At 54.8% G+C, this 57,671-nt stretch carries 44 protein-coding genes and 1 other RNA gene (2 of these 45 cut by a window edge); 29 read left to right on the top strand and 16 right to left on the bottom strand.

Features of this window, described 5'->3' with window-relative positions:
• The 3 genes from nagZ to BLU64_RS05120 all read left to right on the top strand — a co-directional run.
• Positions 1 to 506: the final stretch of a beta-N-acetylhexosaminidase gene (gene nagZ, locus BLU64_RS05130; RefSeq protein WP_026742717.1), read on the top strand. Its footprint begins 520 nt before the window's first position; the window shows 506 of its 1,026 coding nt (coding positions 521-1,026); its start codon lies beyond the left edge, outside the window; the stop codon is at positions 504 to 506.
• A gap of 350 nt (positions 507 to 856) precedes the next feature.
• Positions 857 to 2,164, top strand: a complete 1,308-nt coding sequence (locus BLU64_RS05125) for an NAD(P)/FAD-dependent oxidoreductase (RefSeq protein ID WP_026742716.1) — start codon at positions 857 to 859, stop codon at positions 2,162 to 2,164.
• 335 nt (positions 2,165 to 2,499) lie between these two features.
• Complete coding sequence (locus BLU64_RS05120) at positions 2,500 to 3,039, top strand: glycine zipper 2TM domain-containing protein (protein WP_026742715.1); 540 nt, start codon at positions 2,500 to 2,502, stop codon at positions 3,037 to 3,039.
• A 122-nt stretch (positions 3,040 to 3,161) separates the two neighbouring features.
• Here the strand turns inward: BLU64_RS05120 and BLU64_RS05115 are convergent, their stop codons facing one another.
• Together BLU64_RS05115 and mfd are read right to left on the bottom strand one after the other, a co-directional pair.
• Complete coding sequence (locus BLU64_RS05115; RefSeq protein ID WP_026742714.1) at positions 3,162 to 4,064, bottom strand: glutamate/aspartate ABC transporter substrate-binding protein; 903 nt, start codon at positions 4,062 to 4,064, stop codon at positions 3,162 to 3,164.
• Between the two features lie 437 nt (positions 4,065 to 4,501).
• A complete protein-coding gene (gene mfd / locus BLU64_RS05110) occupies positions 4,502 to 7,951 on the bottom strand; it encodes a transcription-repair coupling factor (protein WP_026742713.1) in 3,450 nt (1,149 codons plus the stop codon).
• Positions 7,952 to 8,087: 136 nt separating this feature from the next.
• Here mfd and lolC point away from each other — a divergent pair, with 136 nt between their 5' ends.
• The 11 genes from lolC to BLU64_RS05055 all read left to right on the top strand — a co-directional run bounded on the left by lolC (position 8,088) and on the right by BLU64_RS05055 (position 20,232).
• Positions 8,088 to 9,290, top strand: coding sequence for a lipoprotein-releasing ABC transporter permease subunit LolC (gene lolC / locus BLU64_RS05105; RefSeq protein WP_026742712.1), 1,203 nt, complete (start codon positions 8,088 to 8,090; stop codon positions 9,288 to 9,290).
• The gene (lolD, locus tag BLU64_RS05100; protein ID WP_026742711.1) at positions 9,283 to 9,990 is read left to right on the top strand and encodes a lipoprotein-releasing ABC transporter ATP-binding protein LolD; all 708 of its coding nucleotides are present in this window, start codon (positions 9,283 to 9,285) and stop codon (positions 9,988 to 9,990) included. The genes lolC and lolD overlap by 8 nt, the downstream gene beginning before the upstream one ends.
• Positions 9,987 to 11,234, top strand: a complete 1,248-nt coding sequence (lolE, locus tag BLU64_RS05095) for a lipoprotein-releasing ABC transporter permease subunit LolE (RefSeq protein WP_026742710.1) — start codon at positions 9,987 to 9,989, stop codon at positions 11,232 to 11,234. Before lolD ends, lolE begins: the two co-directional genes overlap by 4 nt.
• Before the next feature lie 74 nt (positions 11,235 to 11,308).
• Positions 11,309 to 12,223, top strand: coding sequence for an N-acetylglucosamine kinase (nagK, locus tag BLU64_RS05090; RefSeq protein ID WP_026742709.1), 915 nt, complete (start codon positions 11,309 to 11,311; stop codon positions 12,221 to 12,223).
• 9 nt (positions 12,224 to 12,232) lie between these two features.
• Positions 12,233 to 13,063: a Sir2 family NAD+-dependent deacetylase gene (cobB, locus tag BLU64_RS05085; RefSeq protein WP_026742708.1), complete on the top strand. Its 831-nt coding sequence runs from the start codon at positions 12,233 to 12,235 to the stop codon at positions 13,061 to 13,063.
• A 475-nt stretch (positions 13,064 to 13,538) separates the two neighbouring features.
• Entirely contained in the window at positions 13,539 to 13,970 is a 432-nt protein-coding gene (locus BLU64_RS05080) for an NlpC/P60 family protein (RefSeq protein ID WP_394296481.1), read from the top strand.
• A 483-nt stretch (positions 13,971 to 14,453) separates the two neighbouring features.
• Positions 14,454 to 15,188, top strand: coding sequence for an EAL domain-containing protein (locus tag BLU64_RS05075; protein ID WP_026742706.1), 735 nt, complete (start codon positions 14,454 to 14,456; stop codon positions 15,186 to 15,188).
• 103 nt (positions 15,189 to 15,291) lie between these two features.
• Positions 15,292 to 16,743 carry a protein adenylyltransferase SelO gene (locus tag BLU64_RS05070; protein WP_026742705.1) on the top strand — a complete coding sequence of 484 codons (1,452 nt, stop codon included), beginning with the start codon at positions 15,292 to 15,294 and terminating at the stop codon, positions 16,741 to 16,743.
• Positions 16,744 to 17,088: 345 nt separating this feature from the next.
• Positions 17,089 to 18,807 carry a L,D-transpeptidase gene (gene ldtD / locus BLU64_RS05065; protein ID WP_026742704.1) on the top strand — a complete coding sequence of 573 codons (1,719 nt, stop codon included), beginning with the start codon at positions 17,089 to 17,091 and terminating at the stop codon, positions 18,805 to 18,807.
• Positions 18,808 to 18,973: 166 nt separating this feature from the next.
• Positions 18,974 to 19,522 (top strand): peptidoglycan L,D-endopeptidase MepK, encoded by a 549-nt coding sequence (gene mepK / locus BLU64_RS05060; RefSeq protein WP_026742703.1) that lies wholly within the window; start codon positions 18,974 to 18,976, stop codon positions 19,520 to 19,522.
• 65 nt (positions 19,523 to 19,587) lie between these two features.
• Entirely contained in the window at positions 19,588 to 20,232 is a 645-nt protein-coding gene (locus tag BLU64_RS05055; RefSeq protein WP_026742702.1) for an MBL fold metallo-hydrolase, read from the top strand.
• A gap of 95 nt (positions 20,233 to 20,327) precedes the next feature.
• Here the strand turns inward: BLU64_RS05055 and BLU64_RS05050 are convergent, their stop codons facing one another.
• The 4 genes from BLU64_RS05050 to pncB all read right to left on the bottom strand — a co-directional run bounded on the left by BLU64_RS05050 (position 20,328) and on the right by pncB (position 25,908).
• A complete protein-coding gene (locus BLU64_RS05050; protein ID WP_026742701.1) occupies positions 20,328 to 21,518 on the bottom strand; it encodes an amino acid aminotransferase in 1,191 nt (396 codons plus the stop codon).
• Between the two features lie 243 nt (positions 21,519 to 21,761).
• Entirely contained in the window at positions 21,762 to 22,829 is a 1,068-nt protein-coding gene (locus BLU64_RS05045) for a porin (RefSeq protein ID WP_026742700.1), read from the bottom strand.
• A 292-nt stretch (positions 22,830 to 23,121) separates the two neighbouring features.
• Positions 23,122 to 24,522, bottom strand: a complete 1,401-nt coding sequence (asnS, locus tag BLU64_RS05040) for an asparagine--tRNA ligase (protein WP_074728033.1) — start codon at positions 24,520 to 24,522, stop codon at positions 23,122 to 23,124.
• 180 nt (positions 24,523 to 24,702) lie between these two features.
• Entirely contained in the window at positions 24,703 to 25,908 is a 1,206-nt protein-coding gene (gene pncB / locus BLU64_RS05035) for a nicotinate phosphoribosyltransferase (protein WP_026742698.1), read from the bottom strand.
• 576 nt (positions 25,909 to 26,484) lie between these two features.
• Between pncB and pepN the strand changes: the two genes are divergently transcribed.
• Positions 26,485 to 29,100 (top strand): aminopeptidase N, encoded by a 2,616-nt coding sequence (gene pepN / locus BLU64_RS05030; protein WP_074728032.1) that lies wholly within the window; start codon positions 26,485 to 26,487, stop codon positions 29,098 to 29,100.
• Between the two features lie 239 nt (positions 29,101 to 29,339).
• On the opposite strand, the gene ssuB is transcribed toward pepN, so the two are convergent.
• The 5 genes from ssuB to ssuE are packed head-to-tail and all read right to left on the bottom strand — an operon-like array spanning position 29,340 to position 33,620.
• Entirely contained in the window at positions 29,340 to 30,134 is a 795-nt protein-coding gene (gene ssuB / locus BLU64_RS05025) for an aliphatic sulfonates ABC transporter ATP-binding protein (protein WP_026742696.1), read from the bottom strand.
• On the bottom strand, positions 30,131 to 30,922 hold the full coding sequence (gene ssuC, locus BLU64_RS05020) for an aliphatic sulfonate ABC transporter permease SsuC (protein WP_074728030.1): 792 nt from the start codon (positions 30,920 to 30,922) through the stop codon (positions 30,131 to 30,133). Before ssuC ends, ssuB begins: the two co-directional genes overlap by 4 nt.
• Before the next feature lie 9 nt (positions 30,923 to 30,931).
• The gene (gene ssuD, locus BLU64_RS05015; RefSeq protein ID WP_074728029.1) at positions 30,932 to 32,077 is read right to left on the bottom strand and encodes an FMNH2-dependent alkanesulfonate monooxygenase; all 1,146 of its coding nucleotides are present in this window, start codon (positions 32,075 to 32,077) and stop codon (positions 30,932 to 30,934) included.
• A 22-nt stretch (positions 32,078 to 32,099) separates the two neighbouring features.
• Positions 32,100 to 33,053, bottom strand: a complete 954-nt coding sequence (locus BLU64_RS05010; RefSeq protein ID WP_074728027.1) for a sulfonate ABC transporter substrate-binding protein — start codon at positions 33,051 to 33,053, stop codon at positions 32,100 to 32,102.
• Positions 33,054 to 33,062: 9 nt separating this feature from the next.
• Positions 33,063 to 33,620: an NADPH-dependent FMN reductase gene (gene ssuE, locus BLU64_RS05005; RefSeq protein WP_026742692.1), complete on the bottom strand. Its 558-nt coding sequence runs from the start codon at positions 33,618 to 33,620 to the stop codon at positions 33,063 to 33,065.
• 248 nt (positions 33,621 to 33,868) lie between these two features.
• Between ssuE and pyrD the strand changes: the two genes are divergently transcribed.
• The 8 genes from pyrD (at position 33,869) to rmf (ending at position 44,103) form a co-directional block, all read left to right on the top strand.
• Entirely contained in the window at positions 33,869 to 34,876 is a 1,008-nt protein-coding gene (gene pyrD, locus BLU64_RS05000) for a quinone-dependent dihydroorotate dehydrogenase (protein WP_026742691.1), read from the top strand.
• A 158-nt stretch (positions 34,877 to 35,034) separates the two neighbouring features.
• Entirely contained in the window at positions 35,035 to 35,595 is a 561-nt protein-coding gene (locus BLU64_RS04995) for a cell division protein ZapC (protein WP_074728025.1), read from the top strand.
• Between the two features lie 515 nt (positions 35,596 to 36,110).
• Complete coding sequence (rlmKL, locus tag BLU64_RS04990) at positions 36,111 to 38,228, top strand: bifunctional 23S rRNA (guanine(2069)-N(7))-methyltransferase RlmK/23S rRNA (guanine(2445)-N(2))-methyltransferase RlmL (protein ID WP_026742689.1); 2,118 nt, start codon at positions 36,111 to 36,113, stop codon at positions 38,226 to 38,228.
• Positions 38,229 to 38,232: 4 nt separating this feature from the next.
• Positions 38,233 to 40,152 carry an ABC transporter ATP-binding protein gene (locus BLU64_RS04985; RefSeq protein ID WP_026742688.1) on the top strand — a complete coding sequence of 640 codons (1,920 nt, stop codon included), beginning with the start codon at positions 38,233 to 38,235 and terminating at the stop codon, positions 40,150 to 40,152.
• A 62-nt stretch (positions 40,153 to 40,214) separates the two neighbouring features.
• Positions 40,215 to 41,456: a membrane integrity-associated transporter subunit PqiA gene (gene pqiA, locus BLU64_RS04980; RefSeq protein WP_026742687.1), complete on the top strand. Its 1,242-nt coding sequence runs from the start codon at positions 40,215 to 40,217 to the stop codon at positions 41,454 to 41,456.
• Between the two features lie 13 nt (positions 41,457 to 41,469).
• The gene (gene pqiB, locus BLU64_RS04975; RefSeq protein ID WP_074728023.1) at positions 41,470 to 43,113 is read left to right on the top strand and encodes an intermembrane transport protein PqiB; all 1,644 of its coding nucleotides are present in this window, start codon (positions 41,470 to 41,472) and stop codon (positions 43,111 to 43,113) included.
• A 3-nt stretch (positions 43,114 to 43,116) separates the two neighbouring features.
• Positions 43,117 to 43,680 (top strand): membrane integrity-associated transporter subunit PqiC, encoded by a 564-nt coding sequence (gene pqiC, locus BLU64_RS04970; RefSeq protein WP_074728021.1) that lies wholly within the window; start codon positions 43,117 to 43,119, stop codon positions 43,678 to 43,680.
• A 255-nt stretch (positions 43,681 to 43,935) separates the two neighbouring features.
• Positions 43,936 to 44,103 carry a ribosome modulation factor gene (gene rmf, locus BLU64_RS04965; protein WP_071999766.1) on the top strand — a complete coding sequence of 56 codons (168 nt, stop codon included), beginning with the start codon at positions 43,936 to 43,938 and terminating at the stop codon, positions 44,101 to 44,103.
• Positions 44,104 to 44,217: 114 nt separating this feature from the next.
• Here rmf and BLU64_RS04960 read toward each other — a convergent pair whose 3' ends face one another.
• Complete coding sequence (locus BLU64_RS04960) at positions 44,218 to 45,264, bottom strand: 3-deoxy-7-phosphoheptulonate synthase (protein WP_026742684.1); 1,047 nt, start codon at positions 45,262 to 45,264, stop codon at positions 44,218 to 44,220.
• Positions 45,265 to 45,396: 132 nt separating this feature from the next.
• Positions 45,397 to 46,224, bottom strand: a complete 828-nt coding sequence (ppsR, locus tag BLU64_RS04955) for a posphoenolpyruvate synthetase regulatory kinase/phosphorylase PpsR (protein WP_026742683.1) — start codon at positions 46,222 to 46,224, stop codon at positions 45,397 to 45,399.
• 278 nt (positions 46,225 to 46,502) lie between these two features.
• On the opposite strand from ppsR, the gene ppsA reads away from it, so the two are divergent.
• The gene (ppsA, locus tag BLU64_RS04950; protein ID WP_026742682.1) at positions 46,503 to 48,881 is read left to right on the top strand and encodes a phosphoenolpyruvate synthase; all 2,379 of its coding nucleotides are present in this window, start codon (positions 46,503 to 46,505) and stop codon (positions 48,879 to 48,881) included.
• Positions 48,882 to 49,038: 157 nt separating this feature from the next.
• Here ppsA and rprA read toward each other — a convergent pair.
• Positions 49,039 to 49,140, bottom strand: an RNA gene (gene rprA, locus BLU64_RS04945) — antisense sRNA RprA.
• Positions 49,141 to 49,398: 258 nt separating this feature from the next.
• Positions 49,399 to 50,505, bottom strand: coding sequence for an AI-2E family transporter YdiK (gene ydiK / locus BLU64_RS04940; RefSeq protein ID WP_394296480.1), 1,107 nt, complete (start codon positions 50,503 to 50,505; stop codon positions 49,399 to 49,401).
• A 300-nt stretch (positions 50,506 to 50,805) separates the two neighbouring features.
• On the opposite strand from ydiK, the gene ydiJ reads away from it, so the two are divergent.
• Both ydiJ and BLU64_RS04930 read left to right on the top strand, forming a co-directional pair.
• Entirely contained in the window at positions 50,806 to 53,859 is a 3,054-nt protein-coding gene (gene ydiJ / locus BLU64_RS04935; protein ID WP_074728020.1) for a D-2-hydroxyglutarate dehydrogenase YdiJ, read from the top strand.
• A complete protein-coding gene (locus BLU64_RS04930; RefSeq protein ID WP_026742679.1) occupies positions 53,856 to 54,281 on the top strand; it encodes a hotdog fold thioesterase in 426 nt (141 codons plus the stop codon). The genes ydiJ and BLU64_RS04930 overlap by 4 nt, the downstream gene beginning before the upstream one ends.
• Positions 54,282 to 54,296: 15 nt before the next feature.
• Here BLU64_RS04930 and BLU64_RS04925 read toward each other — a convergent pair whose 3' ends face one another.
• Entirely contained in the window at positions 54,297 to 54,698 is a 402-nt protein-coding gene (locus BLU64_RS04925) for a hypothetical protein (protein ID WP_026742678.1), read from the bottom strand.
• Between the two features lie 419 nt (positions 54,699 to 55,117).
• On the opposite strand from BLU64_RS04925, the gene sufA reads away from it, so the two are divergent.
• From sufA to sufC, 3 genes are all read left to right on the top strand, one after another.
• Positions 55,118 to 55,489: a Fe-S cluster assembly scaffold SufA gene (gene sufA / locus BLU64_RS04920; RefSeq protein ID WP_026742677.1), complete on the top strand. Its 372-nt coding sequence runs from the start codon at positions 55,118 to 55,120 to the stop codon at positions 55,487 to 55,489.
• A gap of 14 nt (positions 55,490 to 55,503) precedes the next feature.
• On the top strand, positions 55,504 to 57,015 hold the full coding sequence (gene sufB / locus BLU64_RS04915) for a Fe-S cluster assembly protein SufB (protein ID WP_074728018.1): 1,512 nt from the start codon (positions 55,504 to 55,506) through the stop codon (positions 57,013 to 57,015).
• 93 nt (positions 57,016 to 57,108) lie between these two features.
• Positions 57,109 to 57,671 carry the 5' portion of a Fe-S cluster assembly ATPase SufC gene (gene sufC / locus BLU64_RS04910; RefSeq protein WP_026740325.1) on the top strand. Its footprint extends 184 nt past the window's final position, so 563 of the gene's 747 nt are visible here — the first part of the coding sequence; its start codon is at positions 57,109 to 57,111; its stop codon lies beyond the right edge, outside the window.

The raw sequence follows: 57,671 nt of genomic DNA, 5'->3' as shown, positions 1-57,671 counted from the left end.
ACTCACACAAAGAGACTCCGCGAGATCCTCGTCCGCTAGCTCAGATTCGGGAACGGGACATGTCGGTGTTCCGTGAATTGATTAATCGCGGGCAGCTGGACGCGATTATGCCAGCGCATGTGATTTATACCGAAGGCGACCCGCTGCCTGCCAGCGGTTCGCCATACTGGCTGAAACGCGTTTTGCGGCAGGAGTTGAAATTTGACGGCATCATCTTTTCCGATGATTTGTCGATGGAAGGCGCTGCGATCATGGGCAGCTATCCCGAACGCGCGGAGGCTTCTTTGTCAGCCGGTTGCGACATGATATTGGTATGCAATCATCGTGAAGGGGCCGTCAGCGTGTTAGATCAGTTACCTCATCGTGAAGTGCCAGGCCTTGAACGGTTGAAACACCGTGGTCATTTCACGCGCCGTGAACTGCTGGATTCCCCGCGTTGGAAACGAGTGAGTCAGCAATTGACCACTCTCAACCAACGCTGGCAGTCTTTTAAGACCGCGAAATAGCGGGCTGTTTATCTGTTTGAAGGACACCGCGAGGCGTCCCATTTCCTTGGGACGCCTTGATGATATTACCCACGCCCACTTGATTTGCTGCGTGTCAATATGGTGTCATCTTGCGAGTGTTTTAGGAATCGTTTCAGTTTTATAACTGTTTGTTTATGAACAGCTATTCTTGTCCCTCTGGTCAATAAATATCTAAAAGAATTGATATATATCAATTTTGGTATGACCATATGACCCGCCATGATATCCTGCCCGTAGATACCAACTAACTTTATAGAACCACATGTTATATAAGGATATTCTGACTTTCCTTTGTTAACCGTGGGCTTAGCTATTTTCAGGGGGTCATTTTGACATCTTTGCCAATCAAAAAAATTGTGATTGTCGGCGGTGGCGCTGGCGGATTAGAACTTGCAACAAGCCTTGGGCACAAACTAGGCCGCAAAAACAAAGCCGAAATAACGCTGGTCGACCGCAATTCAAGCCATTTGTGGAAACCGCTGTTGCACGAAGTGGCAACCGGCTCTCTGGATGATGATATGGACTCGCTGAGTTATCTGGCTCATGCCAGCAATCATCACTACCAGTTCCAAATGGGGACGTTGACGGGCATTAATCGCGAGCAAAAAGAGATTGAGCTGGCAGAGATTCGTAACGAAGCCGGCGAGCAGTTGGTTGCCGCACGTACGCTGCCGTACGATATTCTGGTCGTTGCACTGGGCAGTACTTCCAATGACTTCGGTACTCCCGGCGTTAAAGAGCATTGCATCTTTCTGGACAACCCCAAGCAGGCGCGTCGTTTCCACAACGAAATGTTGGATCTGTTTCTCAAATTCAACGCTGATCCCAACCGCAAAGAGCGCGTCAATATCGCTATCGTGGGCGGCGGTGCGACGGGCGTCGAGTTGTCCGCTGAGTTGTATAACGCAGTCAAACAGTTAAACAGCTATGGTTTTAACGCGCTGGATAATAAGACGCTGAACGTCACGCTGGTCGAAGCAGGCGAACGTATTCTGCCAGCGCTGCCGCCGCGTATTTCCTCGGCGGTGCATCAGGAACTGACAAATATTGGTGTCCGTGTGTTGACGAAAACCATGGTGACCAGCGCGGAGACCCAAGGTCTGCATACCAAAGACGGCGAATTTATTGATGCCGATCTGATGGTGTGGGCCGCGGGCATTAAAGCGCCTGACGCGATGAAGGAGATTGCCGGCCTAGAAACTAACCGCATCAACCAGCTGGTGGTGAAACCCACGCTGCAAACCACCCGCGATACAAGTATTTTCGCGCTGGGCGACTGCGCTTCCTGCCCGCAGGAAGGCGGCGGTTTCGTGCCTCCTCGCGCTCAGGCCGCGCATCAGATGGCGTCGCTATGCTTCGATAACATCATGGCGCTGATAAATGGCAAATCGCTGAAATCTTACGTTTACAAAGACCACGGTTCGCTGGTGTCGCTTTCCAATTACAGCACCGTTGGGAATCTGATGGGCAATCTGATGCGTGGCTCCGTGATGGTCGAAGGGCGGATTGCGCGTTTAGTATACATCTCGCTCTATCGTATGCACCAGATTGCGCTGCATGGCTACGTGAGAACCGGTTTGATGATGTTGGTTGGACGCATCAACCGGGTCATCCGTCCCAAGCTGAAACTGCACTGATAGTCTGAACCTGGCCGCCTGTCCCCGTGATCGGCGGCATTAATTAATTGTTTTGTAAATAGTTCTGCTTACTCTTTCTTGCTGAAATTAATAAGAAAAATCCCAAATCGTAATGTTTGCGGATGTCGATCGACGTTTGGTTCATTAATCCTATTGTCCCCCAAAATCACTTTGTGCAGACTTCCCCCTGTTTACGAACGGCGTTGCGCGCACGTCGCATCACCCGAAAGTTGGCGCTTTCGGCAAAATCATCACCGCTCTTCACAGATCTGTTGCAACGGGTTGGCGTTGGGGCGAGATGGAGAATGCGTGAATATTTATTCAGGAGGTTTCCTGTGAACAAGTCAATGTTAGCAGGCGTGGGGATCGGCGTTGCCGCCGCACTGGGTGTGGCCGCTGTCGCCAGTATGGATGTCTTCTCGCCGAAGCCGCAATATGCCCAGGTGTTAGCTGCTACACCGATTAAAGAAACCGTCAAGTTGCCGCGGCAGGAGTGCCGTAATGTCACGGTGGCCCACAGACAACCTGTGCAAGATGAAAACCGTATTACCGGGTCGGTGCTCGGAGCCGTTGCCGGGGGCGTTTTAGGCCACCAGTTCGGCGGCGGGCGTGGTCGTGACGTCGCGACGGTTGCCGGTGCTTTAGCGGGCGGGTACGCGGGTAATCAGGTGCAGGGCAAAATGCAGGAACGTGATACATATTCTTCCACTCAGCAGCGTTGTCATACGGTGTATGACAAGTCGCAAAAAGTGCTGGGTTATGACGTCACCTACAAGATAGGCGAACAGGAAGGTAAAGTGCGTATGGAACGCGATCCCGGTACGAAAATTCCTTTAGACCGCAATGGTCAACTGGTACTGAGCGAAAAGATTTGAGCCGCGCCTCCAGGCACATTCGCTTGCCGCTCAGGTTCATCCCAAGATGTGTTTGGGCTGAACCTGAGCGCTTACCCGGTTAAATTTCCTCCGCGACGACCGGGAGGAGAGAAAGGTATGCATTACAGAACATGGTCGTTTGGCGCGTTGAACAGGGCTTTCATCTCCGCGGACATCTCAAAGTTCATGTTGATGTTTTTCGGGGGAATAGGCTGCGTAAACCAGCGCTGATACCACTTCTCCGCGTCGCCCTGGGTCTGCGCCTGTGCAATTGTCGAGTCCATCAACTGCTTGAATGCCGGATCGCTCTTACGCAGCATACAGCCATAGGCTTCATGGGATTGCGGCGTGCCGACGATGACCCATTGGTCAGGTCGCTTAGCTTTGGCGCGCTCTCCGGCCAGCAGCGGATCGTCCATATAGAACGCTACCGCACGCCCGCTCTCCAGCGTTCTGAATGCATCGCTGTGGTCTTTGGCTGAAATAATGCGCATCTTCATGGCGTTCTTGTCATTCAGCTGGTTGAGCAGGATTTCGTTAGTCGTCCCCGCGGTCGTCACGACCGGTTTACCGGCGAGATCGTTGAAGTCACCGATCCCACTCTCTTTCCTGACCAGAAGTTTCCCACCCACGATAAAAATAGAGTTGGAAAATGCCACCTGTTGTTGACGCTCCGCGTTGTTGGTGGTGGATCCACACTCAAAATCTATCGATCCGTTTTGTAGCAGGGGAATGCGCGTAGATGAGGTGATGGGCACCATTTTCACCGTGAGGTCAGGCAGACCCAGCTGTTTTTTGACGGCATCGATAATCGCATTCGAATACTCCTGCGAATAGCCGACGACTTTCTGATCGTTATCCAGATAGGAAAAGGGGACGGAGGATTCGCGGTGCCCGACAACAATCAACCCGCGTGCTTTGATTTTCTGCAAGGTATCGGTGGACGAGGGGCGGGTTTCCGCGGCATAGGCTGCGTGGCAAGCGGTCCCGGCCAGAATAGCCGAGACCCATATCGTTCTTATCATTTTGGACTCCGTGGTTAATGGGGTGACCGCTTAAGCGTAGAACGTTTACCTGAATCTTTCGCTGTTACGGGCCTGCCGGCCTATGTGCCGAGCACGGTTGTCCGGCGGGGTGCATCATGACGCAAAATTGATGCCATGATGTTTGCAGCCAAATCTGACGGAAGGCGATCCCTCGCAGGGCAAGGCGCCAGAGAGTGAGAAGAAGTCAATGGTATGCGCATCGTCCGTCGGATAGCGTTTTGCTGCACCTTCATAGTGCGTACCGACGAGAGCGTTCGTCTAGAAGATGGCGGGCATTTGCGGGAGAGCCTGACATGGCGAGCGGAGTGTTGTCGCGCGGAAACAAGCGGTGAAATGAAAAGACCCCGGTTTGAACCGGGGTCCTGTCAGTCAGACGGGAGACAGACGCACTCGCCCGTCACACGCGGTTTCGCGCCTCAGACCGGGCACGTGTGCTGCGCCATCGCGGTTAACAGTTCGCGGATGAAGGTTAATCGCGCGGGGCGATCGCTCAGGTCGGTAATGAATTTGAGACGGGTCGGACCATCCAAGCGATACACGCTGGGTTCTCGCTGCAGCAGACCAATCAAATGGCTCGGCTCGACGCGGTTATTCTGGCTAAACTCGATGAAGCCGCCCTTGTCGTGACCTTCTATCCGCTTGATGCCCAATGCCTGCGCCTGCTGGCGTAGCGCCGCAATCTGCAACAAGTTGCGCGCGGCGTCCGGGAGCGGACCGAATCGGTCGATCAGCTCGGCCCTGAGATCCGTCAACTCGCCATCTCCGTGGGCGCTGGCGATACGTTTGTAAAACGACAGTCGGGTATTTACATCAGGAATAAAGTCTTCCGGCAGCAGGGACGGCAGCCGCAGCTCGACGTCGGTCTGGTTGCTGATCAGATCCTCCAGCGAGGGTTCCCGACCTTCCTTGAGCGATTCGACCGCGCTCTCCAGCAACTCCATATACAGCGAGAAGCCGACGCTTTCCATTTGTCCGCTTTGCCCTTCGCCCAGAAGCTCGCCTGCGCCGCGGATCTCCAGATCGTGAGTTGCCAGCGCAAAGCCGGCGCCGAGATCTTCCAGCGAGGCGATAGCCTCCAGACGTTTGTGCGCGTCCGAACTCATGGCCTTCGGATTCGGGGTTAACAGATAGGCGTAGGCCTGATGGTGAGAGCGTCCTACGCGTCCGCGCAGCTGGTGAAGCTGCGCCAGACCAAAATGATCGGCGCGTTCAATGATGATGGTATTGGCGCTTGGAATATCGATGCCGGTTTCAATAATCGTCGTACATACCAGCACGTTGAAACGTTGGTGATGGAAGTCATTCATGACCCGTTCGAGATCGCGTTCGCGCATCTGCCCGTGGCCGATGGTGATCCGCGCTTCCGGCACCAGCTCGCTGAGTCGCTGCGCGGCCTTTTCGATATTTTCGACATCGTTATACAGGTAGTACACCTGACCGCCGCGCAACGTTTCGCGCAGAATCGCTTCTCGCACCACCAGGCTGTCATATTCACGCACAAAGGTTTTGACCGCCAGACGGCGTGCCGGCGGAGTGGCGATGATCGACAAATCGCGCATACCGCTCATCGCCATATTCAGCGTTCGCGGGATAGGCGTCGCGGTCAGCGTCAGGATATCGACGTTGGCGCGCATGGCTTTGATGCGTTCTTTGTGACGTACGCCAAACCGGTGCTCTTCATCCACAATCAGCAGTCCCAGATCGTGCCAGTGCACATCGCTCTGCAATAGCTTATGGGTACCGATGAGAATATCGACTTTACCCTCTCGCGTTTGTTCCAGCACCTGTGATTGTTCGCTCTGACTGCGGAAGCGGGAAATCATCTCGATGCGAACGGGCCAGTTGGCGAAGCGGTCACGGAAATTATCAAAGTGCTGCTGCGCCAGCAGGGTCGTGGGGACCAAAACGGCGACCTGTTTGTGGTTCTCGACCGCCAGGTAGGCGGCGCGCATGGCGACTTCGGTTTTGCCGAAGCCCACATCGCCGCATACCAGGCGATCCATCGCCAGCGGTTGGCACATGTCGCTCAACACGGCGTTGATGGCCTGAGCCTGATCCGGCGTGGTTTCGAACGGGAAGCCTTCGCAGAACAGCTGGTATTGGGCTTTGTCGTGCTTGAAGGCGAACCCGCGCTTGGCCTCTCGCTGCGCATACACATCCAGTAGCTCGGCGGCGACATCGCGAACTTTCTCGGCGGCTTTTTGACGAGCGCGTACCCAGGCGTCGCCGCCCAGCTTGTGCAACGGCGCGTTTTCGTCGCTGCCGCCCGCATAACGGCTGATCAGATGCAGGGAGGAGACCGGCACGTAGAGTTTGTCATTGCCAGCGTAATGCAGAATCAGGTACTCCGCCGTGATACCGCCAGCTTCAAGGGTGGTCAGTCCGGCATAGCGCCCCACGCCGTGTTCCAGATGCACGACCGGTTGCCCGGTGCGTAGCTCCGCCAGGTTGCGGATGAGCGTTTCCGTGTTGATGGCGCGTCGGTTGTCCTGACGGGGTCGGCTGACGCGCTCACCCAGCAGATCGCTTTCGCATATCAACGCCCAGTGTTGCAGGGTGTCCACGAATCCATGCTCGCTCGCCCCGACCTGCAGATAACAGCCGGGTTCCTGCGCTTGCTCCAGACGGGCAATCGGCTGTGGCGCCAGTTTGATTCGCGACAACAGTTCCTGCAGCGTTTCCCGTCGGCCCTCGCTTTCTACCGAGAACACGATACGGCCGCTGAACGGCTCCACGAAGCGGCGCAGCGCATCGAGCGGAGATTTCTGCTGATGCTCGACGGCCAGTGGCGGCAGCTTTTGATAGCCCAAATTGACGTTGGCGGCTTTCGACGGCAAAGACTCCGTGCGCAGCTGCACGCGCGGCCACTGCTTGATTTCGCTGAGCAGCGAGTCCACCGGTAGCCATAAGACGGGAGGCGCCAGCAGTGGACGCATCGGATCGACGCTGCGGCTGTCATAGCGCTGCTGAATGTCCTGCCAGAAACGTTCGGCGCTGTGCTGTAAATCGCCGCTGTTGACCAGCAGCGTGCCTTCCGGGAAGTAGCTGAACAGCGAGGGCAGGGGCTGGCTGAAAAACAGCGGCTGCCAGTACTCAATCCCGGCGGGCCAGGTGTTCTTGCTGACCTGCTGGTAGACATGCTCCGGATCGCGGCGCACGTCGAACTGCTCGCGCCATTGGCTGCGAAACAGCTCAATGGCGTCTTTGTCCGTCGGGAACTCGTGAGCGGGCAGCAGGCTGATGTGATCGACCTCGTTCAGCGTTCGCTGGGTATCCACATCGAACAGCCGCAGACTGTCGATATCATCGTCGAAGAAGTCGATGCGGAACGGTTCTTCGCTGCCCATCGGAAACAGATCGAGCAAAGCGCCACGTGTGGCGAATTCCCCATGTTCCATCACCTGATCCACGCTGCGATAGCCCGCCTGTTCCAACTGGTTGCGCAGTTTGTTGCGGGATAAGCGCTGCCCTTTCTTCAGCATCAACGCATGCCCATGCAGGAAGGTATGCGGGCAGACTTTTTGCATCAACGTGTTAACCGGCAGGATCAGAACGCCGCGCTCCATCAACGGCAGTTGATACAACGTCGCGAGTCGGGCAGAGATAATTTCCTGATGAGGCGAGAAACTGTCGTAGGGCAGGGTTTCCCAGTCCGGCAAGGTGGTGACCGGCTGATCCGTAAACTGTTGGATTTCGTCACGAAGCCGCAGCGCGTTTTGCATATCCGGGGCGATCAGCACCACCAGTCCTGCATGACGTTCAATGATTTCTGCGCATTCCACGGCGCATGCAGCACCGGTCAATTCGCCCAGCAGGCGCTGCTCTCCCGCTTTGCGCGGCAGGGTATAACGGTATTGTTCAGGCATAGTCTGATTATCAGGTCTTAATCTCGGCCCCTCTAAGAAAAAGCCGGAGAGAGAGATAGTTAGGGTTCCATAAAGCGGTACTACCCTTTATTATCCTTGATCACTTTGCTTTAGCAACCTCATCCAGACGGATTTCATGTATCAACCTGTCGCGTTATTTATCGGCCTTCGCTACATGCGTGGGCGTGCCTCGGACCGCTTTGGGCGGTTTGTCTCCTGGCTGTCGGCTATCGGCATCACCCTCGGTGTGATGGCGCTGGTCACCGTCCTTTCAGTTATGAACGGATTCGAGCGAGAACTGGAAAAAAGCATTCTGGGACTGATGCCTCAGGCGTTGATCACCACGCCCCAGGGATCGCTGAATCCTGACCATGTCCCCGCCACCGGTCTGCAACATCTTAAAGGGGTGACGCGCGTCGCGCCCCTGACGACCGGCGACGTGGTGTTGCAAAGCGCTCGCGGCGTCGCGGTGGGCGTCATGCTCGGCATTAACCCGGATGAAGACGAGCCGTTGTCGCGCTATCTGGTCAACACCCGCCAGCAGCAGCTGCAGCCGGGAGCCTATCAGGCCATTCTGGGCGAGCAGTTGGCGAGCCAGCTGGGCGTCAAGCGCGGCGATCAGTTGCGCCTGATGGTGACCAGCGCCAGCCAGCTGACGCCGATGGGCCGAATCCCCAGTCAACGTCTGTTCACCGTAGCGGGCACGTTTGCCGCCCAGAGCGAGGTGGACGGCTATCAGCTGTTGGTCAACCAGCAGGACGCCTCTCGACTGTTGCGCTACCCGCCTGGCAACATCACCGGCTGGCGGCTCTGGTTGCAGGAACCGTTGGCGGTAGACGCGCTCAGTCAGCAGTCGTTACCCGCCGGGACCGTATGGAAAGACTGGCGCGAGCGTAAGGGCGAGCTGTTTCAGGCGGTACGAATGGAGAAAAATATGATGGGGCTGTTGTTGAGCCTCATCGTGGCCGTAGCGGCCTTTAACATCATCACATCTTTAGGACTGCTGGTGATGGAGAAACAGGGAGAAGTGGCGATTTTACAAACGCAGGGATTGACGCAGCGTCAGATCATGGCGCTGTTTATGGTTCAGGGCGGCGGCGCAGGCGTATTCGGTTCGCTGGTCGGCGCGTTGCTCGGCGTGCTGTTGGCCAGCCAGCTTAATACGCTGCTGCCGATGCTGGGGCTGCTCATCGACGGCGGATCTCTGCCGGTGGTGATTGAGCCGCTCCAGGTGACCGTTATCGCCCTTGTGGCGATGCTGCTGGCGCTGCTCTCCACGCTATACCCTTCCTGGCGCGCCGCCGCCGTCCATCCTGCTGAGGCTTTACGTTATGAATAAGACTTTACTGTTACAGTGCCGCCATTTGTGCAAGCGCTACCAGGACGGGAAGGTAGCGACCGATGTGCTGAAGGACGTCTCATTTGAAATGGCGCCGGGCGAAATGATGGCGATAGTCGGGAGTTCGGGTTCCGGCAAAAGTACGTTGTTGCATTTGCTGGGCGGCCTGGATACGCCGACATCCGGCGAGGTGATTTTCAAAGACAAACCCCTGAATACGCTTTCGCCCGCGGCCAAAGCGGCGCTGCGTAACCGCGAGCTGGGGTTCATCTACCAATTCCATCATCTGCTTCCGGATTTCACCGCGTTGGAAAACGTGGCTATGCCGCTGTTGATCGGCAAAACGCCGCCAAAAGCAGCTAAAGAGCAGGCGCGTGAGATGCTGGCGGCCGTCGGGCTGGAAAAGCGCAGTCACCATCGTTCGGCGGAGCTTTCCGGCGGTGAGCGTCAGCGCGTCGCGATCGCCCGTGCGCTGGTCAACAACCCGTCATTGGTGTTGGCCGATGAACCGACCGGTAACCTCGATCAGCGCACGGCAGATACCATCTTTGAACTGTTGGGCGAACTCAATGTGCGTCAGGGCACGGCATTTCTGGTGGTAACGCATGATTTACAGCTGGCGCATCGGCTCAGCCGACAGTTGGAAATGCGCGACGGTCAATTGCAGCAGGAACTGACTCTGGTGGGGGCGCCGCAATGAGTTTTCCTCCACTTTCACTCCGGGTGGGACTGCGGTTCAGCCGGGGACGGAGACGCAGTGGTATGGTGTCGCTGATCTCGGCGATTTCCACAATCGGTATTGCGCTGGGCGTGGCGGTGCTGATCGTCGGGCTGAGTGCGATGAACGGCTTCGAGCGTGAACTGAAAAATCGTATTTTGGCCGTGGTGCCGCACGGAGAGATCGAAGCGGTCAATCCCCCCTTCAAGGGCTGGCAGGGACTGATTCCGAAGGTCGAAGCGGTGCCGGGCATTGCGGCGGTGGCGCCCTATATCAACTTTACCGGATTGCTGGAACACGGCGCCAATCTAAGGGCGATTCAGTTCAAGGGGGTCGACCCGCAGCAGGAGCTTCGTTTAAGCGCGCTGCCGCACTTCGTTCTTAACGACGCCTGGAGCCGCTTTCAGGCCGGCGAACAGCAGGTCGTATTGGGAAAAGGCGTGGCCGACGCTTTAGGCGTGAAGGAAGGCGAGTGGGTGACGGTGATGATCCCCAACAGCGATCCACAGATGAAGCTGCTACAACCGAAGCGCATCCGTTTGCACGTCACCGGGATTCTCCAACTGAGCGGACAGCTCGATCACAGTCTGGCGTTAGTCCCGCTGAAAGACGCTCAGGGCTATCTGGATATGGGCGATGCGGTGACCGGTCTGGCGCTGAAGATGGATGACGTGTTCGCCGCCAATCAGCTGGTGCACGATGCGGGTAAGGTCACGGAAGAGTACGTATACATCCGCAGTTGGATTGGCACTTATGGTTATATGTACCGCGATATTCAGATGATCCGCACAATCATGTATCTGGCGATGGTGCTGGTGATCGGCGTCGCCAGTTTCAATATTGTGTCCACGCTGGTGATGGCGGTGAAAGACAAGAGCAGCGATATCGCCGTGTTAAGAACGCTGGGTGCCGGAGACGGACTTATTCGCGCCATTTTCGTCTGGTATGGTCTGCTGGCGGGACTGCTGGGCAGCGTGCTGGGGGCCATCGTCGGAATTATCGCGACGCTGCAGCTCACGCCGCTGATCCAAGGTATTGAGACGATAACCGGTCATCGCTTTCTGTCCGGCGATATCTACTTTATCGATTTCTTGCCGTCGGAACTGCATGCCGCCGACGTCATCCTGGTGTTGGTCACGGCGTTGGCTCTTAGCCTGATCGCCAGCTGGTATCCCGCTCGCCGGGCCAGCCGCATCGATCCCGCCAGAGTATTAAGCGGTCAGTAAGCGGGCGCATAACGTTCACGGCTCAGACGCGATAGCGTCGAATCCTGAGCCAGCCGTAGTGACGGGAGTAGGGTATGTATTACGGGTTCGACATCGGCGGCACCAAAATAGAAATCGGTGTGTTCGACGCCGACTGGCGACCGGTATGGCAAAAACGCGTGGCGACGCCGCGTGATGACTATGGTCAACTACTGACGACGCTGAAGCTGCTGACCGAAGAAGCCGACGCGGTGGCCGGAACCTCGGGATCCATTGGTATCGGCGTGCCTGGGCTGTATGAGCAGGACGCCGGGACGTTGTTCACCGCTAATCTGCCCTCCGCGATGGGACGACCGTTGCGGCAGGATCTTACCCGTCTGTTGCAACGAGATATCCGCATCAGCAACGACGCCAACTGTTTTGCCCTCTCGGAAGCGCACCACGCTGATTTCCGCCGTTATCCGGTCATTATCGGCCTCATTTTAGGGACCGGGGTCGGCGGGGGGCTGATCGTCAACGGCCATCCGGTCAATGGCGCGAACGGCATCACCGGGGAGTTTGGCCATACCCGTTTGCCGGTGGACGCGTTGGATATTTTGGGATGGGAGTTGTGCCGCGCGCCCTGCGGATGCGGCCGGAAGGGATGTGTAGAAAACTACATTTCAGGCCGGGGCTTCGAGAGGCTCTATCAGCATGACTATTCACTGGCCCTGCCTGCCACCAAGATTATCCAGCGCTATTACGCCGGCGACCCGCAGGCCCAGATTCATGTCGAGCGTTACGTGACGCTTCTCGCCGCTTGTCTGGGTAGCCTGCTGACGTCGCTCGATCCGAATCTTCTGGTACTGGGCGGTGGCCTGTCTAATTTTGATGCTATTTATTCACTCTTGCCGCGTTATTTACCTAACTTCCTGCTGCCCACGGCACGTTTGCCTTCGATCGAAAAGGCGCGCTATGGGGATGCAGGCGGTGTCAGGGGAGCGGCTTTGCTACATTTACTGGAGCTTTAAGGAGCCAACATGCTTTCGCATCGGCGTTTAGGCCGTTTTCGTCAGGGTAAGCGTATGCGTCATCAGCGTTTGCGCGCGCGTATTTTTCACATCGATTATCTGGCGGTGAAACACGTGAAAAAGCCTCGTGTCGTGGTGCTCACCGGAGCGGGTATTTCCGCTGAATCCGGCATTCGTACTTTTCGCGCCGCAGATGGGCTGTGGGAAGAGCATCGGGTAGAAGATGTGGCGACGCCGGAAGGATTCTCGCGGGACCCTGTGCTGGTTCAGCGTTTTTACAATGACCGACGCCGCCAGTTGTCGCAGCCGGAAATTGCACCGAATGAAGCTCACCGGGCGCTGGCGCAGTGGGAAGACATTCTGGGCGACGACTTTCTACTGGTTACGCAGAACATCGATGATTTGCATGAACGGGCCGGCAGCCGGCGCGTTGTGCATATGCATGGCGAATTGAATAAGGTGCGTTGCGAGCGGAGCGGGGTGGTGTTCGAACGAGACGGCGACGTCGGCGAAGACGAACGGTGCACGTGCTGTGAGATACCGGCACGGCTGCGTCCTCATATTGTCTGGTTTGGTGAAATGCCGCTGGAGATGGAGCGCATTGATCAGGCGCTAACCGAAGCGGATTTCTTCATTGCCATCGGCACGTCGGGTAACGTCTATCCGGCTGCCGGATTTGTCTACGAAGCGCATCAGCATGGCGCCCATACGGTTGAGCTAAATCTGCAGCCGAGCCAGGTAGAAAGTCATTTCGATGAAAAAATTTATGGCCCCGCCAGCCAAGTGGTGCCGGATTTCGTTAAGCGTTGGCTGTTAGCGCATATCAGCATTCCGTTTTGAGCTGTTCGCCGCACGAAGGGGTGAAGGTTAACGCCTGACGTGCCTTGTGCGTGCACGAAGGCGCGGTGACTGAATCAGTGAAGTTCATGTGAAGGTTCATGCAGCGCATGAGCCTTTTTTTTCTTTAATTCCAGTAAGTTGGTGGGATTATCTAGTGTAATTGCAGCGAATGATGGTCGATGTGAGGACTGTATTTCAGGTCATCCCGTGCAGTGCGGGTTCAACGGACCGCGTTTTATTATTGTGACAAGCCGGGCAGAGATGCTGTTTTGTTTAGTTATTGTTGCATCATAGATGTCATCATAGTGCAAATGCGAAATCGATAGGGTATTTCAGCTATTGCCTAAATGAAAAACATTATAATGTGCTGAGCAAGGTTATCGAAAATCGGTATGGCCGGTCAATTATCTTCCCGAACGTGAGTGAGCGTATGTACGTGTTGCGTTGGAAATTTATAGTGTTGGCAGCAGTCGTCATGATCCTCGCGGGATGCAGCCATCATGCGCCGCAGACTAATAGCCGCTTGAGCGACTCTCGGGAAGTCAAGGCACGGTTACACCAGCAGTTGGCCGAATGGCGGGGAACACCCTACCGCTATGGAGGCCTTGACCGTCACGGCGTGGATTGTTCAGGCTTCGTTTTTGTGACATTTCGCGACAAGTTTGGCTTGCAGTTACCGCGATCGACGGAAGATCAGGTGGAAGTCGGTTCGCGTATCGACAAAGAGGATCTGTTACCGGGCGATCTGATCTTTTTTAAAACTGGAAGTGGTAACAGTGGTATGCATGTGGGTATTTACGATGCCAATGAACAGTTTATCCATGCCTCTACCAGCAAAGGGGTCATTCGTTCATCGCTCAACAACGTTTACTGGAAACGTGCCTATTGGCAGGCGCGGAGAATCTGAGCGCAGTCGGGCAATATCAGCCTCTGTTTAAGCCGACGGATCGGGTTGAAGAAGGTGGACGCCATTCAACGGATTGAATCTAGGCTGAAATGAGAATTAAGCATGTTGCAGCGGCGGTTGAATATTTGTGATTCGCCGTAAGCGTTAGCTGAATAACGTTTGGGAATTGAAATGTTTGTTAATAAACTGCAACGCGTATTGGGGGTTTGTCTGAAAAGTGAAAAACGAATTGTGTTCTCTTGGGTACACATTATAGAGTATCTGCAGAATGTTCTTTATTCGGCTATTACCCCGCGTATTTTTTTATTATGACCGTCGCATTCTCGTGACTTTAAATGTCTTAATCTATTAGACTTATGATTAATATATTACTAACGATCATTGATGAATAATTACTGATTGAGTTGTGGTGAATAGAAACGCGTAGTCTCTTACGTCTCTGTTCGGGTGAGTGTTCACATTATTTAATTCTGGCCAAACACTATGCGTATCCAGCTTGATGTGGAGTATATCAGCAACTATCTATTTTCGCCGGTCTATAGCCTAGATGCCCGGCTGCTGGCCGTGGAAATGACTGGCCGCTTCCACAGCGCCGCCGGCAACCTGACTATGCCTCACAGCATCTTGTTGAGCCTGCTCGATAGATCGCAGAAAATCGCCTTATTTAAAGAACAACTTCTTATTATTAAAAGCAAAGCTTCTTGGTTTCGCGATAATCAGGTAATGGTTTTGCTCAAGATCGATCGCGCGTTGTCTGAATTAATCATTCGGGATGAAAAAATTAAAGATACGCTTAGCGCACTTTCTTTTATCCAACTCGAAATTAATGAGATTTATCCCAACCTCGACCAAGGTAAGGAAAATCCTAATATTCTGGCGCTGAGTCAATTATTCAATTTGTGGTTGGATAATTTCGGATCTGGAAAAACCAATTTGAAACCATTCTATGATGGCTTATTTCGCCATGTAAAATTGGATCCTCGTTTCGTTCAACGCTTATTAGCGCGTCCGACGGAAGTCTCCATGATCAACCCCATGCTGAGTGTCATCAAAAAGCACAACTCCGGTATGATGGTGATTGCTCAGGGCATTGACAGCCCAGCACTGCTTGAGCAGTCGTACGATCTAGACATCAGTGGCGTTCAGGGGCAGTTGTGGCCTGCGGTGCCGTTAGACCAGCTGGATCAGAAACTGCCTGCTGCGGTGTGTTACGGGTAAATCTATCGGCAATGCCCTTTTTTCGGTCATGAATATCCTTATCTTTACTCGGTGTTAATTCCTTTAGCTCCGCTCTACACTGCGGTAAAGAGAGGACCCGACCATGCCGTACCCCCCTAAATTCAATAATCGTTATTACCAGCAACTGCCCGGCTTTTACGCCCCATTGAAACCTTCCCCGTTGCAGGGGGGCAGGCTGCTTTATCACAGCGAAGCGCTAGCCGACGAACTCGGACTGTCCGCTGACTGGTTTACGCCCGAGAACAGCCCTATTTGGTGCGGTGAAAAAAGTCTGCCGGGAATGGAGCCTATTGCTCAGGTTTACAGCGGACATCAGTTTGGCGTTTGGGCGGGACAATTGGGGGATGGCCGCGGAATTTTATTAGGCGAACAGCAGTTGGCCGATGGACGCCACGTCGACTGGCATCTCAAGGGCGCGGGAAAAACGCCCTATTCACGTCAAGGGGATGGGCGCGCCGTGCTCCGTTCTGTGGTCCGCGAGTTTTTGGCCTCCGAGGCATTACATGCTTTAGGGATACCGACGACCCGCGCCCTGACTATCTCTACGAGTGAACAAGCGGTGCGACGTGAAACGGAGGAACGGGGCGCAATGTTACTGCGAATAGCGGAAAGTCATGTGCGCTTTGGCCATTTTGAACACTTCTATTATCGCCGTAAACCGGACAAGGTGCGTCAGTTGGCCGATTTTGTTATTGAGCATCATTGGCCGCAGTGGCACCAGGAATCAGACAAATATCGGCTGTGGTTTACCGACGTAGTGGAGCGCACCGCGCGTCTCATCGCACATTGGCAGTCGGTAGGCTTTGCGCATGGCGTCATGAATACCGATAATATGTCCATTCTTGGTATGACGATTGACTACGGTCCCTTCGGGTTTCTGGACGATTACGATCCTCATTTCATCTGTAACCACTCTGACTATCAAGGGCGCTACTCTTTTGATAATCAGCCTGCTGCGGCCCAGTGGAATTTGCATCGGCTGGCCCAGTCGCTCTCTGGACTCATGCCGCCTGAGACATTGCAATCCGCGTTAGATCGCTACGCGCCGGTATTAATGCAGCAGTACGGCGACCTGATGCGGGCTAAGCTTGGCTTCTCATCAGCAGAACATGCGGACAATGATATTCTGACGGGGTTGTTCCGGCTCTTGCAACAGGAAAAAGGCGACTACCATCGGACTTTCCTGCTGCTGTCCGAGACGGAAGTGCAAAATGGACGTTCGCCCCTTCGTGACGAATTTATCGACCGCAAAGCTTTCGATCGTTGGTTTGGCGCGTATCGCCGTCGCTTACGCTTGGAGCCTGCTGATGATACTGCGCGACGCGAAAGCATGTACAAAGCAAATCCGACTTACGTATTGCGTAACTATCTGGCGCAGCAGGCCATCGAAGGCGCTGAGCGGGATGATATGAGTACGTTGACGCGTCTACATCGGGCCATCAGTCATCCTTTCGAGGCACAGCCGGATTTGGCTGAACTATCAGCGCCTCCCCCCGAATGGGGAAAGCATCTAGAAATATCTTGCTCCAGCTAAACGGTAAGGCCGCTAACACAAGGAGTGGGTTTGTCGAGGCCGAGGCATTTGCAGGGCTGCTTGTTTGCATGCGGAAATGCCTGACTTGAAGCGAATCAGGTTATTTTGCAAACAAATTCCTCCTGAGGAGACAAGTTTCTACAAAATAAGTTCATTCCTTCTGAAGCAAAAATTATTTTCTGTTTATATACTAGCGTTTAAAGCAATCTGAATTCACACCCGCTCCTCATCAGACAGGTTTCTTTTCCACAAAGCGCCGTGACTTTCCGCAAATGCAAAATCTCTTTCCATAATGCGGCAAGGGCGAGTACTGAATTCGGTAAGGTAAAAACAGGGGATTATTGGATGTTGTTAGCAAAAAGAAAAATGCAGGGTCTAAGGCTGGGCATAACGGGAGGCGCGCTTTGTCTTGGCGGCCTGATTGCGTTTTCAGCCCAGGCGGCCACACAAACCATGCTGTCAGGGACGACGACGCCAATATCCACCGCTGCGCCTGCAACTACCGGTCTGGCGGGGCCATTGCCCGCAGGCATAACGCTGCATTATGGCTCTGCGCTGCGCGGGCTGTATACGCAAACGGCTGAGCAGCCTATGTGGTCAGATAGTCGAGCCGTTAATGCATTCCAACAACAATTAGCCGAGTTGGCCCTCGCGGGCATTCAGCCACAGTTCACAACGTGGGTTTCCTGGTTGACCGATCCCAAACTGGCCGGATTGGCGAGGGATCGGGTGCTATCCGATGCGATGTTGGGCTACCTGCAATACGTCTCAGGTGTGGACAAAAACGGGAGCAACTGGTTATACGCCAATGTGCCCTATACGCTATCTTTACCGCCGTCAGGGCTGATTACCGAATGGCAAAATGCGGTTAAAGAAGGTCGTAGCGCAGAATTCGTCGCCAGCCTGGCTCCGCGGCACTCCCAATATGTGAAGATGCATGAAGCGTTGAAGGCGAGCTTGTTGGACAAACGTCCGTGGCCCAAATTGCAGCTTGGCGGCACCCTTCGTCCGGGCGATCAAAGCAGCGAGTTGCCGGCTCTGCAGGAGATTTTGCAACGCACCGGCATGTTGGCCTCGAATGCGACTACGTTGCCGCTGTTCAATGAATCCCCTTCGACTGATGGCAGCATTGCCTCTGCGCCATCAGGGGCAACAAACGTCTACACGGGGGAACTGGTGGATGCCGTTAAGCGTTTTCAACATTGGCACGGTTTACAAGATGATGGTGCGATTGGGAAGCGGACAAAAGACTGGCTGAATGTGTCGTCGCAAACGCGAGCAACGTTGCTGGCGCTGAACATTCAGCGGCTGCGATTAATCCCCGATAATGTATCGAACGGTATTTTGGTCAACATTCCCAACTTTTCGCTGACCTATTACCAGAACGGCGCCGAAATTTTATCCTCCCGAGTGATTGTCGGGCAGCCGAAACGTAAAACTCCGTTGATGAGCAGTGCATTGGTTAATGTGGTGGTCAATCCGCCCTGGAATGTGCCGACGACGCTGACCCGTCAGGACATCATTCCCAAGGTGATTATGGACCCAGGATATTTACAGCGTCACGGTTACACGCTGTTGTCTGATTGGAGTGAGAATGCTCAGCCGATTGACCCGACCATGATCGATTGGTCTCAGGTATCAGCTGAGCGATTCCCTTATCGTCTGCGCCAGGCTCCGGGAAGCACTAATTCGCTGGGGCGTTACAAATTCAATATGCCGAACTCGGAAGCTATCTATTTGCATGACACGCCGAATCACAATCTGTTTCATAAAGATATTCGGGCATTGAGTTCGGGGTGTGTGCGAGTCAATAAGGCCGCTGAGCTGGCCGGGCTGCTGTTGCAGGATGCAGGTTGGAATAGCGCGCGGGTGTCCTCGACTTTAGAAGAGGGTAATACAACCTATGTCACCATGCGCAAGCGTATTCCGGTCAATTTCTACTACCTGACGGCTTGGGTCGCAGAGGATGGCAAAGCCCAATATCGCACAGATATTTACAATTATGATGGCCGGTCCAAAACCGGTGAATCCATGCTGTCCAAAGTAGGGTTATTATTGCAGTAACCAAGGATTTCCGTGAGTTACGGCTGAGTCAGCCGGTGCCGGGGGCGGGGCGCTTACCACTCCTCGCTGCAAGGCGGGTTGACTCGGCATGTTTCGACGGTTAAGGTTCGAAACGGTGCGCGTTTTGTGCCCTTACACCGATTATTAGCCTGGGTAATATTGCCATATGGAACACATTGATAACCATCGTCGCAAATGGTTGACGCTCGGAGGGGCTGCTCTGGGCATAGCCTTGCTGCCTGGTCAGTCACTCGCCTCATTATCTACTGCACGTCCTCGAATTTTAACTCTCAATAATCTCAATACAGGCGAACGTCTAAAAGCAGAGTTTTTCGATGGGCGACGTTATATAAAAGAAGAACTTACTCGATTAGATTATTTCTTCCGCGATTATCGCGCTAATAAAATCAAAAGCATCGATCCGCAACTTTTTGATCAGTTATATCGATTACAGGTCATGTTGGGAAACAATAAGCCGGTGCAGCTGATCTCGGGTTACCGCTCGCGTGGCACGAATGAAGACCTCCGCTCTCACAGCCGTGGCGTGGCTAAACAAAGCTATCATACGCAGGGCAAAGCGATGGATTTTCATATCGAAGGCGTACAACTGGCGAATATACGCAAAGCGGCTGTCAAAATGCGAGCCGGTGGCGTTGGATACTATCCACGCAGTAACTTTGTACACATTGATACAGGCCCTGCGCGCACCTGGTAAGAAAAAGAAAATAGCCCGCAGCGATGTTGATATAACACGGGCTGCGGGAGCAAAAGCGGAGCGATATGAAATATCAAATTATTCCTGTGACGGCATTTAGCCAGAACTGTACCTTGCTGTGGTCTGAGGCAAGCGGTGAAGCGGCTCTAGTCGATCCCGGCGGTGACGCGGAAAAGATCAAACTAGCCGTGACTCAAGCCGATGTGACGGTTAAGCAAATTCTTTTGACCCATGGCCATCTGGATCACGTTGGCGCCGCCGCAGAGCTTGCTGAGTATTATCAGGTGCCCATCAAAGGCCCGCAGCGTGCCGATGCATTCTGGCTTGACGGTCTGCCGGCACAAAGTCGGATGTTTGGTCTTGATGATTGCCAATCGTTGACGCCAGATGAGTGGTTAGGAGAGGGCGACACGGTCACTATTGGTGACGTGTCGCTTTCTGTGTTGCACTGCCCAGGGCATACGCCGGGCCACATCGTCTTCTTTAGTGAATCTGACCGACTGGCTATTTCCGGGGATGTTATCTTCAGGGGAGGGGTCGGCCGCAGTGACTTCCCACAGGGAAATCATGAGGCGTTGATTCAATCAATTTCGGCAAAGCTGTTACCGCTTGGCGATGATGTCACCTTTATTCCCGGACACGGGCCGATGTCGACCTTCGGTGAAGAACGCCGGACTAACCCGTTTTTGCAGGGAATCACCGTCGGATAAAGCATTGATTGCCGATTCAATCTCAGGCGAGTTGAAAAAAAAGCCAGTTCGGCGTCAACCGGACTGGCTTTTTTCATGTTCACAGATTCGCTTGTTTATAGCACGGCAACGATCGCCTCACACAGCGGAGCCATGTTTTCTGGGGTCATCCCTGCTACGTTGACTCGCCCGGAATTAACGGCGTAAACGCCGAATTCATCGCGAAGGCGAGTGACCTGATCTTTGTTAAGTCCACTAAATGAGAACATACCGTTCTGCTGGATAATGAAAGAGAAGTCTTGTTGGGCGCCTTTTTCCTGAAGGGTGTTCACGAAAAGCTGACGCATCCGCTGGATACGTTCACGCATCGCCGTTAGTTCCTGTTCCCAGATCCCGCGCAGAACATCGTTAGAGAGAATCGTCGCGACTACGGCAGCGCCATGAGAAGGCGGGTTAGAGTAGTTTGCTCGAATCGCCGCTTTTATCTGGCTAAATGCGGTATCGGCAATTGCACTCTCTGCTGCAATCAATGTGCAGGCGCCCACACGTTCGTTATACAGGCCGAAATTTTTGGAGTAGGAACTTGCGACCAACAGTTCCTGATGGTTAGCGGCGAAAGTCCGCAGGCCCTGAGCATCTTCATCCAAACCATTCGCAAATCCCTGATAGGCGAAATCGAACAAAGGTAACCAGCCTTTCTGCTGTGATAGTGACGCTAACTTAGCCCACTGCTCTGCCGTAGGGTCAATCCCAGTAGGGTTATGGCAGCAACCGTGAAATAAAACGATATCTCCCGCCTGAGCCGCGTTCAGGCTTGCCACCATGCCATCAAAGTCCAGTTGATGGGTATTGGCGTCGTAATAGTCGTAGTCACACACTTCCAGCCCGACCGCGGCAAATACGTTTTTGTGGTTAGGCCAGGTTGGATTGCTGATCCAAACACGTTTAGCCGTGGTGTTGTGCGCAATAAAATCTGCCGCGACCCGGAGTGCGCCTGTACCACCTGGGGTTTGGGCCGTCCTAGCTCGTTTATTCGTGATGATGTCGTTATCTTTACCGAACAGCAACTCTTGCGTGCGGAGTGCAAACTCCGGTAAGCCGTCGATGCTGAGATAGTTTTTGCTGACTTCGTTTTCGAGTAAATATTGTTCTGCTTTTTTTACGCTGGTTAATACAGGCGTTTTACCGGTTTCGTCCTTATAAACACCGATACCCAGATTGATTTTATGAGGACGCTCGTCAGCGCGAAAGAGATCGGCCAACCCAAGAATCGGGTCGGCTGGAGCAGCAGAGATTTTTTCAAACATTGCGCAGTAGTTCCGTGACTGAATTTAAGCAAGAGAGCTAGCAGGTTAACGCTAGCATCAGGCTTTGCCAACCGTTTGCATCAAAGAAATGACAATTATTAGGAAAGGGAGAATACGTGCTGGCAAACAGAATGTTTGCTTTTACGCAAACTAAAACGCCAGTTGGATATACCAACTGGCGTGCAATCTTGACCTGGTTTATAAACTAAACTACCAAATTAAGGCAGATAAGCTTTACGCAGATTAGAACTGGTAAACAACACCCAGTGCTACGCGGTCATCGTTAGCGATGGCGTATGCGTTATCGTTGTCCAGCAGGTTGATGTCGTATTCAGTGTAGACAGACATGTTTTTGTTGAACGCGTAGTTAGCACCCAGGCTGACGTATTTGCTGACGTAGTCGTTGTTGCCGTTAGAGTCGTCTTTTGCTTTCGCGGAAACGTAACCCAGAGACGGAGTCAGGCCGAAGTCAAAGGTGTACTGTGCAACGGCTTCGAAGACTTTGGTTTTGTCTGCTGTGCTGGTCGTAGCAACTACACCTTTGTTGATGTAGGTCAGATTACGGTATTCACCATAGGTGGCGGCCAGATAAACGCTGTTAGCGTCATATTTCAGACCGGTAGCCCACGCTTCAGCGCGGTCGCCGTGACCGTCATCTGATTGAGCGGTAGTACGGTCAACGGTCTCATAAGAACCGATTACGCCCACGCCGATTGGCGAGGTATAGGAAGAAGAGACGCCCCAGCCGTCGCCATTCTGGCGTTTAATGTCACGGTCGCCTTCGTTTTTACCCTGATACTGAACGGCGAAATCCCATCCATCAACCAGACCAAAGAAGTTTTTGTTGCGGTAGGTTGCTACGCCAGAGCTGCGACCCGTGATGCTGTCGGCATACTGGCTGTCACTGCCAAATTCCGGCAGAACGTCGGTGTAAGAAATACCGTCGTAGGCGATGCCCAGATTGCGGCCATAGTCAAATGAGCCGTAGTCGCCAAATTTGAAACCAGCATAAGCGAAACGCGTTTTGCTTGCGGCAGCGTTCTGGTTTTCAGCGCCTGACGCATTAAATTCGTACTCGAAACGACCGTAGCCGGTCAGTTCGTTAGTGATCTGAGTTTCACCTTTGAAGCCAAGACGAGCATAAGTTTGGTCGCCATCATTACCGTCGTCATTGGAGAAGTAGTGCAGGCCAACAACTTTGCCGTAAAGATCCAGCTTGTTGCCGTCTTTATTGTAGACTTCAGCTGCATTTGCTGCGCCTGCAGCTAACAAAGCCGGGATTACCACTGCAAGAAAATTGCGCTTCATCATTGTTACCCTCATTGGTGTTATTGGACACCTACATTTGCCTCAGAAATTTCCTACGGAACTTTTGTAGCAAATGTGATGTCTTACTGTGTCTGCACGCAGTTTTCCATTCGCTAGGTCGTTAAGCTACCCTAAAGATGATACTAACTTCGTAATTAGGTAACTATTGGAAAATATGTATTACAAAATGTAAAAAACGCTGAACTTTTTACAAGAATGCAAAATAAACGAAGGGGCCATTCCAAATGGCCCCTTCGTTTTGCTAGATATTTGTTTTGCTTATATTAATCTTTTATTAAAAGCTCGCGTTGCGGGGAGTACGTGGGAACGGAATGACATCTCTCACGTTTTGAACGCCGGTCACATAAGCGACCAGACGTTCGAAACCGAGCCCAAAGCCGGAGTGGGGGACCGTGCCGTAACGGCGCAGATCGCGGTACCAACCGTAGTCTTCTTTATTCAGTCCCATTTCTTCCAGGCGCCGGTCAAGATGATCAAGACGCTCTTCACGCTGAGAACCCCCGATGATTTCACCGATACCCGGCGCCAGAACATCCATCGCTGCAACCGTTTTCCCGTCATCATTCATGCGCATATAAAATGCTTTGATATCTTTCGGGTAATTTTTAACGACCACAGGCGCTTTGAAATGTTTCTCTGCCAGATAACGTTCATGCTCTGAAGACAGATCGATACCCCAGGACACCGGATTTTCGAATTTTTCGCCACAGTTTTCCAGAATGGTGATCGCGTCGGTGTAATCCACCTGAGAGAAATCCGCGTGAATAAATTTCTCCAGACGCGTCAACGCCTCTTTATCTACGCGCTGAGCGAAAAACGCCATATCGTCCGCGCGTTCTTCAAGAACAGCTTTAAATACGAACTTCAGCAGGTCTTCGGCCAGTTTGGCCGTATCTTCCAGATCGGCAAAGGCAACTTCCGGTTCGATCATCCAGAATTCAGCTAGATGGCGGCTGGTGTTGGAGTTTTCAGCACGGAAGGTGGGACCAAAGGTATAAATTTTTGATAGCGCGCACGCGTAAGCTTCGCCGTTCAACTGGCCGGATACGGTCAGGAAAGCTTCTTTACCGAAGAAATCTTCGTTGAAATCGACTTTTCCCTCTTCGGTACGCGGCAGGTTTTCCAAATCCAACGTAGACACGCGGAACATTTCACCGGCGCCTTCGGTATCCGAAGCCGTGATCAATGGGGTTGAAACCCAGTTGAAACCTTGCTGATGGAAAAAACGATGGGTAGCTTGCGCCAGCGTGTTGCGTACGCGAGCAACGGCGCCGATCAGGTTGGTCCGCGGACGCAGATGCGCGACTTCACGCAGGTATTCGATGCTGTGACGTTTGGCCGCCATCGGATACGTATCCGGATCGTCAACCCATCCTACTACGCTGACATCGGTCGCCTGCAGCTCAAAGCTCTGGCCCTGACCGGGCGAAGGAACGACGTTACCCGTGATCGATACGGAACAGCCGGTAGTCAGGCGCAGGACATCGCTCTGATAATTATCAAGATTATTATTAACTACGGCCTGTAGTGAATCAAAGCAGGAACCGTCATAGACGGCAATAAAGGAAATACCGGCTTTAGAATCTCTCCGGGTACGTACCCAGCCGCGCACGGTGACTTCGCTGTCAACGGCGACACGGCCTTGCAGTACGTCGACTACAGGCACTACGCTCATAACATTCTCTCTTTGAATAAAATATGTTTAAAAACAGTAATTGCCCCAGCTCAGGGCAGCACCGCTATGTTACTTGGCGGTATGCAGGACACAAGCAGAAATCACCGGAATGCAATAAGTTTTGTGCATTCCGATGTCGCTGGATTAAAGATTAAGCGTTGGTCAGTGTGAACAGCCGTTTCAGCTGGCCTTGCGTACCCGCGGCAGGTCGAAGGCTTTACGCAAAGCGCTGACAAACTCCGGATCGTGGCAAATCGTTTTTCCTGGACTGTCGGATAACTTCGCCACCGGTCGTCCATTACACTCCACCAACTTGATGACGATATTGAGCGGCGTGACTCCCGGAATATCGCAGGTCAGGCGTGTACCAATGCCGAAAACGAGATTGATGCGCCGCCAGAAATGGCGATAAAGCGCAATTGCTTTTTCCATATTCAGGCTGTCGGAGAATACCAACGTTTTCTCCAGCGGATCTATGCCCCGCGAGAGGTAGTGGGCGATCGCTTTTTCGCCCCACTGGATCGGATCTCCGGAATCATGCCGTAAGCCCTGATATTTTTCCGCAAAGCGCTGGTCGAAATCCCTGAGGAAGGCATCCATGGTGATGCAGTCGGTCAGAGCAATACCGAGTTGGTCAGGGTATTCGTGCAACCAGGCTTCCAGCGCGGCCCGTTGACTGTTTTCGAGCGTCGGGCTGATTTGTTGATGTGCTTGAAACCATTCATGGGCCTGAGTTCCTACCGGCGTCAAATCGAGTCTCCGCGCCAAATCATAGTTGCTGGTGCCAATCAGATAAGGGAACTCATCTTTCAGCGTGCGTACAATATTGAATTGCACGTCACGGGAGAATCGGCGGCGTGTGCCGAAATCCATCAGCTTGAAATGCGACAGATCCATGCAGACACTTGTGGTCTCGAATTGACTCAGCGTTTGACGCAGCTGAGCGATAGCCTCATTCACACCGACGTGCGGTGAACGATCGCGATGTACGACTTCGCTCACCACCGACAGCAACGGTACCTCCCATAGGATTACTTCCCGCCACGGGCCGGCAATGCGAATATCGAGTCGCCCCTGATGAGCGCTGATTTGAACCTGCCGGGGATTGAAGCGAAACGTCTTCAGCCAATTCAGGTAATCTGTTTTAAAGAAAGGCAGCGCTGAGAGGTAGTCAAACTCGTCATCGCTGAGCGCCAGGCTGCCCATCGCTTCCACCTGCGCGGAGATCTCCTCCGCATAGATACCTAGTTTTTCATCACCGCGGCAGCGGAACTCCGCCGCCACCTCAACATCGTAGTACTGATGATAGACAGCCTGCTGCATATGCAGCTTGTAGGCATCGGTATCCAGCAACGAGGTCATAATCGGGGAAAGGGAAGAAGTCATAATGCGTTACAGCATCCTCGTTCAACGCAGTTAAGCGGTTAAAACGATGACGGAAGGGCTCGGAACCTTCCCAAAATCGTCTGTTTGTTCGGGCTATATCACCATAATGGGCGTGTTTAGGCGAGATTCAAATGTGCGATTGTGAAAATAAAGTGTCTATTTTTTTGCCGTTTTTAACATTAGTGTTTGAAACCAAATGTTTTTTATACTAAACAAAAAATTCAAAAAAATCATGTCGTGTCTCCGATTAAAATGTGGAAAAGAGGGAATGTTTGCATTCCGTCCCCGAGATCCCTTTAATAGAGATAACAGCTTGTTCAATAAAGAATCTGTATGTAAAGAAACCGCATTTTGATGCGTTGTTCAGACGGTTTGAGGAGCAGTTCAGGCACTGAATTCGCCCCTAACACGTCTATATCGAAAGGCTCGGCGGTTTAACTCAATTTACGCGCCGTGGAACAACGTAGACGCTCGCCGCGAAAAATAAGCGCTTTGGTCTGAAATAGCGCGTCTTAACCCGGCGGGCCTGATTGCATGACCTGTCGCCATTATTGTCCGTCACTAAGGTAACGATTTATGAGCCAGCAACCCCAAGTAAAATACCGGCACGACTATCGCGCGCCGGACTACACCATCACTGATATTGCATTAGATTTCGACCTGGGCCAGGACAAAACACGGGTGGTCGCCACCAGTCAGGTGGTATTGCAGGGCGAAACCGGGGCTCCTTTGCGGTTGGACGGCGAAGGATTGCACCTGATCGACATTTTGGTGGACGGTCAGCGTTGGACGGAGTACCAGCAGCTCCCCGATGGTCTTGAACTGAACGGGCTGCCGCAAAAATTCGCGTTGCAGATCGAAACGGAAATCAACCCGGCGGCCAACAGCGCGCTGGAAGGCTTATACCAGTCCGGCGATGCTCTGTGCACCCAATGTGAGGCCGAGGGTTTCCGGCATATCACTTACTACCTTGACCGACCCGATGTACTGGCTCGTTTCACCACCCGGATTACGGCTGACAAAAACCGCTATCCTTACCTGTTGTCTAACGGCAACCGCGTGGCGCAGGGCGAGCTTGCCGATCACCGTCACTGGGTGGAATGGCAGGACCCGTTCCCCAAACCTTGCTACCTCTTCGCGTTGGTGGCTGGCGATTTTGACGTCTTACGCGACACGTTCACCACGCGTTCCGGCAGAGAAGTGGCGCTGGAACTCTACGTGGATCGCGGCAATCTCGACCGTGCCGACTGGGCGATGACATCTCTGAAAAATGCGATGAAATGGGACGAAACACGCTTTGGTCTGGAATACGATCTCGACATCTACATGATTGTCGCCGTCGACTTCTTTAATATGGGCGCAATGGAAAACAAAGGCCTGAACGTCTTCAACTCGAAGTACGTCCTGGCCAAAGCGGAAACCGCAACTGATAAGGATTATCTCAATATAGAAGCGGTGATCGGTCATGAGTATTTCCACAATTGGACCGGCAACCGCGTCACGTGCCGCGACTGGTTCCAACTTAGCCTCAAAGAAGGTTTGACGGTATTCCGCGATCAGGAATTCAGCTCTGACCGAGGGTCGCGTCCTGCTAACCGCATTGACAACGTTCGCGTGATGCGCGGCGCGCAGTTCGCTGAGGATGCCAGCCCGATGTCTCATCCCATCCGTCCGGATCAGGTCATCGAGATGAATAACTTCTATACCCTGACGGTTTACGAAAAAGGGGCAGAGGTCATTCGCATGATGCATACGTTGTTGGGCGAAGAAAAATTCCAGGCTGGGATGCGGCTCTATTTCGACCGCCATGACGGCAGCGCCGCCACTTGTGACGATTTTGTTCAGGCGATGGAAGATGCATCTGGTATCGATCTGACGCAGTTCCGTCGCTGGTACAGCCAGTCGGGGACGCCGGTGCTGACTATTCAGGACGATTACGATGCGGCGAATGAACAATATCGTCTGCAGGTGACGCAGAACACGCCTGTCGGTCATGATAAACTGCGTAAACAACCGCTGCATATCCCGCTGGATATCGAGCTGTATGACAACGAGGGTCAGCCGATCCCGCTGGTGCAGAACGGCCAGTCTGTCGGATCCGTGTTGAGCGTGACTGAACCCGAACAGACGTTTGTATTCGAGCAGGTGCCTTGTCAGCCGGTGCCTTCTCTATTAAGAGAGTTTTCCGCGCCGGTGAAAGTCAACTACAGCTGGAGCGATGAGCAACTGACCTTCCTGATGCGCCACGCCCGCAACGCATTCTCCCGTTGGGATGCGGCGCAAAGCCTGCTGGCGAGCCATATTCGTCTGAACGTGGCGCGCTATCAGCAGAAACAGCCGTTATCGTTGCCGCTGCATGTGGTTGACGCTTTCCGCGGCGTTTTGCTGGATGACTCTCTGGACCCGATGCTGGCATCGCAGATTTTGTCGCTGCCCAGCGAAAATGAGATTGCGGAACTGTTCGATATTATCGACCCCGAAGCGATTTCCGCCGTGCGACATGCGTTGACTCAAACGCTGGCGCAGGAGATGGCGGATGAGCTGCTGGCGGTGTATCGCGATAATCAGACTCCGGCATACCGCATCGATCAGGAAGATATGGGTAAACGCGCGCTGCGTAATGTTTGCCTGCACTACCTGGCGTTCGGCGACGAACAGCAGGCGGATACGTTGGTGAGTCGGCAGTTCGAGCAAGCCGACAACATGACGGACTCTCTGGCGGCGCTCTCGGCGGGGGTGAGTGCATTGTTGCCATGTCGCGATGCGCTGCTGGCGTCGTTCGATGATCGCTGGCATCAGGACGGCCTGGTGATGGATAAGTGGTTTACGTTACAGGCCACCAGCCCGGAAACAGATGTGCTGGATCGCGTACGGGGGCTGTTGAAACACCGCTCGTTCAGTCTGAACAACCCGAACCGTCTGCGGTCGCTGGTTGGCGCCTTCACTTCAGGCAACCCGGCGGCATTCCATGCCGCTGACGGTAGCGGCTATCGTTTCCTGACCGAAATGTTGGTGGACCTCAACACGCGTAACCCGCAGGTCGCCGCCCGGTTGATCGAACCGTTGATCCGTTTAAAACGCTACGATCAGTCGCGACAGGAGCAGATGCGCAAGGCGTTGGAAACACTCAAGGCGTTGCCCAATCTGTCGGGCGATTTGTTCGAGAAAATTACGAAGGCGCTGGAAGCCTGACCGTCGTCGAAGATTCTCCCCAGGCTTTAAGTGGCGTTGGCGTCACATGACTGGGGGCGTTTCTTCGCAAAGCCGTCGAGGCGATGTTGAGGTCTTCAAGCAAGGCCTCAACGGCCGACATCATTGATGTGGTGAAAAGCCTCATCGCGGCTCATGAAGAGCAAGCCGGTTTTACTAACGGTCTAAAGCCGCTCGCCTGTCCGAGGCAGCGGCTGTTTTTTTGTTTCAATAGATGGAAATCATAACGTCGCCCGTGTTAACGACGTAGGGTGTTCATGCTTCGTGGGCGTCAGAATCCGTTCCAACACGCTGGCCTCCAATTCGGCCAATCTCGCCGAGCCGCGTCGACGTGGACGGGGATGATCGACCAGCACATCCAGACCGATTCGACCTTCTTCAATCAAAATAACGCGATCCGCCAATGCCACCGCTTCGCTGACGTCATGGGTGACTAATAGCACCGTGAAACCTTGTTGCAGCCAGAGCGATTCGATCAGCCCCTGCATCTCGATGCGCGTTAACGCATCCAGCGCTCCCAGCGGTTCATCCAGCAGCAGCAAACCGGGCCGATGGATCAATGCGCGGGCCAGCGCCACACGCTGTTTTTGTCCGCCGGACAGCGCGGCCGGCCATTCGTTTGCACGAGAGGCCAGTCCAACGGCCGCCAGCGCATCCTGCGCGGCGGATCGCCATTCACCGCGCAGCCCCAAGGCCACATTATCAATCACTTTTTTCCAGGGAAGCAGGCGTGCCTCCTGAAACATCAGTCGGGTATCCGCTCGGGACTGGCTTAACGGTGCGCTGCCTGCCAGCAATTCTCCGGACGAAACCGTTTCCAGTCCGGCGAGCAGGCGCAGCAGGGTGCTTTTGCCGCAGCCGCTGCGGCCCACGACGGCGACAAACTGACCCGCGGGGATATGCAACTGGATATCCTGCAGGATGGTACGCCGACCGTAACGTTTGCTAATGCCATTGATCAATAATGGCATACCCGCGTTAAGGCGCGCCGGCGAGGAGAGCGAGGTAAGCTTCATGCAGGTTCCTCCTTAGGTTGATAGGCGGGATGCCAGCGTAGCCAGATGCGCTCCAGCAACATGGTGCTGACATCGGCGAGTTTGCCCAGGCAGGCATAAAGAATAATGGCGACCACGACGACATCGGTCTGGAGAAACTCCCGCGCATTCATCGCCAGATAACCAATTCCCGAACTGGCCGAAATGGTTTCCGCCACGATCAGCGTCAGCCACATCAGCCCAAGCGCGAACCGAACGCCCACCATTATGGAGGGGAGCGCACCGGGCAGCACAACCTGTCGGAACAGGCTAAACCCCGAAAGGCCGTAGCTGCGCGCCATCTCCAGCAAACCACGGTCGAGGTTACGGATGCCGTGATAGGTGTTGAGATAAATAGGAAAAAGCGTGCCCAAGGCGACTAAAAAGATCTTGGCGCTTTCTTCGATCCCGAACCACAGAATCACTAGTGGGATCAGCGCTAAATGTGGAATATTGCGCAGCATCTGCACGGAGGTATCGAGTAAACGTTCGCCCGTGTGGGAAAGCCCGGAAATGAAACCGAGCAGCAGCCCCAGCGAGCCGCCGATAGCGAAGCCGAGCAACGCGCGCCCGGTGCTAATCGCCAGATGTTGCCCTAGCTCGCCGCTGACGGTCAGCCGCCAAAATGCGGCGACAATGGCTTCGGGAGAAGGCAGGATCCGGGTGGACAGCCAGCCGGTTTGCGATGCAACCTGCCAGACGATCACCAGCAGGAGCGGCAGCGCCCAGGGCGTAAGTCGATAAGCCGCTTGTCGCCATAGCGATTTCATGGGCGCTCCTTAGCTTTGCGCGGCCTGAAGCGGCACATAGTTATTGCCGATGACTTCGCCCAGAGCCGGTAGCGGTCGCGGCGCTGGCACGTCGGGAACGGCGACGTCCAGATGGGGAAACAGCAGTTCCGCCACGCGATACGCCTCTTCCAGATGCGGGTAGCCGGACAGAACAAACGTGTCGATGCCGAGGTCCGCATACTCCTGAACGCGCTCTGCGACCGTCTCGGGGTCGCCCACCAGCGCCGTCCCCGCGCCGCCGCGCACCAATCCCACGCCTGCCCAAAGATTGGGGCTGACCTCCAGTTTGTCGCGTTTACCGCCGTGTAAGGCGAGCATGCGTTGCTGGCCGACGGAATCGTAACGTCTCAGCGCTTGCTGCGCCTTGGCGATAGTGTCGTCGTCCAGTTGAGAGATGAGTCGATCCGCCGCCTGCCAGGCCTCACGGTTGGTTTCCCGCACAATCACGTGCAGGCGAATGCCGAAACGCACCGTGCGCCCTTGCGCCGCCGCTTTGGCGCGCACCTGATCGATTTTCTCTTTGACCTGTGCTGGTGGCTCTCCCCAGGTGAGGTACAGCTCCACTTGCTCCGCCGCCAGATCCTGCGCGGCATTGGACGATCCGCCGAAGTACAATGGCGGCCTGGGTTGTTGCACGGGCGGGAAAATCAGCCGCGCGCCTTTAACCTGAAGGTGCTTGCCGTCGAAATCGACAGTTTCGCCTTCCAGCACCCGTCGCCAGATGTGGGTAAATTCGGCGGACGCTTCATAACGCTCCTCGTGATTAAGAAACAGACCTTCGGCGGCCAGCTCGTCCGGATCGCCGCCGGTCACCAGATTGAAAAGCGCGCGTCCATTGGACAGGCGGTCCAGCGTCGCCGCTTGACGGGCGGCCAAGGTAGGAGAAATGACGCCGGGGCGTAGCGCGACCAGAAAGCGCAGCCGCTGAGTCACGGGAACGAGCGATGACGCGACTAACCAAGAGTCCTCGCAGGAGCGGCCGGTCGGGATCAACACGCCGCCGAAACCGAGTTGATCCGTAGCCTGGGCAATTTGTTGAAGATAGCGGTAATCCACGGGACGTGCCGACTCACCGCTGCCGAGGTAGTGACCGTCGCCGTGTGTGGGGAGAAACCAGAAAATATTGAGGCTCATGACGTGTCTCCAGTCGATTTAATTATTCGGAAGGGGCGTGCCAGACCTGGGATGAGATCGTAATCGGCATCGGGATCAGACGATTTTGATAGAACAGATCCGCCGTTTCCTGCTGTGCGCTGATGACGCGTTGATCCAAAGGGCGGATCACGGTCACCGGGCGATGATCCAGATAGCTGGCGATCACCGCGTGTGGAAGCCCTATCGCGTTAGCCAGCAGGTCAGTGCTCTGCGGGCGTTCGCTGACCGTCAATTTTTCTGCTTCCGTCAGCACATCCAATACCTGCCGGATAAAAGCGCCGTTGCGCTCCGCGTAGTGACGGGACGCCAGATAAAACGCGCCGGTCTGATTCAGATGGCTGCCGTCGGTCAACACGCGAACGTCGCCGTGCAACAGGGCGGCGGAATAGTACGGATCCCAGATCGCCCACGCATCCACATTTCCCTGTTGAAATGCGGCGCGAGCGTCGGCTGGCGTCAGGTAAGCGGGCTGAATATCGCTGAATGAAAGCCCCGCTTGTTGAAGGGCGCGCAGCACCAGATTGTGCGAACTGGACCCTTTCTGGAACGCCACTTTTTTACCTTTCAGATCTGCGACGTCTTTGACCGGACTGTTGGCGGCGACCAAAATGACTTCAGCTTTGGGCTTCGGAGGCTCGACGCCAATGTAGAGCAGGTCCGCACCGGCAGCCTGAGCGAATATTGGGGGCGTATCGCCGGTACTGCCGACATCGATGCTGCCCACGTTCAGCGCTTCCAGCAGCTGCGGCCCGGCGGGAAACTCAATCCAGCGAATGGCAGTATCTGGAAAACGCGTTTCCAGCAACTGATGCGTCTTTGCGAGCAACAGACTGACCGAGCCTTTTTGGTAACCGATGCGTAGCTGAGGCGGATTCTCGGCCGCGAAGGTGATGGAAGCCAGCCCCAGCGTGCCGACCATCAGCCAGGGCGATTGACGTTTCAACCATGAAAACATGCTGAGATCCTATGCGCTATGTTGCAGTTGGGGATAGTGCTGACGTCTCAGGAGCGCCTGAAACAGGTTCTCCAACGCTTCCTGAAGCCGTTCTTGCAGCGCGCTAGAGAATTCTGGGGTGCGGTCGTAATCGCGGATCTGGCTGTCGTCGGCGAAGACGCTTTGGAGGATCTCTTGAGCCTTCAGCGCGTTGAGTACCGGCAGTAGGCTATAGTCGACCGCAAGCATGTGCGCGAGCGACCCGCCGGTGGCGATCGGCAGTACGGCCTTATGCGCTAAAGCCCGCTCGGGCAGGACGTCCAGCAGGGCTTTCAGGCCCCCGGTGAACGAGGCCTTGTAAATCGGGGTGGCGATGATCACGCCATCGGCGGTGGACAACTGCTCGTTGAGCGTTTGTAGCGCAGGACTGTCGAAGCGGGCATTGAGGAGATCTTCCGGAGGAAAATTGTGTAGATGCCAGGGTAGGACTTCCACGCCCTTGGCCGTCAGCCACTTGTTCGCATGCTGCAGAAGCGCGGTGGAACGTGACGGGTAGCGAGGACTCCCTGCTAAAGTGATAACGCGCATATGCACTCCTTCTAACGTATTGTTAGCAACTCTTACCATTAGGCAACATGCGGTCAGTCTGGCAGACACAGGCTTATTCCATTAAATGATTTATTATGGAATCGAAAGACTGTAAGTGCATAACATTGCCGGTGCTATGGCGTTCCGCCGCGACCGGCTAGGCCTTTTTTGTCACAGGTCAATTCCCTTTCTGGGACGGATAGCCGATAATATCGCCCCGGTCTGCAACCGGGAATCCAGGAGAGTCCATGTACCCCCTTATTCGTAAAGCGTTATTCCAGCTCGACCCAGAGCGCGCGCATGAGTTTACCTTTCAGCAGTTGCGTCGTATCAGCCATACTCCGTTAGAATTTCTCGTCCGTCAGTCTGTTCCCACCAAACCTGTGACCTGCATGGGGCTGTCGTTTAAAAACCCGTTGGGGCTTGCCGCCGGGCTGGATAAAGACGGCGAGTGCGTGGACGCGTTGGGGGCTATGGGATTTGGCTTCATTGAAGTCGGGACAGTGACGCCGCGTCCTCAGCCGGGAAATGATAAGCCGCGCTTATTTCGTTTGATCGAAGCCGAAGGATTAATTAACCGCATGGGATTTAATAATCTCGGGGTGGATAATCTGGTGGAGAACGTCAAGAAATCCCATTTCGGCGGCATATTAGGGATCAATATCGGCAAGAATAAAGACACGCCGGTCGAGAATGGAAAGGATGACTACCTAATCTGTATGGAGAAGATATATGCCCATGCAGGTTATATAGCCATTAATATTTCATCGCCAAATACGCCTGAATTACGGACGCTTCAGTACGGTGAAGCCCTGGATGATTTGTTACAAGCGGTAAAAAATAAACAGGCGGAGCTGGAAGCCAAACATCAAAAATATGTCCCTGTGGCGGTGAAAATAGCGCCGGATCTTTCAGAGGAAGAATTGATCCAAATTGCAGATAGTCTGGTGCGATATAATATTGATGGCGTGATTGCAACGAATACCACGCTGGATCGTCAATTGATCCAAGGGTTGAATCACAGCGGTCAGACCGGGGGATTGAGCGGTCGTCCATTACAACTGCTCAGCACCGAAGTGATACGTCGTTTATCTCAGGAATTAAGCGGTCGTCTACCTATTATCGGAGTGGGGGGTATTGACTCTCTTATGGCTGCACGGGAAAAAATGGCGGCGGGTGCGACGCTGGTGCAAATTTACAGCGGGTTTATTTTCCGCGGACCGGGCCTAATTAAAGATATCGTCAATCATATCTAATTTTTTCATCTTCATTCATAGCCGGGGGTTTATTTATGCTCCCGGCTAGTCTATATTTTTCGTGCTGTATAAAAATAACGCACTCGAGTTCTCTACGGGTTAAATTTGCAGGCGTTAAATATCGCAGGCAGCGCAAAAGGAAGAATGAAGGTATCACGATGAAATTAAAACCTGACGATAATTGGCGTTGGTATTTTGACAACGAACAGCAGCGTCTGATGTTGGATCTGGCGGATGGCATGTTATTTCGTTCCCGTTATCCTATGTCGATGTTAACCCCGGATGCTTTTAGGGAAAGCGCGTTTTGCGTCGATGACGCCGCGTTATTTTTTACCTATCAGGAAAAGTGTCAGGGAATACCCCTCCCACAGGCGGAAAAAGCCGAACTGGTATTAAACGCGCTGGTGGCGAATCGCTTTATGAAACCGCTAATGCCCAAAAGCTGGCACTTCGCGCCGCAATCAGGTGAGGGCTACCGCCCGACGACAGGTGACATCGTCACCGTTCAACTCGTCGATCGCGATGAAGACGCCACCCTGTTGGTGGTGGAAGAGGGCGAGAAAGCCAGCCTGTGTTTAGTGGCGCAAAGCCAACTGATGCTGAATGCTAAAATGCTGCAACTTGGCGATCCCATCAAAATCATGCACGACCGCCTGTTGCCGACAGCCGCGGTTGACGATATCGACAGCGATTCGTCCCAGTATGCCTGTGTAGGTTGACTCCGCTGGTTACGGAGTCGGCTACACAGAACCGGCGTCGGCCGTGCGGGTATTTGCACAGACTTCGGGAGTGACTGACCCGTTCCCCTCTCGTCGTTAACGGCAAGTTTTTGTTAGTCCTCATCACGTCTTTCCCAGACTTCCTATGTTTTATCGCGCGTTTTACATTGGCCTGACTTGTCGATGTAACTGATATGACGACGGTTTAGACGTCAAATGATGACCGCGCATCGCCTCTTTAATAGACGTTTTGTGTGGCTTGTTCCGGGATATTCCGACCAACCGCAACCCGAAGGTCCCTTTACCGACAGCTTATCGTCCAAGCCACACCAGCCCGCGTTGCAGGGGCGCGGCGTCGTCATCTATCGTATAAGCATCGTGATATTCAAGGATCGTTTCCGCCCGACCCGACATAGCTAAGACCATAATGGCTTCGGTCGGCTGCGGTGCATTATGACAACCGGTGGGGATTAGCTATAATGCGCCTCAATTTTCTTTAAGGTGATATCTGCTCTATGAACTCTCTGTTTGCCAGCACGGCGCGTGGTTTGGAAGAATTATTAAAAAGCGAACTTGAGACGCTGGGCGCTCAGGATTGCGCAGTCGTGCAGGGGGGCGTGCATTTTCAGGGAGACGATCGCCTGGTGTACCAAAGCCTGATGTGGAGCCGCCTGGCGTCCCGCATTCTGCTTCCGCTCAACGAATTCAACGTCTACAGCGATTTGGACCTCTATCTGGGCGTTCAAGCCGTGGATTGGTCGACCATTTTCAGCGTCGATAAAACCTTTGCCGTCCATTTCAGCGGCACTAACGACGAAATCCGTAATAGCCAGTACGGCGCATTGAAAGTGAAAGACGCCATCGTCGACAGCTTCACCCGCCGTACCGGTCAACGTCCCGACGTTGCCAAACAGCAGCCGGATATTCGCATCAACGTTTTTCTGCAGCGAGAGAAAGCCAGCGTGGCGATCGATCTCAGCGGCGACGGCCTACATATGCGAGGCTATCGCGAGCTGGCCGGTCAGGCGCCCCTCAAAGAAAATCTGGCTGCCGCTATCGTGCTGCGTTCCGGCTGGGAAAACGGCACGCCGATGGTCGATCCCATGTGCGGCTCCGGGACGTTATTGATCGAAGCGGCCATGATCGCCGCCGATCGCGCGCCGGGCTTGCATCGCCATCACTGGGGATTCCTGGCTTGGCAGCAGTTTGATCCCACGCTGTGGAAAGAGGTGACTACCGAAGCGCAACAGCGCGCCCGCGCCGGGATGCAGGCTACCGCGTCCCGTTTCTTCGGCTCGGATAACGATCGCCGGGTGATCGACATTGCTCGCGCCAACGCCCGCCGCGCCGGTGTCAGTGATTTGATTCGTTTCGATGTCTGCGACGCCATTCAGCTTAAAAATCCGCTGCCGGAAGGCCCTACCGGGACGGTGCTCAGCAACCCGCCTTACGGCGAGCGTCTGGAAAGCGAACCAGCCCTGATCGCGCTGCACAATATGCTGGGGCGGATTATGAAAGCGTCGTTCGGCGGCTGGCAGCTGTCTCTTTTCAGCGCTTCGCCGGAGCTGCTGAGCTGTTTACAACTGCGCGCCGACCGCCAGTTCAAAGCCAAAAACGGCCCGCTGGACTGTGTGCAGAAAAATTACCAGCTGGCGGCGAACAGCGCTGAAAACGTAAGCGCGCCAGCGGATGATTTTGCCAACCGACTGAAGAAAAACCTGCGCAAGCTGGACAAATGGGCTAAACAGCAGGGGATTGAATGCTATCGCGTTTACGACGCCGATTTGCCGGAATACAACGTCGCCGTTGACCGTTACGGCAGTTGGGTGGTGGTGCAGGAGTACGCGCCGCCGAAGACGGTGGATGCCCAAAAAGCCCGTCAGCGTTTGTTCGACGTCATCAATGCCACACTCAGCGTGCTGGGCGTGCCGACTAATCAGCTGATCCTTAAGACGCGTGAACGGCAAAAAGGGAAAAATCAGTATGAGAAGCTCGCCCAAAAAGGCGAGTTCCTGCTGGTGGACGAGTACAACGCTAGACTGTGGGTCAATCTGACCGACTATCTGGATACCGGTCTGTTCCTGGACCACCGCGTCGCCCGCAAAATGCTGGGCGAACTGAGTCAGGGAAAAGATTTCCTCAACCTGTTCGCCTATACCGGGACGGCTAGCGTTCACGCAGGCATCGGCGGCGCACGCAGTACGACCACGGTGGATATGTCGCGTACCTATCTGGAATGGGCGGAGAAGAACCTGCGCGCCAATGGTCTCACGGGACGTCATCACCGACTGATCCAGGCGGATTGCCTGAGCTGGTTGAGCCAGTCCAACGAACAGTTCGACGTGATTTTCATCGATCCGCCGACGTTCTCCAACTCTAAACGCATGGAAGCCACGTTTGACGTGCAGCGGGATCATCTGATGCTGATGAAAGATTTGAAGCGCCTGTTAAAACGCGGCGGTACCATCATGTTTTCCAACAACAAACGGGGCTTTCAGATGGATATGGAAGGCCTCGCCGCGCTGGGGCTGGATGCACAGGATATTACTGCACGTACCCAATCGCAGGATTTCGCCCGCAATCGTCAGATTCACAACTGCTGGCTGCTGAAGCATGCCGGAGAGGAAAAGTAATTACATGTCATTAATCAGTTTATCGGGCGCCTGGCTTTCATTCAGCGATGCGCCGCTGCTGGACAATACTGAGCTGCATATCGAAGACAACGAGCGTGTCTGTCTGGTCGGTCGTAACGGCGCCGGAAAATCCACGCTGTTGAAAATCCTTGCAAAGGAGATCCCTCTGGACGATGGGCGTCTTATCTTCGAGCAGGACCTGATTGTCGCCCGATTGCAGCAGGACCCGCCGCGCAACGTGGCCGGCAGCGTTTTCGACTTTGTGGCGGAGGGCGTCGCGGAGCAGGCGGAGCATCTGAAGGCATATCACGCCGCGCTGCGGCTGGTCGAAACCGATCCTAGCGAACGAAACTTGAATCAACTGGCTAAAGTCCAGGAAGTGCTGGACCATCAGGGTCTCTGGAAACTGGAAGATCGCATCAACGCCGTGCTGGAACAGCTGGGCCTGACCGCAGACACGCCGCTGTCGTCCCTGTCCGGCGGTTGGTTGCGCAAGGCCGCGTTGGGCCGGGCGCTGGTTAGCGCTCCTCGGGTATTGCTGCTGGACGAACCAACGAACCATTTGGACATCGAAACCATCGACTGGCTGGAAGGGTTCCTGAAATCGTTTCAGGGCAGCATCATTTTCATTTCTCATGACCGTTCTTTCATTCGCAATATGGCGACCCGCATCGTTGATTTAGACCGCGGCAAACTCGTTTCCTGGCCGGGCGACTATGATAAGTATCTGGCGGGCAAGGAAGAGGCCCTGCGAGTGGAAGAACTGCAGAACGCGGAATTCGACCGCAAACTGGCGCAGGAAGAGGTTTGGATCCGTCAGGGCATCAAGGCTCGCCGCACCCGTAACGAAGGCCGTGTGCGAGCGCTGAAGGCCTTGCGTCAGGAACGTACTCAACGTCGCGAAGTGATGGGATCGGCCCAAATGCAGGTGGAAGAGGCGGCGCGATCCGGCAAAATCGTCTTTGAACTGGAAAACGCCAGCTATCAGGTCGGCGGCAAAGTCCTGCTGAACAACTTCTCCGCCCAGGTTCAGCGCGGCGATAAAATCGCGTTGGTCGGGCCTAACGGCTGCGGTAAAACCACGCTGTTGAAGCTGATGCTGGGCCAGTTGAAGCCAGATAGCGGCCGCATCCATTGTGGGACAAAGCTGGAAGTGGCTTACTTCGATCAGCATCGAGCCGAATTGGATCCGGAGCGGACGGTGATGGACAACCTGGCTGAAGGCAAGCAGGAAGTGATGGTCAACGGCCGCTCTCGCCACGTGCTCGGCTATTTGCAGGACTTCCTGTTCCACCCTAAACGGGCGATGACGCCGGTGAAGGCGTTGTCCGGCGGAGAACGAAATCGCCTGCTGTTGGCGCGGCTATTTTTGAAGCCGAGCAACCTGTTGATTCTCGATGAACCGACCAACGACCTGGATGTGGAAACGCTGGAGCTACTCGAAGAGCTGCTCGACAGCTACCAGGGCACGGTATTGCTGGTCAGCCATGACCGTCAGTTCGTCGACAACTCGGTAACGGAATGCTGGATTTTCGAAGGCAACGGCGTTATCGGCCAGTACGTCGGCGGTTACTATGACGCACAGCAGCAGCGTTCAGTGGCTACTCCGCTGCGCGCGACGGCGACTTCTGCTCCCGTCGAGTCCAAGTCTGCGCCCGCCGTATCGCGGCCGGCCAAACCGGCCGCCACGGTGAAGCTCAGCTACAACCAACAGCGTGAACTGGCGCAGTTGCCTCAGCAGTTGGAAGAGTTTGAGCGTGAGATCGCTTCGCTGCAGGCGCAGATGAACGACCCATCGTTTTTCTCACGACCTCATGAGGAAACGCAGCCGGTGCTGGATGCGTTAGCGTCGGCGGAACAGCGTCTGGAAACCAGCTTTGCCCGCTGGGAAGAGCTTGAGTCTTTGCAAAACGGCAACGCGTAGCTTTTGACGTCAGGCAAGCCCGCCTCGCGGCTGCCTAGTTGGCTGGCAACAGGAGGTTATTGATGTGCACCCACTCCCACTCTGCGGAGGGTAAAATGTTGTGCCCGCAGTGCGACCTGCTGGTCGAGCTTCCTGACTTACGGCCAGGTCAGCGGGCGGTATGCCCGCGATGCAATACGCTGCTGACGAGCCATCGTCCTGAAGCGCGCTGGCGATCGGTGAGTTTCGCCATCAGCGCGCTGGTGATGCTGTTTCTGTCTGCGCTGTTTCCCTTCGTCTCCATGCAGGTGGCGGGGATCACCAGTGAAGTCACTTTGCTGGAAATCCCCAAAGTCATGGTGGATGAGAACTATGCCAGCGTCGCGACGCTGTTCATGCTATTCGTGCAGTGTATTCCCGCCAGCTGCATGCTCATCATCATTGGGCTGTGCGGGCATATCCGGATGAATCTTGGACTCACCCGGCTGCTGGCGCGAATTCTGTTCCAACTGAAAAGCTGGGGTATGCCGGAAATCTTTCTGGCCGGTGTGCTGGTAAGTTTCGTCAAACTGATGGCTTACGGCAGCATCGGCATCGGCATCAGCTTTATTCCCTATGTCCTGTTTTGTCTTCTGCAACTGCTGGCTTTTCAGAGTCTTGACCGCCGGCGTTTGTGGCACGACGTCACGCCCGCGCCGGCGGTGCCGGATACGCTGGAAACAGGGCGCAGCGGGATTGCGCAGGGCGTGCGCTCGTGCAACTGCTGTACGGCAGTGCTCCCGGCGGATGTGCAGGTGTGCCCGCGTTGCCACACGCATGGACATCTGCGTCGGCGTCATAGCCTGCAGTGGACGCTGGCGCTGCTGGTCACCTCGCTGATGCTCTACATCCCGGCTAATATGTTGCCCATCATGGTGACGGAAGCGCTGGGCAATAGAATGGATTCGACGATTATGTCCGGCGTTGTCTTGCTGTGGGGCTCCGGTTCCTATCCGGTGGCCCTGGTGATATTTATCGCCAGCATCATGGTGCCGACGCTGAAGATGATCGCGCTCGGCTGGCTTTGCTGGTGTACGCAGGGCAAAAGCCGTCACGATACCGAGCGGATGCATCTGGTCTACGAAGTGGTGGAATTCGTGGGGCGTTGGTCCATGATTGATGTGTTCGTGATTGCCGTGCTGTCCGCGTTAGTTCGCGTCGGCCGTTTTATGAGCGTGTATCCTGAAATCGGCGCAGTGCTGTTTGCCGCGGTGGTTCTTCTGACCATGCTTGCCGCTATTATGTTTGATCCCCGCCTGTTGTGGGATCGTTACAACCGTGAGTGAGAGGAGTTTTCCATTGACGAAAAATAACCACAGCGCCGCGGAGATTGAATCGCTTAAGCGCTGGTCTCCGGTCTGGATTGTGCCCATCGTCACGTTGCTGATCGGCGCCTGGATCCTGTTTTATCACTTCAGCCATCAGGGGCCGGAAATTACGCTGACGGCACAGACGGCAGACGGCATTGAGGCGGGGAAAACGCCCATCAAGAGCCGCAGCGTCAACGTCGGCGTGGTGGAAAGCGTGGTGTTGAGTAAAGACCTCCATCAGGTTGAGATCAAAGCGCGTTTGAATAACGACATGGATCATCTGCTGAGCACCGATTCGGTGTTCTGGGTGGTCAAGGCTCAGGTTGGACGAGAGGGGATTTCCGGACTCGGGACGCTGCTGTCAGGGTCGTTTATTCAGTTGCAGCCCGGTTCCAATAAGGATGAAAGCCGAGATTTTAAACTATTAGACAGTCCGCCGTTGGCGTCTCCGGATGCCAAAGGGATTCGCGTGTCGCTGACCAGCGAACGCGCCGGCCAGTTGAATGCGGGCGATCCGGTGCTGTTCCGCGGTTATCGCGTTGGCTCGGTGGAAACCAGCCACTTTGATCCTGCGGAACGAAAAATGAGCTACCAGCTGTTCATTAACGCACCCTACAACTCGCTGGTGACCAGCAACGTTCGCTTCTGGAAAGATAGTGGCGTCGCGCTCGATCTTTCTGCGCAGGGGATGCGCGTCGAGATGGGCTCGCTGGCGACATTGCTAAACGGCGGCGTGAGCTTCGACGTGCCGAGCGGCTGGGAATTGGGCGATCCGGCGAAGGAACACGCCGAATACCGGCTCTACGACAGCCAGCGCAGCATTCAGGATACGCTGTATACCCGATTCAAGGAGTATCTGGTGTTCTTCGACGAGTCCGTACGCGGTTTGCAGCCGGGAGCCCCGGTTGAGTTCCGCGGCATCCGTTTGGGTACCGTGTCGCAGGTTCCGTTCTTCCCGCACGAGATCAAGCAGAGTTTGACGAATGACTACCGCATTCCGGTCATGATCCGTATCGAACCAGACCGTTTGCAGGCGCACGTCTGGGATCAGTTGAATCTGGAACAGGAAATCAAGGAAGCGCCGGCGCTGGGGCTGCGTGCCTCTATGAAGACGGCCAATATCCTGACTGGCGCGCTGTATATCGATCTGGACTTTTACCCGCAGTTGAAGGGGCGTCCGGTGTCGATGGTCAAGGTCGACGGCTATGAAGTCTTGCCGACGGTCAGCGGCGGGCTATCGCAAATCCAGCAAAAATTGATGACGGTATTGGATAAGGTGAACGGTTTGCCGTTGACGCCAATGGTATCGCAGGCCACGCAAACGCTGGCTGAAAGTCAGGCGACGTTGCGCGAGCTGCAGAAAACGCTGGCGTCGCTGAACCAGATCACCGGCAACAAAACGATGCAGGAACTGCCTCAGGATATGCAGCGTACGCTGCGTGAGCTGAATCGTAGCATGCAAGGCTTCCAGCCGGGTTCTCCCGCCTATAACAAGATGGTGAACGATATGCAGCGGTTAGATCAGGTATTGCGTGAACTGCAGCCGCTGCTGCGCACCCTGAACGGCAAGAGTAATGCGCTGGTGTTTGAAGCATCGGGTGGTCAGGATCCGCAACCGAAGAAGGCGAAATAAATCATGATGAAACGATGGACATTGGCGTTAGTGCTGCTGCTTGGGGCGTGCAGCAGCGATTCACACAAGGTTTACTATCAGCTGCCGTCGGAGGCCGATAAAGCCACGGCTTCCGTCACCCCAGCCTCCGCGCCCCACCTGTGGGTGCGTGGGGTTGCGCTGGCCGACTCGCTGTCGAACAGCGGGATTGTGTATCAGACGTCCGACGTCCGGTACACCATCGCCAGCAACAACCTCTGGGCCAGCCCGCTGGACCAGCAATTGCAGCAGTCGTTGATAGCGACGCTGCAGCAGGGGCTGCCTTCATGGGGGGTAGTGAACCGTGAGCCGGATGGCGATCGGGCGACGCTGGATATCACCGTATCCGCCTTCCAGGGCCGATACGATGGTAGTGCGGTGATTCGCGGCGCCTGGACGCTGCGTTATCAGGATCGCATTATTACTCAGCCGTTCAACGTCACGTTGCCGCAGTCTGAAGACGGCTACGATGCGCTGGTGAAAACGCTGGCCGAAGGCTGGCAGCAGGTGGCTCAGTCCATTGTTCGTCAGGCTGCCGCTCTGTCCTGATTGGTTATAAAATAGACCGCTGAATGTCGATTTCTTGTATCAACAGAGGCAATCAGCGGTTTTGTTTTCCCCTCAAACGGTTACCGTGAACCGTTCCCGCCTCCAGGTAAAAGATTCCGATATTGGCTCACAAATATGACGATGGCGTGAATATTGCGACTTGATCTTCAGACCAGGAATCGCTATTCCTTAAATGTGGTTGCTCATAAAGTAATCACCATTCTTTCCACCAGACTCGTATGAGGGAAATGAGGCATGAAGAGACAGAAACGAGATCGCCTTGAACGGGCGCATTCACGCGGTTATCAAGCAGGTATTTCTGGTCGACCCAAGGAGCTTTGCCCCTATCAATCGATCAATGCTCGGTCTTACTGGTTGGGAGGGTGGCGACAGGCCATGGAAGATAGGGCAGTAGCAGCTTAGCGCTGCCTTAGCTAATGAAAAGGAACCGCCTCCGCCTTGCTGCGGAGGTTTTTTTATGGCGGTTCCGACGTGGTCGTGCAGCGTGATTCTTGTCACGCGGATTCCGGCGACGAATTACAACCGGTGGCTCACCGCCTCCGCCAACTGAGCCAGTACGCGCTCGCTGTCTTCCCAGCCTAAACAGGGGTCCGTAATAGACTGGCCGAACGTCAAGGAGGCCGGATTGAGCGAGGGCTGAGCGCCTTCCACCAGAAAACTCTCTATCATCACCCCCGCGATAGCCGTGGTTCCCTCGGCGATTTGCCCACAAACCGAGAGTGCCACATCACTCTGTCGCCGGTGCTGCTTCTGACAGTTGCCGTGACTACAGTCGATGATAAGCCGCGGCGTCAGAGAAAACGACGCCAACTGCTGGCAAGCTTGCGCCACATCTTCGGCATGGTAGTTGGGCGTTTTCCCGCCGCGCATAATCATGTGGCCATACGGATTTCCCGATGAACGGTAGACCGACATCCGGCCTTGTTTATCCGGCGACAGAAACATGTGAGACGCCTGAGCGGAGCGGATTGCATCAATCGCAATGCGAATGTTGCCGTCCGTTCCGTTCTTGAACCCGACCGGGCAAGATAGCGCCGACGCCATTTCCCGATGAATCTGGCTCTCCGTCGTGCGTGCCCCGATGGCGCCCCAGCTAATCAGATCGGCAATATACTGGCCGGTGACGATATCCAGAAATTCGGTGGCGGCCGGCAGGCCCAGCTTGTTGATCTCCAGCAGCAGTTGACGGGCGAGTGTTAAGCCTTTATTGACCTGAAAACTGCCGTTCAGATCCGGGTCTGCGATTAATCCCTTCCATCCCACCACCGTGCGCGGTTTCTCAAAATAAGCCCGCATCACGATTTCCAATCGATGTTGATGGCGCGTGCGAAGTTCGGCTAACCGTCGTGCGTACGCCAGAGCGCTTTCCGGATCGTGGAGGGAGCAGGGGCCGATGATGACAAGCAGACGCGGGTCGCGTCCGGATAGAATATTTTCGATGTTGGATCTCGCCGTCGTCACGGTTTCGGCGACGTCGGGCGTCAAGGGAAGCGCGCCGATCAGTTGTTCCGGCGTTATCAGCGTATCAAGGCGTGAGCTGCGGAGTTCGTCAGTTTGGGGCATGAAAGCATTCTCAGTAAAAGGGAAAGGAGGCGCTGATAGGTTCAAGCGGAGCAGAAGCACTTGTGCTTAACGCTTTGGTTCGCCTCCATCCAGCACGATGCGGAGAAGTCTACCACCCATCGTACCTTTGAACTAGTACATGCGCCTGCTCATGCCCAGGATATCGATGATCCGAGCGGAAATCTCTTCCACGGAGTAGTTGGTCGTATTGATGTATTTGATCTGATAACGCCGGTAAAGCGCCTCGACTTCCCGTAGCTCCAGCCGACACTGTCGTAACGACGCATAATGGCTATTGCCGCGCCGCTCTTCGCGAATGGCGGCCAGCCGTTCTGGATCGATGGTCAGACCGAACAGTTTATCGTGGTACGGCCGCAGCGCCTCGGGCAACCGCAGGTTGAGGTTGTCCAGATCTTCGGCGATGAACGGGTAGTTGGCGGCGCGGATGCCGAACTGCATCGCCAGATACAGGCTGGTGGGCGTTTTTCCGCAGCGTGAAACGCCCAGCAAGATGACCTGAGCCTGATCGAGATTGCGCAGCGAGATGCCGTCGTCGTGCGCAAGCGTGTAATCGATAGCGGCAATGCGGGCATCGTATTTTATCAGGTTGTCGGCCGTGAGTCCGTGGGTCCGGTTCGCCACCGGGCTTGGTTCGATATTCAACTCCTGCTGTAGCGGCGCGACCAAGGCTTGAACGATATCCTGACAGAAGCCCTCGCTGCTGACGATGATGTCTCGGACCGCCGGCGTCACGATAGAGTAGAACACCAGCGGGCGCACGCCGCTCTGTTGATAAATCGCATTGATCTGCTCCCGGACGGCGTTGGCACGGCTGGAACTTTCGACAAACGGCAGGGTATAGCTGGTGACATCGACGGGAAACTGCGAGAGCACGGCATGCCCCAGCACCTGGGCTGTAATGGCGGTACCGTCGGAGACATAAAAGACGCTTCGTTCCACAGGGACTCCTCAAGGCGATAGGCTCCGGAGCGGTCCAAACGTAGTATCGGCATCCAGAACCAAGGCGGGGCATATCTTTCTGATTAAGTGGGCAAACCCGCTCACTATTGATGTTTTTTCCCGGCCGCGCAATGTGAATCAGAGGCGACAATTTTTTTTCACTAGGTTGATCGATTCACCTTTCCCAGCTTTACAAAACGCTATGCTACGCTCGAAAAAGCTGAGGTTTCAGCAGCAGTGCTTCCATACCCTACATTGTATGCAGAAGGATAATTTCGATGTCCAACAACGGTACAGATAAGCGTAATGTCTTGTGGTACGACCAACTCGGTATGCATGACGTGGAGCGGGTAGGCGGCAAGAACGCCTCTCTGGGTGAGATGATCACCAACCTGTCATCGCTGGGCGTGGAAGTCCCCAATGGCTTCGCGACAACCGCTCAGGCGTTCAATGATTTTTTGACACAGAGTGGCATCAACCAGCGGATTTACGCGCTGCTGGATAAAACCGACATTGACGATGTCAACCAGCTGGCCAAAGCCGGCGTCCAAATTCGTCAATGGATTGTCGATACGCCATTCCAGCCTGCGTTGGAACAAGCGATACGCGATGCCTATCAGCAGCTATCAGGGGACGATCCAGACGCTTCCTTCGCCGTCCGTTCGTCGGCCACCGCCGAAGACATGCCCGATGCTTCCTTCGCCGGTCAGCAAGAGACATTCCTCAACGTACAGGGCTACGATGCCGTGTTGACGGCGGTCAAACATGTATTCGCCTCGCTGTTCAACGACCGCGCCATTTCTTACCGTGTACATCAGGGCTACGATCACCGCGGAGTCGCGCTGTCCGCCGGGATCCAGCGTATGGTGCGTTCCGATCTGGCGGCGTCCGGCGTCATGTTTACGCTGGACACCGAATCCGGGTTCGATCAGGTGGTCTTCATCACTGCGGCCTGGGGACTAGGTGAAATGGTGGTACAAGGCGCGGTCAACCCGGATGAGTTCTACGTCCACAAACCGATGCTGCTGAAGGGCAATCCTGCGATAGTGCGCCGCAACATGGGGTCGAAGAAGATCCGCATGGTGTATGCCCCCAGTCAAGAGCATGGCAAACAGGTCAGTATCGAGGACGTTCCGGAGACGCAGCGCGACCGTTTCTGCTTAACCGACGAAGAAGTACAGGCGCTGGCGCATCAGGCGCTGCTGATTGAAAAACACTACGCCCGACCGATGGATATCGAGTGGGCGAAAGACGGTCACACCGGTCGTCTCTACATTGTGCAGGCGCGGCCGGAAACCGTGCGCTCGAATGGTCAGGTCATGGAGCGCTATCACCTGCCCGCCAGCGGCGAAGTGCTGGTTGAGGGCCGGGCTATCGGGCATCGCATTGGCGCGGGTGAAGTCAAAAACATCAATGACATCAATGAAATGCATCTGGTTAATGCGGGCGATGTGCTGGTAACGGACATGACCGATCCCGATTGGGAACCGATTATGAAAAAGGCCGCGGCTATCGTGACCAACCGGGGTGGGCGTACCTGTCATGCGGCGATTATCGCCCGTGAGCTGGGGATCCCGGCCGTCGTAGGCTGCGGTGATGCGACGGAGCGACTCGGTAATGGGCAGAAGGTGACCGTCTCCTGTGCGGAGGGCGACACCGGCTACGTCTATCAGGATCTGTTGGACTTCACGGTGAAAAGCTCGCCAGTGGACGCCATGCCGACTTTGCCGCTCAAAATCATGATGAACGTAGGCAACCCGGATCGCGCCTTTGACTTCGCCTGCTTGCCTAATGACGGCGTAGGGCTGGCGCGGCTCGAATTCATCATCAATCGCATGATCGGTGTGCATCCGCGCGCGCTGCTGGAGTTTGACCAGCAGACGCCGCAACTACAGCAGGAGATTAAAAGTCTGATGCAGGGCTACGACGACCCGGTCGAGTTTTACATCGAACGTCTAAAAGAGGGTATTGCCACGCTCGCCAGCGCCTTCTGGCCGAAGCGCGTTATCGTGCGGCTGTCTGACTTCAAATCCAACGAATATGCCAACCTGGTTGGTGGCGAGCGGTATGAGCCGGACGAAGAGAACCCCATGCTGGGTTTCCGTGGCGCAGGCCGTTATGTCTCGCCTGACTTCTGTGACTGTTTTGCGCTGGAATGTGAAGCGGTCAAACGGGTGCGCGATGTGATGGGGCTAACCAACGTCGAAATCATGATCCCGTTTGTTCGCACCGTTGAACAGGCGGAAGCGGTGGTGGCGGAGCTGGCGGCGCAAGGATTACGTCGTGGCGACAAAGGGCTGAAAATCATCATGATGTGTGAAATTCCGTCCAACGCGTTGCAGGCTGAAGCGTTCCTGCGGCACTTTGATGGATTTTCCATCGGTTCGAACGATATGACGCAGCTGACGTTGGGCTTGGATCGTGACTCCGGCGTGGTATCGGCGTTGTTCGATGAACGCAATGAATCGGTAAAAATATTGCTGGCAATGGCGATCAAAGCCGCTAAAGCGCAGGGCAAATACGTCGGCATCTGCGGACAAGGGCCGTCAGATCATGAAGACTTCGCCGCCTGGTTGATGGATCAAGGCATCGACAGCCTGTCGTTGAATCCGGATACCGTAGTGCAAACCTGGCTGAGTCTCGCGGAAATCCGCTAACAGAGGGTCATCGGTCCGATACGGTAATCGCGATACTGTTTCTTATTGCTTTGTCATTTAGAGCGTCACGATAGAGGAAACGCGCGTGGTCAACCTTGGTTGTCACGCGCGTTTTTTTGTGGGGCGAAGGGCGCTATCACCAGGAATAATTCGCAGCCAAAAAAAAAGCCCATCACAGGGGATGGGCAAAGACTACACACAGCAATTCGTTACTGGCTCTGACGAGGAGAAACCTCCGGACAGATGTGATTTAAACACTAGCTTCGTTATCCATAGTATGAACTCGTGCCGGATCCGTCATTAAGAATCATCCTAATGGTTAATTGTTTTTTAACGATTTTTTTTAGTTACACAGTTCTCTTGCTGATATCTCCTTATGTGTAAGGATTTACAGAATGCCCGTCATTAGGGTTAAATCGGAGTTGTCTTAAATAGGTAAGCTTTTCTTAATTGTTTCCTGTTCTCCAAGGCAGAAACTGCCTTGGAGAATGTCATCGGATAAGGAAACGTCGGCGGGTTATAGTTGGGTGCTTTTAGGATCGACGTGCACGTCTGACAGTGATGGCGGCTCCGGGGTGTCCTGCATCCAGGCGGAGAGCAGGCGGTAGGAAACCGCCAACACGACCGGCCCAATGAAAAGTCCGATCATGCCGAAGGCCAGCAGGCCGCCGATGACCCCGGACAGGATCAGTAGTAGCGGCAGATCGGCGCCCATCCGGATTAGGATTGGTCTGATGACGTTATCCAGCGTAGCGACGACGCCGCTCCATACCAACAGCACGGTTCCCCAGGTCGTATCGCCAGTCCAGTACAGCCAGATGATGGCGGGGACCAGCACCGGCAGTGGACCGAGCTGCGCGACGCAGCTCAGGAACATCAGAACGGTGAGCAGCGTCGTATAGGGGATGCCGGCGATCGTCAGGCCGATCCCGCCGAGCACGGATTGGACAATAGCCGTGACGACCACGCCCAGCGCCACGGCGCGGATGGCCTGCGCGGCCAGGATCACCGCCGCATCGCCGCGTTCCTGCCCTAAACGAATGGCAAGGCGGCGAACGCCGAAGGCCACTCGATCGCCTTTGCTGTACAGCAAGACGCTGAACAGCACCATCAGGGCGCAATGCATCAAGAAACGGCCAACGTGCGCGGCCTGCGCCACGACCCAGGTCGCCGTTTTCCCGACATAAGGCTGAACCTTCGACATCAGGGCGCTGCCTCCGCTGTGAATAAGCGTCTGCCAGCTGCTATAGAGTTTGTCGCCCACCATAGGAACGGATTTAAGCCACTCCAGCGTGGGCGGCGCCATGCGCTCCTGAGAAGACGCCCAGCCGATCAACGTCGAAGAGTTATCGATCACGCTGCTTACCAGAATAGAGGTGGGGATGACAAATAGTAGAATCAGAAGCAGCGTCATGGCGACGACAGCCAGCGACCGACGGCCCCAGAGCAGTTTCTGCAGGCGGACCAGCAGCGGCCAAGTAGCGATAACCACCATGCTCGCCCAGGCAAAACCCAGAATAAAGGGCTGGATAACCCAAAAGCAGGCAATGATCATTACGGCAATGAACATAAGCGTGAACAGCATTGTAGCTAGGTCGAAACGGGGTGACTGAGAGTGTTCCATCAACGATTATTACCTCTTGAGCGAATGTCTTATCGACTGACGATAGACTTTGTCAGCGGGAAAGATAATAGCGGTAAAAAAGCCCAGATGCTGCATTTACTGCGGCCAGGGTGGTGAGTCTTGATCCCACGCCTTGCGCCGAACAGGGCGTGTTCCCCTTAAGTTTTTATCGTTCCGTAGGCGCGCCACGGCATGAAATGTGATAAAACAAAAATTGTGCGGCGCCGGGATAAAGAAGCGTCACGCCTCTAATTCTATCACTGTTTTGCAAACACTATTCTACAGACAGGGTCAACTACAATGATCCCACAGATCACTCAGGCGCCTGGCCTCGTTCAGCCGGTGCTCGACTTTTTGGAAGCGTTAAAACAACACGGATTCACCGGCGATACCGCCACCCACTATGCAGACCGACTGACAATGGCGACCGACAACAGCATTTATCAACTGTTGCCGGATGCCGTGGTTTTTCCTCGTTCGACCGCCGATGTGGCGCTTCTAGCGCGGCTGGCGGGCGAAGCGGCATTCTCGTCACTCACGTTCACGCCGCGCGGCGGCGGCACCGGCACCAACGGACAGGCCCTGAATCGGGGCATCGTGGTCGATATGTCGCGCTACATGAATCGGATTCTGGAAATCAATCCTGAGCAAGGGTGGGTACGCGTTGAAGCCGGCGTCATCAAAGACCAGCTTAACCAGTATCTGAAACCGTTCGGCTATTTTTTTGCGCCGGAGCTGTCGACCAGCAATCGCGCCACGCTGGGCGGGATGATTAACACGGACGCTTCCGGTCAGGGCTCTCTGATGTACGGCAAAACGTCTGACCACGTACTCGGTTTACGGGCCGTGCTGTTAGGCGGCGAAATGCTGGACACGCAGCCCATGCCGGTGACTTTGGCCGAACAACTGGCTGAGGAACCGTCGCCGGTCGGGCGGATATACGACACCGTACTCAACCGCTGCCGCGAGCAGCGCCATCTCATCGTCGACAAGTTTCCCAAGCTGAATCGATTCCTTACCGGGTACGATTTGCGTCATGTATTCAGCGACGATCTGCAGACCTTCGATCTCACGCGTATTTTGACCGGGTCGGAAGGATCTCTGGCTTTTATCACCGAAGCCAAACTGGATATCACGCCGTTGCCGAAAATCCGGCGGCTGGTGAATATCAAGTACGACTCGTTCGACTCCGCACTGCGCAACGCGCCGTTTATGGTGGATGCGCAAGCCTTATCCGTGGAGACGGTGGACTCCAAAGTGCTGAATTTGGCGCGAGAGGATATCGTCTGGCATTCGGTCAGTGAATTGATTACCGACGTTCCCGGTCAGGAAATGCTGGGGCTAAATATCGTCGAATTTGCCGGGGATGATGAAGCTCTGATCGATGAGCGCGTCGGGTCATTGTGTCAGCGGCTTGATGCTCTGTTGGCGAAGCGGGAGAAGGGCGTGATCGGGTATCAGCTCTGTCACGACCTCGCTGGTATCGAGCGAATTTATGGCATGCGTAAAAAGGCGGTTGGTTTGCTGGGCAACAGCAAAGGGCAGGCCAAACCCATCCCGTTTGCCGAGGATACCTGCGTTCCTCCCCAGCATCTGGCGGACTACATTGCGGAGTTCCGCGCGCTGCTGGATAGCCATCAGCTGAGCTACGGCATGTTCGGCCATGTGGATGCCGGGGTACTGCACGTCCGTCCGGCGCTGGATATGTGCGATCCGCAGCAGGAGATGCTGATGAAGCAGCTGTCGGATCAGATTGTGGCGTTAACCGCCAAATACGGCGGTCTGCTCTGGGGAGAACATGGCAAGGGATTTCGCGCCGAGTATAGCCCCGCCTTTTTTGGCCCGGAACTGTATGAAGAGCTGCGTCGCGTCAAAAGCGCCTTTGATCCGCAAAACCGCCTCAATCCGGGAAAAATTTGTGCGCCCATCGATGTCGACGCGCCGATGATGAAGGTCGATGCGGTGAAACGCGGCACCTACGATCGTCGCATTCCTCTGGCGGTTCGCACTTCTTTTCGCGGCGCGATGGAATGTAACGGCAACGGTCTGTGTTTTAACTTTGATGCACGCAGCCCGATGTGTCCGTCGATGAAGGTGACCGGTAATCGCATCCATTCCCCCAAAGGCCGCGCGTCGCTGGTGCGCGAGTGGCTGCGGCTGTTAACGGAGCAGGGCGTGGATCCGCTGGCGCTGGAAAACAGTCTGTCGGAGCGGCGCATCAGTTTCCGCACCTTGGTGCAGAAGACACGCCACACCTGGCAGGCGCGCAAGGGAGACTATGATTTTTCGCATGAAGTGAAAGAGGCGATGTCGGGCTGTCTGGCCTGTAAGGCCTGCTCGACGCAGTGCCCGATTAAAATCGACGTGCCGAGTTTCCGCTCGCGCTTTTTACAACTCTACCATACGCGTTACTTGCGACCGGCGCGGGACTACCTAGTCGCTGGCGTGGAGAGCTATGCGCCGCTGATGGCGAGAGCGCCCAAAACCTTCAACTTTTTCCTCAAACAGCCGTGGGTCGGCGAGTTGAGCCGCAAATTTATCGGCATGGTCGATCTCCCGCTGTTATCCTCCCCGTCGTTGCGGCAACAGTTTGCGGGCCATCCCGCGATGACGACCACGCTGGAACAGCTGGAACAGCTGTCCCCACGGGCGCGTGCCGACTATGTGCTGATAGTGCAGGACCCGTTCACCAGCTATTACGACGCGAAAGTCGTGGCGGATTTCGTCAAGCTGGTGGAAAAGCTGCATTTCAAACCGGTGCTGGTGCCGTTCTCGCCGAATGGCAAGGCGCAGCATATCAAAGGTTTTCTAACCCGTTTCGCCCGAACAGCGAGTAAAACCGCGGATTTTCTTAACCGCGTGGCGGCCCTCGGGCTACCGATGGTGGGCGTCGATCCGGCGCTGGTGCTGTGTTATCGCGACGAATATCAAGAAGCGCTGGGCGACCGACGCGGCGACTTCAAGGTACAACTGGTGCACGAGTGGCTAGTGAACGCCTTGCCGGACGGCACGGACAGAGACGAGGCGGGCGAACCGTGGTATCTGTTCGGCCACTGTACGGAAGCGACCGCGCTGCCAACGAGCACCCAGCAATGGCGCCGCATCTTCGCCCGATTCGGCGCCAAATTGGAAAACGTCAGCGTCGGTTGCTGTGGGATGGCGGGAACGTATGGACATGAAGCGCCCAACCTGGATAACTCCAAGAAGATCTATGCGCTGTCCTGGCAGCCTGCAGTGCATAAACTGCCGCCACAGCGCTGTCTGACAACCGGATATTCCTGCCGCAGTCAGATGAAACGGATGGAAGGACAGTCCTTCAAACATCCCTTACAGGCGTTGTTGGAGCTAGTATGAGGTTGTGGAAACGAGAGTGCGATCTGGAACAGCTTAATCAGCGGTCGGCCCATTGCATGGTGGGGCATCTCGGCATCCGGTTTACCCGCATGACCGACGATACGCTGGAGGGCGTCATGCCGGTGGATGAACGGACGCGACAACCGTTCGGTCGACTGCATGGCGGGGCTTCTGTCACGCTGGCGGAATCATTGGGGTCCGTTGCGGGCTATCTGTGCTCGCAGGACGACCAGCAGGTGGTGGGGGTGGAAATTAACGCCAATCACCTGCGGGGCGTCGGCGAAGGTGAAGTTAGAGGCATCTGCCGCGCGCTGCACGTCGGTAAACGACATCAGGTGTGGCAAATCGACATCTACGGTCCCGACGACCGCCTGTGTTGCACGTCGCGTCTGACCACGGCGGTCATCACACCCGATGGATAACGCTCAGCGTTCGCCTCAGGGCATAAACGCGACGCGTTTCGCGAAGTCGGCCTGAAATGCCGTGACTTTTTGCCAGCAGCCTTGTTGGCTGAACTGATTGCAGATCAGCTGTAGCGTCTGTCGGCCGAAGTGGTAGCTCTGCAGGCGGCACAGATGGCAGCGCCGCGGATTGTTAATCTCCCGAATGAGCCGATGGTGCATTTTGACCAGTGCCAGCAGATAGCTGTCGTCGTCGCCGTAGTGTTGGCTCAGCTCCACCATCCTCATACCGGACAGATAGTAACTGCGAATGTGGGTGATATCGCTATCGGGATTATCCAGATTCACTTCTGCCATATACATTTCCATCGTGGCGTCACGCAGTGTCGCACGATAGTCATCGATATGGGATTGCAGCCAGGCATTGAAAGGAAACATGGGGTCAATCCTTTGTTAAATGATAATCGTTATCATATTTTCCCTCAAAGTGACATGCAACGGTTGAGATGTAAATAGCAGCAAAAAGCTTAAAATAGGGGGAAAATATCTGTTGATTCCTCCTGTTTATAAAATAGGTTCCAGCGATAGATGTTATACTTATGATAATAAAATGTTGAACAATCCGCCGACGCGATCACTTCAACTTCGATTATTGTTCTTTTATTTCATGTGGTTAGAATAAGCGCTCCCCCCTGAATCGGCCCCGAGCGTTTTCGGGGCGGTTAAAAAAAACGGTGTTTGGGGTCGGAGCGTCGTATAGCCCTAGAAATCACGAGGTTGAAGCCCCCTCACTATTATCACTACCATTAGGGCAGACCCGCTAAAAGCGGAAAGTTTAGAGAGACGAGGTAATCCCCATGCAATCGCAAAATGTAGAGACATTTTCACTGGATGAAAATGTCTGGCAGGGACTCACGCTGACTGAAAGCGCAGCCGCCCATATTGTTCGACTGATGCAACAGGACCCCGAAGTGCAGGGGCTACGGCTGAGTGTGAAGCAGTCTGGATGTGCGGGCTTTGGTTACGTGTTGGATATGATCAAACAGCCTGATGCTGACGAGCAAGTGTTTCAGCGCGACGGCGCCCGTCTTTACGTTCCTCTCAAGGCGATGCCTTTTATTGACGGCACTGAAGTGGACTACGTCCATGAAGGCTTGAATCAGGTGTTTAAATACAACAACCCTAAAGCTCAACACGCCTGCGGGTGTGGTGAGAGCTTTGGGCTCTAAGCGGCGACACTATTATGGCGCGTAGTAACGTAGATGTATCCGATGATGTACAGATCTGGCTCGGCGACGGCCGCTACAAAGAGGGCTTCTTCACCGAACTGGCGACGGATGAGCTGGCCAGGGGTATTAATGAACAAGTGGTGCGGGCGATTTCCGCCAAGCGTAACGAACCCGAATGGATGCTTGAGTTTCGTCTCAACGCCTTCCGCGCGTGGTTGGAAATGGAAGAACCGCACTGGCTGAAGGCGCATTACGACAAGCTTGATTATCAGGACTACAGCTATTATTCCGCGCCATCCTGCGGCCAGTGCGACGACACCTGCGGATCACAGCCCGGCGCGGTGCAGCAGTCCGGTGAAAACGGCGCCAATACGCTAAGCGAGCAGAACTACCTGACCACCGAGGTCGAAAAGGCGTTCGAGCAGCTTGGCGTGCCGGTACGTGAAGGTAAAGACGTAGCCGTCGACGCGATTTTCGATTCCGTGTCCGTTGCGACGACCTATCGTCATGAGCTGGCGAAACACGGCGTGATTTTCTGTTCGTTCAGCGAAGCGATTCAGGAACACCCGGAGCTGGTGCGCAAATACCTGGGCACCGTGGTGCCGTCCAACGATAACTTCTTTGCCGCGCTGAACGCTGCCGTGGCTTCCGACGGCACGTTCGTTTACATCCCGAAAGGGGTGCGCTGTCCGATGGAGCTGTCGACCTACTTCCGTATTAACGCGGCGAAAACCGGTCAATTTGAACGTACCATCCTGATCGCGGACGACGACAGCTATGTCAGCTACATCGAAGGGTGTTCCGCCCCGGTGCGTGACAGCTATCAGCTGCATGCCGCCGTCGTGGAAGTGATCATCAATAACCGGGCGGAAGTGAAGTATTCCACCGTGCAGAACTGGTTCGCGGGTAAAGACAGCGAAGGCGGGATTTTGAACTTTGTGACCAAGCGCGCGCTGTGCGCGGGAGAAAGTTCGAAAATGTCCTGGACGCAGTCTGAGACCGGCTCTGCAATCACCTGGAAATATCCCAGCGTGGTGCTGCGTGGCGACAACTCGGTCGGCGAGTTTTTCTCTGTGGCGTTGACCAGCGGTCATCAGCAGGCCGACACCGGAACCAAGATGATCCACATCGGGAAAAACACGCGGTCCACCATTATCTCGAAAGGGATTTCGGCGGGCAGCAGCGAGAACACTTATCGCGGACTGGTGAAAATTATGCCGACCGCGACGAACGCCCGTAACTTCACCCAGTGCGACTCGATGTTGATTGGTAGCGAGTGCGGCGCGCACACGTTCCCGTACGTGGAAGTGAAAAACAACACGGCGCAGCTGGAGCACGAAGCGACCACGTCCCGAATCGGCGAAGACCAGCTGTTCTACTGTTTGCAGCGCGGTATCAGCGAAGATGATGCGATTTCAATGATCGTGAACGGGTTCTGTAAAGATGTCTTCTCCGAACTGCCGCTGGAGTTTGCGGTGGAAGCCCAGAAGCTCCTGGCCATAAGCCTTGAGCACAGTGTGGGCTGATCGCTGTGAAAGTGACAATGTCACCTATTGAACACATGCACTCCGGTGCCTATAAGACGAGCGCCTGCGGCAAAGGCGTCTGAAGGATAAAGTATGTTGAATATTGAAAATTTAAGAGTCAGTGTCGAAGAAAAAGAAATCATCAAAGGGCTGAATCTTCAAATCAAACCGGGCGAAGTCCATGCCATCATGGGGCCGAACGGCTCCGGCAAAAGTACGCTGTCCGCGACGCTGGCTGGCCGCGAGGACTACGAAGTGACGTCAGGTTCCGTCACGTTCAAAGGCAAAGACTTGTTGGAACTGTCGCCGGAAGATCGTGCGGGCGAAGGCATTTTCATGGCGTTTCAGTATCCGGTCGAAATTCCGGGCGTCAGCAATCAGTTCTTTTTACAGACCGCGGTCAATGCCGTTCGTCAATATCGTCAGCAGGAACCTTTAGACCGCTTTGATTTTGAAGACTTTATTGAAGAAAAAATCAAACTACTGAATATGCCGGCTGATCTGCTGACCCGTTCGGTCAACGTCGGTTTCTCCGGCGGTGAGAAGAAACGCAACGACATCTTGCAGATGGCCGCGTTGGAACCCAACCTGTGCATTCTCGACGAAACCGACTCCGGGCTGGACATCGATGCGCTGAAAATCGTCTCCAACGGCGT

This window comes from Lonsdalea quercina, assembly GCF_900107885.1.
In the GTDB taxonomy this organism is placed as follows: domain Bacteria; phylum Pseudomonadota; class Gammaproteobacteria; order Enterobacterales; family Enterobacteriaceae; genus Lonsdalea; species Lonsdalea quercina.
The sequence above is the reverse complement of the archived record's forward strand: the minus strand, read 5'-3'. Positions and strand labels throughout refer to the sequence as shown.

What these genes read in the sequence shown, in the direction of transcription:
- BLU64_RS05115 (WP_026742714.1), bottom strand. Translation starts at nt 4,064, where the DNA reads ATGATAAGAACGATATGGGTCTCGGCTATTCTGGCCGGGACCGCTTGC.
- mfd (WP_026742713.1), bottom strand. Translation starts at nt 7,951, where the DNA reads ATGCCTGAACAATACCGTTATACCCTGCCGCGCAAAGCGGGAGAGCAG.
- lolC (WP_026742712.1), top strand. Translation starts at nt 8,088, where the DNA reads ATGTATCAACCTGTCGCGTTATTTATCGGCCTTCGCTACATGCGTGGG.
- lolD (WP_026742711.1), top strand. Translation starts at nt 9,283, where the DNA reads ATGAATAAGACTTTACTGTTACAGTGCCGCCATTTGTGCAAGCGCTAC.
- lolE (WP_026742710.1), top strand. Translation starts at nt 9,987, where the DNA reads ATGAGTTTTCCTCCACTTTCACTCCGGGTGGGACTGCGGTTCAGCCGG.
- nagK (WP_026742709.1), top strand. Translation starts at nt 11,309, where the DNA reads ATGTATTACGGGTTCGACATCGGCGGCACCAAAATAGAAATCGGTGTG.
- cobB (WP_026742708.1), top strand. Translation starts at nt 12,233, where the DNA reads ATGCTTTCGCATCGGCGTTTAGGCCGTTTTCGTCAGGGTAAGCGTATG.
- BLU64_RS05080 (WP_394296481.1), top strand. Translation starts at nt 13,539, where the DNA reads ATGATCCTCGCGGGATGCAGCCATCATGCGCCGCAGACTAATAGCCGC.
- BLU64_RS05075 (WP_026742706.1), top strand. Translation starts at nt 14,454, where the DNA reads ATGCGTATCCAGCTTGATGTGGAGTATATCAGCAACTATCTATTTTCG.
- BLU64_RS05070 (WP_026742705.1), top strand. Translation starts at nt 15,292, where the DNA reads ATGCCGTACCCCCCTAAATTCAATAATCGTTATTACCAGCAACTGCCC.
- ldtD (WP_026742704.1), top strand. Translation starts at nt 17,089, where the DNA reads ATGTTGTTAGCAAAAAGAAAAATGCAGGGTCTAAGGCTGGGCATAACG.
- mepK (WP_026742703.1), top strand. Translation starts at nt 18,974, where the DNA reads ATGGAACACATTGATAACCATCGTCGCAAATGGTTGACGCTCGGAGGG.
- BLU64_RS05055 (WP_026742702.1), top strand. Translation starts at nt 19,588, where the DNA reads ATGAAATATCAAATTATTCCTGTGACGGCATTTAGCCAGAACTGTACC.
- BLU64_RS05050 (WP_026742701.1), bottom strand. Translation starts at nt 21,518, where the DNA reads ATGTTTGAAAAAATCTCTGCTGCTCCAGCCGACCCGATTCTTGGGTTG.
- BLU64_RS05045 (WP_026742700.1), bottom strand. Translation starts at nt 22,829, where the DNA reads ATGATGAAGCGCAATTTTCTTGCAGTGGTAATCCCGGCTTTGTTAGCT.
- asnS (WP_074728033.1), bottom strand. Translation starts at nt 24,522, where the DNA reads ATGAGCGTAGTGCCTGTAGTCGACGTACTGCAAGGCCGTGTCGCCGTT.
- pncB (WP_026742698.1), bottom strand. Translation starts at nt 25,908, where the DNA reads ATGACTTCTTCCCTTTCCCCGATTATGACCTCGTTGCTGGATACCGAT.
- pepN (WP_074728032.1), top strand. Translation starts at nt 26,485, where the DNA reads ATGAGCCAGCAACCCCAAGTAAAATACCGGCACGACTATCGCGCGCCG.
- ssuB (WP_026742696.1), bottom strand. Translation starts at nt 30,134, where the DNA reads ATGAAGCTTACCTCGCTCTCCTCGCCGGCGCGCCTTAACGCGGGTATG.
- ssuC (WP_074728030.1), bottom strand. Translation starts at nt 30,922, where the DNA reads ATGAAATCGCTATGGCGACAAGCGGCTTATCGACTTACGCCCTGGGCG.
- ssuD (WP_074728029.1), bottom strand. Translation starts at nt 32,077, where the DNA reads ATGAGCCTCAATATTTTCTGGTTTCTCCCCACACACGGCGACGGTCAC.
- BLU64_RS05010 (WP_074728027.1), bottom strand. Translation starts at nt 33,053, where the DNA reads ATGTTTTCATGGTTGAAACGTCAATCGCCCTGGCTGATGGTCGGCACG.
- ssuE (WP_026742692.1), bottom strand. Translation starts at nt 33,620, where the DNA reads ATGCGCGTTATCACTTTAGCAGGGAGTCCTCGCTACCCGTCACGTTCC.
- pyrD (WP_026742691.1), top strand. Translation starts at nt 33,869, where the DNA reads ATGTACCCCCTTATTCGTAAAGCGTTATTCCAGCTCGACCCAGAGCGC.
- BLU64_RS04995 (WP_074728025.1), top strand. Translation starts at nt 35,035, where the DNA reads ATGAAATTAAAACCTGACGATAATTGGCGTTGGTATTTTGACAACGAA.
- rlmKL (WP_026742689.1), top strand. Translation starts at nt 36,111, where the DNA reads ATGAACTCTCTGTTTGCCAGCACGGCGCGTGGTTTGGAAGAATTATTA.
- BLU64_RS04985 (WP_026742688.1), top strand. Translation starts at nt 38,233, where the DNA reads ATGTCATTAATCAGTTTATCGGGCGCCTGGCTTTCATTCAGCGATGCG.
- pqiA (WP_026742687.1), top strand. Translation starts at nt 40,215, where the DNA reads ATGTGCACCCACTCCCACTCTGCGGAGGGTAAAATGTTGTGCCCGCAG.
- pqiC (WP_074728021.1), top strand. Translation starts at nt 43,117, where the DNA reads ATGATGAAACGATGGACATTGGCGTTAGTGCTGCTGCTTGGGGCGTGC.
- rmf (WP_071999766.1), top strand. Translation starts at nt 43,936, where the DNA reads ATGAAGAGACAGAAACGAGATCGCCTTGAACGGGCGCATTCACGCGGT.
- BLU64_RS04960 (WP_026742684.1), bottom strand. Translation starts at nt 45,264, where the DNA reads ATGCCCCAAACTGACGAACTCCGCAGCTCACGCCTTGATACGCTGATA.
- ppsA (WP_026742682.1), top strand. Translation starts at nt 46,503, where the DNA reads ATGTCCAACAACGGTACAGATAAGCGTAATGTCTTGTGGTACGACCAA.
- ydiK (WP_394296480.1), bottom strand. Translation starts at nt 50,505, where the DNA reads ATGGAACACTCTCAGTCACCCCGTTTCGACCTAGCTACAATGCTGTTC.
- ydiJ (WP_074728020.1), top strand. Translation starts at nt 50,806, where the DNA reads ATGATCCCACAGATCACTCAGGCGCCTGGCCTCGTTCAGCCGGTGCTC.
- BLU64_RS04930 (WP_026742679.1), top strand. Translation starts at nt 53,856, where the DNA reads ATGAGGTTGTGGAAACGAGAGTGCGATCTGGAACAGCTTAATCAGCGG.
- BLU64_RS04925 (WP_026742678.1), bottom strand. Translation starts at nt 54,698, where the DNA reads ATGTTTCCTTTCAATGCCTGGCTGCAATCCCATATCGATGACTATCGT.
- sufA (WP_026742677.1), top strand. Translation starts at nt 55,118, where the DNA reads ATGCAATCGCAAAATGTAGAGACATTTTCACTGGATGAAAATGTCTGG.
- sufB (WP_074728018.1), top strand. Translation starts at nt 55,504, where the DNA reads ATGGCGCGTAGTAACGTAGATGTATCCGATGATGTACAGATCTGGCTC.